Origin of the sequence: Sphingomonas sp. Leaf25, from assembly GCF_001421635.1 — a bacterium.
In the GTDB taxonomy this organism is placed as follows: domain Bacteria; phylum Pseudomonadota; class Alphaproteobacteria; order Sphingomonadales; family Sphingomonadaceae; genus Sphingomonas.
The window spans coordinates 112,671-168,778 of sequence record NZ_LMKU01000002.1 but is presented as its reverse complement, the minus strand read 5'-3'; the positions used below and the strand labels follow the sequence as shown (position 1 = coordinate 168,778).

53 protein-coding genes, 1 tRNA gene and 1 pseudogene (1 of these 55 only partly in view) are annotated in these 56,108 nt (G+C 68.6%); 36 read left to right on the top strand and 19 right to left on the bottom strand.

Annotated features, from left to right (window positions below):
* Positions 1-264: 264 nt before the first annotated feature.
* Positions 265-747: a GreA/GreB family elongation factor gene (locus tag ASE78_RS01375; RefSeq protein WP_056492248.1), complete on the bottom strand. Its 483-nt coding sequence runs from the start codon at positions 745-747 to the stop codon at positions 265-267.
* Positions 744-2,792, bottom strand: coding sequence for a lytic transglycosylase domain-containing protein (locus ASE78_RS01370; RefSeq protein ID WP_056492245.1), 2,049 nt, complete (start codon positions 2,790-2,792; stop codon positions 744-746). Before ASE78_RS01370 ends, ASE78_RS01375 begins: the two co-directional genes overlap by 4 nt.
* Positions 2,793-2,871: 79 nt before the next feature.
* On the opposite strand from ASE78_RS01370, the gene dapA reads away from it, so the two are divergent.
* The 7 genes from dapA (at position 2,872) to ASE78_RS01335 (ending at position 10,630) form a co-directional block, all read left to right on the top strand.
* On the top strand, positions 2,872-3,756 hold the full coding sequence (dapA, locus tag ASE78_RS01365; protein ID WP_056492242.1) for a 4-hydroxy-tetrahydrodipicolinate synthase: 885 nt from the start codon (positions 2,872-2,874) through the stop codon (positions 3,754-3,756).
* 12 nt (positions 3,757-3,768) lie between these two features.
* On the top strand, positions 3,769-6,381 hold the full coding sequence (locus ASE78_RS01360; RefSeq protein WP_056492239.1) for an ATP-binding protein: 2,613 nt from the start codon (positions 3,769-3,771) through the stop codon (positions 6,379-6,381).
* Positions 6,382-6,546: 165 nt separating this feature from the next.
* Positions 6,547-7,029, top strand: coding sequence for an SsrA-binding protein SmpB (smpB, locus tag ASE78_RS01355; protein ID WP_056492236.1), 483 nt, complete (start codon positions 6,547-6,549; stop codon positions 7,027-7,029).
* The gene (locus ASE78_RS01350; protein ID WP_414886711.1) at positions 7,022-7,576 is read left to right on the top strand and encodes a DUF2062 domain-containing protein; all 555 of its coding nucleotides are present in this window, start codon (positions 7,022-7,024) and stop codon (positions 7,574-7,576) included. The genes smpB and ASE78_RS01350 overlap by 8 nt, the downstream gene beginning before the upstream one ends.
* Before the next feature lie 67 nt (positions 7,577-7,643).
* On the top strand, positions 7,644-9,302 hold the full coding sequence (gene ybaL / locus ASE78_RS01345) for a YbaL family putative K(+) efflux transporter (RefSeq protein ID WP_056492233.1): 1,659 nt from the start codon (positions 7,644-7,646) through the stop codon (positions 9,300-9,302).
* Between the two features lie 71 nt (positions 9,303-9,373).
* The gene (locus ASE78_RS01340) at positions 9,374-9,808 is read left to right on the top strand and encodes a hypothetical protein (RefSeq protein ID WP_156351237.1); all 435 of its coding nucleotides are present in this window, start codon (positions 9,374-9,376) and stop codon (positions 9,806-9,808) included.
* 45 nt (positions 9,809-9,853) lie between these two features.
* Complete coding sequence (locus tag ASE78_RS01335) at positions 9,854-10,630, top strand: NYN domain-containing protein (RefSeq protein WP_055756975.1); 777 nt, start codon at positions 9,854-9,856, stop codon at positions 10,628-10,630.
* A gap of 276 nt (positions 10,631-10,906) precedes the next feature.
* Here the strand turns inward: ASE78_RS01335 and ASE78_RS01330 are convergent, their stop codons facing one another.
* Positions 10,907-11,293, bottom strand: coding sequence for a hypothetical protein (locus ASE78_RS01330; RefSeq protein WP_056492227.1), 387 nt, complete (start codon positions 11,291-11,293; stop codon positions 10,907-10,909).
* The gene (gene ettA, locus ASE78_RS01325; RefSeq protein ID WP_055756979.1) at positions 11,293-12,972 is read right to left on the bottom strand and encodes an energy-dependent translational throttle protein EttA; all 1,680 of its coding nucleotides are present in this window, start codon (positions 12,970-12,972) and stop codon (positions 11,293-11,295) included. The genes ASE78_RS01330 and ettA overlap by 1 nt, the downstream gene beginning before the upstream one ends.
* A 178-nt stretch (positions 12,973-13,150) precedes the next feature.
* On the opposite strand from ettA, the gene ASE78_RS01320 reads away from it, so the two are divergent.
* Both ASE78_RS01320 and ASE78_RS01315 read left to right on the top strand, forming a co-directional pair.
* Positions 13,151-14,518, top strand: a complete 1,368-nt coding sequence (locus tag ASE78_RS01320) for a M20/M25/M40 family metallo-hydrolase (protein ID WP_156351236.1) — start codon at positions 13,151-13,153, stop codon at positions 14,516-14,518.
* 171 nt (positions 14,519-14,689) lie between these two features.
* A complete protein-coding gene (locus tag ASE78_RS01315) occupies positions 14,690-14,935 on the top strand; it encodes a hypothetical protein (protein ID WP_055756981.1) in 246 nt (81 codons plus the stop codon).
* Positions 14,936-15,068: 133 nt separating this feature from the next.
* On the opposite strand, the gene ASE78_RS01310 is transcribed toward ASE78_RS01315, so the two are convergent.
* The gene (locus ASE78_RS01310; RefSeq protein WP_055756983.1) at positions 15,069-15,311 is read right to left on the bottom strand and encodes a hypothetical protein; all 243 of its coding nucleotides are present in this window, start codon (positions 15,309-15,311) and stop codon (positions 15,069-15,071) included.
* A gap of 55 nt (positions 15,312-15,366) precedes the next feature.
* A complete protein-coding gene (locus ASE78_RS01305) occupies positions 15,367-19,866 on the bottom strand; it encodes a beta strand repeat-containing protein (RefSeq protein WP_082466932.1) in 4,500 nt (1,499 codons plus the stop codon).
* 395 nt (positions 19,867-20,261) lie between these two features.
* Here ASE78_RS01305 and ASE78_RS01300 point away from each other — a divergent pair, with 395 nt between their 5' ends.
* From ASE78_RS01300 to ASE78_RS01250, 12 genes are all read left to right on the top strand, one after another.
* Positions 20,262-22,421, top strand: a complete 2,160-nt coding sequence (locus ASE78_RS01300) for a TonB-dependent siderophore receptor (RefSeq protein ID WP_235514835.1) — start codon at positions 20,262-20,264, stop codon at positions 22,419-22,421.
* Positions 22,422-22,437: 16 nt separating this feature from the next.
* Positions 22,438-24,894: a PepSY domain-containing protein gene (locus tag ASE78_RS01295; protein WP_056492221.1), complete on the top strand. Its 2,457-nt coding sequence runs from the start codon at positions 22,438-22,440 to the stop codon at positions 24,892-24,894.
* Between the two features lie 102 nt (positions 24,895-24,996).
* Positions 24,997-25,422: a hypothetical protein gene (locus ASE78_RS01290; protein ID WP_056492218.1), complete on the top strand. Its 426-nt coding sequence runs from the start codon at positions 24,997-24,999 to the stop codon at positions 25,420-25,422.
* Complete coding sequence (locus ASE78_RS01285; RefSeq protein ID WP_056492215.1) at positions 25,419-26,726, top strand: SGNH/GDSL hydrolase family protein; 1,308 nt, start codon at positions 25,419-25,421, stop codon at positions 26,724-26,726. Before ASE78_RS01290 ends, ASE78_RS01285 begins: the two co-directional genes overlap by 4 nt.
* 58 nt (positions 26,727-26,784) lie before the next feature.
* Positions 26,785-27,954, top strand: coding sequence for a glycosyltransferase family 4 protein (locus ASE78_RS01280; RefSeq protein ID WP_056492212.1), 1,170 nt, complete (start codon positions 26,785-26,787; stop codon positions 27,952-27,954).
* Positions 27,955-27,964: 10 nt separating this feature from the next.
* The gene (locus ASE78_RS01275) at positions 27,965-29,263 is read left to right on the top strand and encodes an O-antigen ligase family protein (RefSeq protein WP_056492209.1); all 1,299 of its coding nucleotides are present in this window, start codon (positions 27,965-27,967) and stop codon (positions 29,261-29,263) included.
* On the top strand, positions 29,250-30,557 hold the full coding sequence (locus ASE78_RS01270) for a lipopolysaccharide biosynthesis protein (RefSeq protein WP_162236446.1): 1,308 nt from the start codon (positions 29,250-29,252) through the stop codon (positions 30,555-30,557). Before ASE78_RS01275 ends, ASE78_RS01270 begins: the two co-directional genes overlap by 14 nt.
* A complete protein-coding gene (locus ASE78_RS19860; protein ID WP_056492203.1) occupies positions 30,554-31,165 on the top strand; it encodes a CatB-related O-acetyltransferase in 612 nt (203 codons plus the stop codon). The genes ASE78_RS01270 and ASE78_RS19860 overlap by 4 nt, the downstream gene beginning before the upstream one ends.
* Positions 31,165-32,325, top strand: coding sequence for a polysaccharide pyruvyl transferase family protein (locus ASE78_RS01260; protein WP_056492200.1), 1,161 nt, complete (start codon positions 31,165-31,167; stop codon positions 32,323-32,325). The genes ASE78_RS19860 and ASE78_RS01260 overlap by 1 nt, the downstream gene beginning before the upstream one ends.
* Positions 32,322-33,527 (top strand): Coenzyme F420 hydrogenase/dehydrogenase, beta subunit C-terminal domain, encoded by a 1,206-nt coding sequence (locus ASE78_RS01255; RefSeq protein WP_082466927.1) that lies wholly within the window; start codon positions 32,322-32,324, stop codon positions 33,525-33,527. Before ASE78_RS01260 ends, ASE78_RS01255 begins: the two co-directional genes overlap by 4 nt.
* Before the next feature lie 2 nt (positions 33,528-33,529).
* Positions 33,530-34,534 (top strand): glycosyltransferase family 2 protein, encoded by a 1,005-nt coding sequence (locus tag ASE78_RS18485; RefSeq protein ID WP_156351235.1) that lies wholly within the window; start codon positions 33,530-33,532, stop codon positions 34,532-34,534.
* Positions 34,534-35,748, top strand: coding sequence for a glycosyltransferase (locus ASE78_RS01250; protein ID WP_162236445.1), 1,215 nt, complete (start codon positions 34,534-34,536; stop codon positions 35,746-35,748). Before ASE78_RS18485 ends, ASE78_RS01250 begins: the two co-directional genes overlap by 1 nt.
* Here the strand turns inward: ASE78_RS01250 and ASE78_RS01245 are convergent.
* The 3 genes from ASE78_RS01245 to cpdR all read right to left on the bottom strand — a co-directional run bounded on the left by ASE78_RS01245 (position 35,720) and on the right by cpdR (position 37,526).
* Positions 35,720-36,886 carry a nucleotide sugar dehydrogenase gene (locus tag ASE78_RS01245; RefSeq protein ID WP_056492195.1) on the bottom strand — a complete coding sequence of 389 codons (1,167 nt, stop codon included), beginning with the start codon at positions 36,884-36,886 and terminating at the stop codon, positions 35,720-35,722. The genes ASE78_RS01250 and ASE78_RS01245 overlap by 29 nt on opposite strands.
* A 113-nt stretch (positions 36,887-36,999) precedes the next feature.
* Positions 37,000-37,074, bottom strand: a tRNA-Val gene (locus ASE78_RS01240).
* A 74-nt stretch (positions 37,075-37,148) separates the two neighbouring features.
* Positions 37,149-37,526, bottom strand: a complete 378-nt coding sequence (gene cpdR / locus ASE78_RS01235; RefSeq protein ID WP_055757008.1) for a cell cycle two-component system response regulator CpdR — start codon at positions 37,524-37,526, stop codon at positions 37,149-37,151.
* 102 nt (positions 37,527-37,628) lie between these two features.
* Here cpdR and ASE78_RS01230 point away from each other — a divergent pair, with 102 nt between their 5' ends.
* Positions 37,629-38,477, top strand: coding sequence for an N-formylglutamate amidohydrolase (locus ASE78_RS01230; protein ID WP_056492192.1), 849 nt, complete (start codon positions 37,629-37,631; stop codon positions 38,475-38,477).
* Positions 38,478-38,651: 174 nt separating this feature from the next.
* Here ASE78_RS01230 and ASE78_RS01225 read toward each other — a convergent pair whose 3' ends face one another.
* The 3 genes from ASE78_RS01225 to ASE78_RS01215 all read right to left on the bottom strand — a co-directional run bounded on the left by ASE78_RS01225 (position 38,652) and on the right by ASE78_RS01215 (position 41,477).
* Positions 38,652-39,170, bottom strand: a complete 519-nt coding sequence (locus ASE78_RS01225) for a cytochrome b (protein WP_056492189.1) — start codon at positions 39,168-39,170, stop codon at positions 38,652-38,654.
* A complete protein-coding gene (locus ASE78_RS01220) occupies positions 39,170-39,955 on the bottom strand; it encodes a SapC family protein (RefSeq protein WP_055757012.1) in 786 nt (261 codons plus the stop codon). The genes ASE78_RS01225 and ASE78_RS01220 overlap by 1 nt, the downstream gene beginning before the upstream one ends.
* Positions 39,956-40,034: 79 nt before the next feature.
* Entirely contained in the window at positions 40,035-41,477 is a 1,443-nt protein-coding gene (locus tag ASE78_RS01215; protein ID WP_056492186.1) for an FAD-binding oxidoreductase, read from the bottom strand.
* Positions 41,478-41,552: 75 nt separating this feature from the next.
* Between ASE78_RS01215 and ASE78_RS01210 the strand changes: the two genes are divergently transcribed.
* From ASE78_RS01210 to ASE78_RS01195, 4 genes are all read left to right on the top strand, one after another.
* Positions 41,553-42,041, top strand: a complete 489-nt coding sequence (locus ASE78_RS01210; protein ID WP_055757014.1) for a hypothetical protein — start codon at positions 41,553-41,555, stop codon at positions 42,039-42,041.
* Between the two features lie 92 nt (positions 42,042-42,133).
* Positions 42,134-43,540, top strand: coding sequence for a DEAD/DEAH box helicase (locus ASE78_RS01205; protein WP_056492183.1), 1,407 nt, complete (start codon positions 42,134-42,136; stop codon positions 43,538-43,540).
* 4 nt (positions 43,541-43,544) lie between these two features.
* Positions 43,545-43,754 (top strand): DUF1289 domain-containing protein, encoded by a 210-nt coding sequence (locus tag ASE78_RS01200; RefSeq protein ID WP_056492180.1) that lies wholly within the window; start codon positions 43,545-43,547, stop codon positions 43,752-43,754.
* A 65-nt stretch (positions 43,755-43,819) separates the two neighbouring features.
* A complete protein-coding gene (locus tag ASE78_RS01195) occupies positions 43,820-45,058 on the top strand; it encodes an SDR family oxidoreductase (RefSeq protein ID WP_056492176.1) in 1,239 nt (412 codons plus the stop codon).
* A 206-nt stretch (positions 45,059-45,264) separates the two neighbouring features.
* Here the strand turns inward: ASE78_RS01195 and gmk are convergent, their stop codons facing one another.
* From gmk to ASE78_RS01165, 6 genes are all read right to left on the bottom strand, one after another.
* The gene (gene gmk / locus ASE78_RS01190; RefSeq protein WP_056492173.1) at positions 45,265-45,924 is read right to left on the bottom strand and encodes a guanylate kinase; all 660 of its coding nucleotides are present in this window, start codon (positions 45,922-45,924) and stop codon (positions 45,265-45,267) included.
* Between the two features lie 98 nt (positions 45,925-46,022).
* Positions 46,023-46,229: a hypothetical protein gene (locus ASE78_RS01185; protein ID WP_055757022.1), complete on the bottom strand. Its 207-nt coding sequence runs from the start codon at positions 46,227-46,229 to the stop codon at positions 46,023-46,025.
* Entirely contained in the window at positions 46,226-46,441 is a 216-nt protein-coding gene (locus tag ASE78_RS01180) for a hypothetical protein (RefSeq protein WP_056492171.1), read from the bottom strand. The genes ASE78_RS01185 and ASE78_RS01180 overlap by 4 nt, the downstream gene beginning before the upstream one ends.
* Before the next feature lie 56 nt (positions 46,442-46,497).
* Positions 46,498-47,883: a class II fumarate hydratase gene (gene fumC, locus ASE78_RS01175; RefSeq protein ID WP_056492169.1), complete on the bottom strand. Its 1,386-nt coding sequence runs from the start codon at positions 47,881-47,883 to the stop codon at positions 46,498-46,500.
* Between the two features lie 23 nt (positions 47,884-47,906).
* A complete protein-coding gene (locus tag ASE78_RS01170; protein WP_056492166.1) occupies positions 47,907-48,323 on the bottom strand; it encodes a GNAT family N-acetyltransferase in 417 nt (138 codons plus the stop codon).
* Entirely contained in the window at positions 48,320-48,802 is a 483-nt protein-coding gene (locus ASE78_RS01165; protein ID WP_055757030.1) for an SspB family protein, read from the bottom strand. The genes ASE78_RS01170 and ASE78_RS01165 overlap by 4 nt, the downstream gene beginning before the upstream one ends.
* Positions 48,803-48,883: 81 nt before the next feature.
* Between ASE78_RS01165 and hisB the strand changes: the two genes are divergently transcribed.
* From hisB to ASE78_RS01125, 9 genes and pseudogenes are all read left to right on the top strand, one after another.
* Positions 48,884-49,471: an imidazoleglycerol-phosphate dehydratase HisB gene (gene hisB / locus ASE78_RS01160; protein ID WP_055757032.1), complete on the top strand. Its 588-nt coding sequence runs from the start codon at positions 48,884-48,886 to the stop codon at positions 49,469-49,471.
* A gap of 2 nt (positions 49,472-49,473) precedes the next feature.
* Positions 49,474-49,779 carry a YciI family protein gene (locus tag ASE78_RS01155; protein ID WP_056492163.1) on the top strand — a complete coding sequence of 102 codons (306 nt, stop codon included), beginning with the start codon at positions 49,474-49,476 and terminating at the stop codon, positions 49,777-49,779.
* The gene (gene hisH, locus ASE78_RS01150; protein WP_056492160.1) at positions 49,776-50,375 is read left to right on the top strand and encodes an imidazole glycerol phosphate synthase subunit HisH; all 600 of its coding nucleotides are present in this window, start codon (positions 49,776-49,778) and stop codon (positions 50,373-50,375) included. Before ASE78_RS01155 ends, hisH begins: the two co-directional genes overlap by 4 nt.
* A complete protein-coding gene (hisA, locus tag ASE78_RS01145) occupies positions 50,363-51,091 on the top strand; it encodes a 1-(5-phosphoribosyl)-5-[(5-phosphoribosylamino)methylideneamino]imidazole-4-carboxamide isomerase (RefSeq protein ID WP_056492157.1) in 729 nt (242 codons plus the stop codon). Before hisH ends, hisA begins: the two co-directional genes overlap by 13 nt.
* Positions 51,088-51,852, top strand: coding sequence for an imidazole glycerol phosphate synthase subunit HisF (gene hisF / locus ASE78_RS01140; RefSeq protein ID WP_056492155.1), 765 nt, complete (start codon positions 51,088-51,090; stop codon positions 51,850-51,852). The genes hisA and hisF overlap by 4 nt, the downstream gene beginning before the upstream one ends.
* Positions 51,849-51,989 carry a hypothetical protein gene (locus tag ASE78_RS19040; RefSeq protein WP_164490746.1) on the top strand — a complete coding sequence of 47 codons (141 nt, stop codon included), beginning with the start codon at positions 51,849-51,851 and terminating at the stop codon, positions 51,987-51,989. The genes hisF and ASE78_RS19040 overlap by 4 nt, the downstream gene beginning before the upstream one ends.
* Before the next feature lie 2 nt (positions 51,990-51,991).
* Positions 51,992-52,309, top strand: coding sequence for a phosphoribosyl-ATP diphosphatase (locus ASE78_RS01135; protein WP_056492152.1), 318 nt, complete (start codon positions 51,992-51,994; stop codon positions 52,307-52,309).
* A 5-nt stretch (positions 52,310-52,314) separates the two neighbouring features.
* The gene (locus tag ASE78_RS01130; protein WP_056492149.1) at positions 52,315-52,692 is read left to right on the top strand and encodes a histidine triad nucleotide-binding protein; all 378 of its coding nucleotides are present in this window, start codon (positions 52,315-52,317) and stop codon (positions 52,690-52,692) included.
* Between the two features lie 107 nt (positions 52,693-52,799).
* Positions 52,800-54,322: pseudogene (locus ASE78_RS01125) on the top strand (amino acid permease); the annotation flags it as partial.
* Positions 54,323-54,484: 162 nt separating this feature from the next.
* Here the strand turns inward: ASE78_RS01125 and ASE78_RS01120 are convergent.
* Positions 54,485-55,483, bottom strand: coding sequence for an adenosine kinase (locus ASE78_RS01120; RefSeq protein WP_056492146.1), 999 nt, complete (start codon positions 55,481-55,483; stop codon positions 54,485-54,487).
* Between the two features lie 133 nt (positions 55,484-55,616).
* Here ASE78_RS01120 and ASE78_RS01115 point away from each other — a divergent pair, with 133 nt between their 5' ends.
* A protein-coding gene (locus tag ASE78_RS01115) for an EI24 domain-containing protein (RefSeq protein ID WP_056492143.1) crosses the window boundary here: on the top strand, positions 55,617-56,108 show its 5' portion. Its footprint extends 234 nt past the window's final position; 492 of the gene's 726 nt are visible here — the first part of the coding sequence; its start codon is at positions 55,617-55,619; the stop codon falls past the right edge of the window.

The following is a 56,108-nucleotide window of genomic DNA, read 5'->3' as shown; positions in this document are numbered from 1 at the left end:
GCTGCACCCGGGGCATATCGATCGTCAATATGGTTGGCGTGATTTTGGACCGGGGTGGACTGACATTCATGCTCTTACAGTCGTCCCGGGGCTGTTCCAGTTTCCTCCCCTCCCTGACAAGGGAGGGGTTGGGGGGTGGGTTGGCCGGTTGTGGAGCGCTTGCGTTTCCTCTCGGGCCAACCCACCCCCGGCCCCTCCCTTGTCAGGGAGGGGAGAAATTGAATGTCGATCCATCCCTGACCGTGAACACGATCCGCCGTCCGCTCACGGATAGGCGATCGTCATCACCTCATATTCCTTGACCCCGCCGGGCAGTTGCACCGTACGCACGTCACCCACCGCGCTGCCGCGTAGCGCACGCGCCATCGGCGAGTTCCAGCCGATCCGGCCCGCCCCCGCATCGGTTTCATCGTCGCCAACGAGGATCAGCGTGCGGTGGCGGTCGTCCTCGTCGGCGATGGTGACGGTCGCGCCGAACCATGCGCGGGTCCGGTCGGCCTGCTGGCCGGGATCGACCACCCGCGCCGCCTTCATCCGCTTGGCAAGGAAGCCCAGCCGCCGGTCGATCTCGCGCAGGCGCTTGCGGCCATAGATATAGTCACCGTTTTCCGAGCGGTCGCCGTTGCCCGCCGCCCACGCGATGACGTCGAGCAGCTTGGGCCGTTCGTCACCCAGCAACTGGTCATATTCGGCCTTGAGCACGCCATAGCCGGCGGGCGTGATGTAGTTCGGACGCGGCTCGCTCATCCCGGCCGGTTCTTGCCGAGATACCAGCTAAGGTTGTTCGGCCCGCGCGAGCGCGCCTTGTCGGCATGGATCAGGTCATAGACGACCGCATTCTCCAGCACCCGCTGCACATAGCCGCGCGTTTCGGAGAGCGGGATCTTCTCGATCCATTCGATCATGTCGACGCCGGGGGTGCGCGGATCGCCGTTGGCGCGGATGAACTTGTTCACATTGCCCGGCCCGGCATTATAGGCGGCGATCGCCAGCGGATAGCTGCCGCCGTAATAGTCGAGCATCCGCTGGATGTAGCTCGACCCCAGCGCCATGTTGTAGCCGGGATCGTTCAGCGACGACGGATTGTACGACAGGCCGAGCTTGCCCGCCGTCTCGCGCGCGGTGCCCGGCATCAACTGCATCAGCCCGCGCGCGCCGGCGCGGCTGACGGCGGTGCGGTCGAACTGGCTTTCCTGCCGCGCGATGGCGTGGATCAGCGTGAACTGGCCCGATTGCGACCCCGGCACCGCGACCGAGGGATAGCCCGCCAGCGTATAGTCGCTGTGCCCGTTCAGCAGCGCGCTGCGCCCGACCATGACGCCGAGGTCGGGCCGCTCGATCGCGCGCGACAGCTCGACCGCCAGTGCATGGTCGGTATCGCTCCTCGCATCCTCGGCGATCTTACGGACGAACAAGGTCTGGTCGGCATATTGGCCGGTGCGCCCGAGATAGCGGACCGCGCGGGCGACCTCGCCGTTCATGTAGGCGGTGCGCAGCGCAGGCGGCACCATCGCCGGACTGGCGGTGGCGGACGGCGCGCGCAGCGGGCGGCCGATCCGCTCGCTCGCCAACTGGCCGTAGAACAGGTCGGACAGGTCGGCGGCCTGCGCATACCAGCGGTCGGCGGTCGGGCGGTCGCCCGCGCGCTCGGCGGCGCGACCCGCCCAGTAATAACCCTTGGTGCGCACGGTCGGGGTGCGCGACCCGCTGGCGTAGCGCGCGAACATGCCCGCCGCGTCGCCCGGCCGGTTCAGATTCTGGAACGCGAGCGTCCCCGCCAGCCATGCGAGGCTGGTATAGTCGTCACGCTCGCCATAGGATTCATTGGCGATGACCGTGCCCGCTGGGAAGGCGTCGTCGATCTGCGACGCGATCTGGTAGGCGAGCGCGTATTGCCCGTCGGCCTGCGCGGCGCGGGCGTTGGTCAGCAGCACCTCCAGCCATTTCTCGGCATCGCCGGGGCTGCGCGACAGCCGGCGCGGCTGGGCGAGGTACGCGCGGGCGGCGGGCGACTGGCCGGTGGCGCGCAGCCACATCGCCCGGTCGGCGACATAGCCCGGATCGGCACGGTCGACGCCGCCCTGCTCGCCGCGCACCGTGGCGTCGGCGCCGCCGCCCTTGAACGCCAGGCGGGCATCGAAGGTCGGGCGCATCGCCGCCGAGACGAAGCCGATCTGGCGCTGCGCGCTGCTGGTCGCGCCCTGCCACAACAGCCGGTCCATCCGCGCGTCGTGATCGGCCGGGGTCAGCGCGGCGGCGAAGCGGGCGAACAGCGCCGTCTCGTCGGCGGTGCGCAGGCTCCCCCTGCGCCATGCCGCGCGGGCCGCCTCGTTCGCCTCGGTCATCCGGCCGGTCGCGGCAAGTGCCTCGGCGCGACGGAGCTGCCCGGCGGCGGTGAGCGGGGGATAGCGATCGAAGAAGCGCAGCACGGTCGCGGGGTCCTGCGCGCCGTTGGCCAGCACTGTCTCGGCCGCCGCGCGGCGGCTGGTCTCGCCGGGGAAACCGGGATGCGCCAGCAGGAAGCGCGCATAGTCGGCGAACGGGTAATTGTCCGACTGCTGCAACCGCTTCCAGTCGGCCAGCACCGGCTGGACCGGATCATAGGGCACCGGTGCGCTCTGCACGGTCGGGGCCGGGACCGAGGGGACATAGCCCGCCGGCAGCGGCTGGCGCGTGACCGTAGCGGGCACGGGGGCGGATTGCGGGAAGGGCGTCTGCAACACCCCGGTGGCCACGGCGGCGCTCGCGACGCCGGCGAGCAGGAACGCGCTCTTGAACACGGTGGTCAGCATACTGGACATGATATGGAAGCCCGCCCTATCTGTCGCCACCTTTTCGGCCCAATTTCCTTTCGACGGAGCGATTATCCCCATGTTTTCCGGTTCGATCCCGGCGCTCGTCACGCCGTTCGCCAACGGCCGATTCGACGAAGCCTCGTTCCGCGCGCTCGTCGACTGGCAGATCGAGAGCGGATCGTCGGCGCTGGTGCCCTGCGGCACCACCGGCGAGGCGGCGACGATGACCATCGAGGAACACGATCATGTCGTGCGGGTCTGCGTCGACCAGGCGGGCGGGCGCGTGCCGGTGATCGCGGGCTGCGGATCGAACGACACCGCCGTCGCGCTGCATCACATCCATGCGGCCAAGGCGGCGGGCGCGGCCGCCGCGCTGCTGGTCCCGCCCTATTACAACCGCCCGAACCAGGAAGGCGTGTTCCGCCATTTCGAGGTGCTGGCATCGCGCGGCGGCCTGCCGATCATGCTCTACAACGTGCCGGGGCGTACCGTCACCGACATCGCGGTCGAAACGGTCGAGCGGATCGTCAAGGCGTTCCCCGACACGGTCGTCGGCATCAAGGACGCCACGGGCCAGATGGCGCGGGTCGCCGAACACCGCGCGCGCTGCGGGCCGGATTTCGTGCAATTGTCGGGCAACGATGACATGACGCTGGCCTTCATGGCGATGGGCGGCGCCGGCGCGATTTCGGTCACGGCCAATGTCGCGCCGGCGATGTGCGCCGAGTTTCAGGACGCCTGCCTTGCCGGGGACTATGCCCGCGCGCTGACGATCCAGGACCGGCTGTATCCGCTGCATTCGGCGCTGTTCAGCGATGCGTCGCCCGGCCCGGTCAAATATGCGCTCGGGCGCGTCCGGCCCGGTTTCCCGACCGATCTGCGCCTGCCGATGACCCCGCCGTCGGCGGCATCGTGCGCGGCGGTCGACGCGGCCCTCGCGCATGGCGGACTCATCGGCTAACACGCGGGGCGTATGCCAAACGGACCGTTTTCGATCCAGACGCTGACCGGGCGTGAACTTGTCGCGCGTGACTGGTCCGCGACACCGATGGGGCCGATCGAGGGTTGGCCGGTGTCGCTGCGCGCGCTGCTGGCGATGATGTTGTCGTGCCCCACGCCGATGTTCCTCGCGTGGGGGCCGGACCTGCGCTGCTTCTATAACGACGCCTATCGCCCGCTGCTCGGCCACCGCGTCGACATGGCGCTGGGCGAGCGGTTCGACGTGGTGTGGGCATCGATCTGGGACGAGTTGCTGCCGCTGGTCGAGCGGACGATGGCCGGCGGTCATGTCGCCGCGACCGACATGCAGCTCGACCTGCAACGCACCGGCGAGAGCGAGGAAAGCTGGTGGAGTTTCACCTACTCGCCCGCCTTCGACGATCACGGCCAAGTCGCCGGATTGCTGTGCATCACCGGCGAGACGACCGGGCGAGTGATGGCCGAGCGCGAGCGCGCCGCCGCCGACGAACGGCTGCAACAGGCCTTGTCCGCCGGACGCAACATCGGCGCATGGGACTGGGACGTGCAGAACGATGTGGTGCGCGCCGATTCGCGCTTCGCGCTGCTCTATGGCGTCGATCCCAAGCAGGCGGCGCTGGGCGCGTCGATCGACCGGTTCTTTGAAGGCGTCCACCCCGACGATCTTCAGGCGGCGCAGCGCGCGATCGCCGAGGCGATGGACCCGGACGGCGACGGCACGTTCCTTGCCGAATATCGCCTGCTCGGGGCCGATGGCCATAGCCGCTGGGTGTCGGCGCAGGGGCGCTGCGTGTTCGACGATGCCGGCCGCCCGGTCCGCTTCCCCGGCGTCAGCTACGACATCGACGATCGCAAGCGGGCAGAGCTGGCGGCGCTGGCGGCGAAGGCCGAGCGCGATTTCGTCCTGTCGCTGTCCGCGCGCCAGCGGTCCGCGACCGATCCGGCGGCGATCATGCGCTTCACCGCGCAGGCGCTGGGCGAGCGGCTGGGCATCAACCGCGTCGGCTTCGCGCGGATCATCGGCCACCGTGTCCGCTATGGCGCGGGCTGGAACGACGGCGCGCTGCCGCCGCTCACCGGCGATCACTCGCTCGACCGGTTCGGACGGGCGGGCACCGCGCTGTTGCGCAGCGGCCAGCCGATCGTGTCGGACGATTTCACGACCGATCCGGCGTTCGATCCGGCGATCGTCGCGACCTATTCGGCGCGGTCGGGCATCGTGATTCCGTTGCGCCACGACGGTCGGGCCGAGGCGATACTGATCCTCAACCACGCCACCGCGCGGCGCTGGACACCTGGCGAGGTGGCGCTGGCCAACGAGATCGCCGAAACCGGCTGGATCGCGATCCAGCGCGCCGATGCGCTGCGCCAACTGGAGGCCAGGGTCGGGCGGCAGGACGCGCAGCTCGAACGGGTGGCGACCGAATTGCACGACGCGGCGTCCGCCCGCGCCGCCGCCGAAACACAGGTGCGCCAGTTGCAGAAGATGGAGGCGGTCGGCCAGTTGACCGGTGGCATCGCGCATGATTTCAACAACATGCTCGCGATCGTCATCGGCAGCCTCGACATGATCGATCGCCGGTTGGCGCAGGGCCGGATCGACGTGACCCGCTATGTCGAGGCCGCGCGCGAGGGGGCCGACCGCGCGGCGGCGCTGACGCAGCGCCTGCTCGCCTTTTCGCGCCAGTCGCCGCTGTCGCCCGAACCGGTCGAGGGCAACCGCCTGATCGCCGACCTGACCGACCTGCTCGTCCGCACGCTGGGCGAACGGATCGCGGTGGAGACGGTGCTGGGCGCGGGGCTGTGGCGCGCCGAGGCCGACCGGGGGCAGTTGGAGAACGCGCTCGTGAACCTCGCGGTCAACGCGCGCGACGCGATGGAGGACGGCGGCAAGCTGACCATCGAGACCGCCAACGCCCATGTCGGCGACGACTATGCACGCGAGGCGGAGATGGCGGCGGGGCAATATGTGCTGATCGCGGTCAGCGACACCGGCAGCGGCATGGCGCCCGAGGTGCTGGCCAAGGCGTTCGATCCGTTCTTCACCACCAAGCCGGTCGGGCGCGGCACCGGGCTGGGGCTGAGCCAGGTGTTCGGCTTCGTCCGCCAGTCGCGCGGCCATGTCCGCCTGTATTCGGAAGCAGGCGTCGGCACCACCGTCCGCCTCTATCTGCCGCGCTTCTATGGCGAGGCGCCGACACCGGGTCCGCGCACCGCGGTGCCCGACGTGCGTGGCGGGAGCCCCGGCGAAGTGGTGCTGGTGGTCGAGGACGAGGCGCGCGTGCGCAGCTTCTCGGTCGAGGTGTTGCGCGACCTTGGCTACCGCGTGGTGCAGGCGGCGAGCGGGCCGGAAGCGCTGGCGCTGATCGAGGGCGGGCAGCCGGTGTCGCTGCTGTTCACTGACGTGGTGATGCCGGGCATGACCGGCCGCGAACTCGCCGACCGCGCGGGCGTGCTGCGGCCGGGGCTGCGGGTGCTGTATACCACCGGCTATACCCGCAACGCGGTGGTGCATAACGGCGTGCTCGATCCGGGGACGCGCTTGCTGTCCAAGCCGTTCGGGGTGGACGAGTTGGCGCGTAAGGTCCGGGAAGCGCTGGACGGATAGGGTTCGGAGCGGATCGGGGTTCGGACGGTTCGTGGCTCCCCTTCCTGACAGGGAGGGGAGGAAGCACCCCTCCCCTGCCGGTCGCACCGGACCCCGCGGGTGCGCGGATCAGACTATCACGCCTGCCCGCTTCCCCTATGCCCCCCGACCCCCTATGTCCCGCGCATGAGCCGTCCGCGTCCCCAGTTGTTCGACAAGAAGAAGATCGTCGCCGAAAACCGCCGCGCGCGCTTCGATTACGAGATCGACACCGTCTATGAAGCCGGCATCGCGCTGACCGGGACCGAGGTGAAGTCGCTGCGCTTCGGCGAGGGATCGATCATGGAAAGCTATGCCGATGTCCGTGAGGGGCAGGTGTGGCTCATCAATTCCAACGTGCCCGAATTCAGCCACGGCAACCGGTTCAATCACGAACCGCGCCGCCCGCGCAAGCTGCTGCTCCACGAACGCGAGATCAACAAGATGCACGGCGCGGTCGCCCGCGACGGCATGACGCTGATCGCGCTGTCGGTCTATTTCAATTCCAAGGGGCGCGCGAAGGTCGAACTGGCGCTGGCCAAGGGGCGCAAAAACCACGACAAGCGCGAGCATATCAAGGAGCGCGAGTGGAAGCGCGAAGCGGGAAGGTTGCTGCGCGACCGTGGCTGACAAGACATTGGGGGTCCGCGCGCTGCGCTGGATCCGTGACAACCTGCCGACCCGCGAATCGATGGAGGCGAACCGCTTCCTGCGCCCGGTCGCGCACCGCGTCCTTGCCCCCGAATTGTGGCGCTTCACCCGCCGGTCGGTGCCGCGCGGCGTGGCATTGGGCATGTTCACCGGCATCCTGATTCCGCTGGGGCAGATACCGGCGTCGGCGGTGCTGGCGCTGCCCTTGCGCGCCAATGTGCCGGCGGCGGCGCTGACGACCTTCTTCACCAATCCGATCACCACCCCGCTGCTGTTCATCCTGTACTACAAGGTCGGGGCGTGGCTGCTGCACCTCGACCGGGCGGTGCCGGGCCAACCGATCGGCGATGCGGTGGCGGCCCCGCCGGGCTGGCTCGACTGGCTGATCGCCGAGGTGGGTCCGGCCACCGCGCTCGGCATGGTGGTGTGTTCGGTGATCGGCGCGGTGCTGGGCTATGCCATCGCTGCACTGGGCTGGCGGTGGTGGATCGCCGCCAAGTGGAAGCGGCGGCACCAGCAGGAATAGCCGGTCCGGCGAAACCCGGTCGCGTCCTGACAGTTCGTTCCGTACATATTCCTAAAACGGAGCGCCGATGCCGCATTACACGCCCCTGATCGGTACTATCGTCCTCGCCCTGGTCGTCGCGTTCTTCATGGGGGCGCTGGCGCATCGGCTGCGGGTGTCGCCGATCGCGGGCTATCTGATGGCCGGGGTGCTGATCGGGCCGTTCACGCCCGGCGTGGTCGCCGATTCGGGGATCGCCACCGAACTGGCCGAGATCGGCGTCATCCTGCTGATGTTCGGCGTCGGGCTCCACTTCAGCCTGAAGGACCTGATGTCGGTGTGGCGGATCGCGGTGCCCGGCGCGATCGTGCAGATCGCCGCCGCGACGCTGATGGGGCTGGGCCTTGCGACATGGCTCGGCTGGCCGCTGGTCGCGGGCCTCTGCTTCGGCCTCGCGCTGTCGGTGGCGAGTACCGTGGTGTTGCTGCGCGCGCTGGAGGGGCGCTCGCTGGTCCAGACCGAGCGGGGGCGGATCGCGGTCGGCTGGCTGATCGTCGAGGATCTGGCGATGGTCGTGGCGCTCGTGCTGCTGCCGGTCGTCGCCGCCGCGCTCGACCCCGACAAGGCGGTGGCGATGCCGGCGATCCTGTGGTCGATCGCGACGACATTGGTGAAGGTCGGCGGGTTCGTCGCGCTGATGCTGATCGTCGGGCGGCGGGCGATTCCGTGGGCGTTGCACTGGGTGGTGCATACCGGGTCGCGCGAGCTGTTCCGCCTCGCCGTGCTGGCCATTGCGCTGGGCGTCGCGTTCGGATCGGCGCTGGCGTTCGACGTGTCGTTCGCGCTGGGCGCCTTCTTCGCCGGCATGATCCTTGGCGAAACCGAACTCAGCCGCCGCGCGGCGCAGGAAACGCTGCCGCTCCGCGATGCGTTCGCGGTGCTGTTCTTCGTGTCGGTCGGCATGCTGGCCGACCCCAAGGTGCTGATCGAACAGCCGTTGCCGCTGCTCGCCACGGTCGGGATCATCGTGATCGGCAAGTCGGCGGCGGCATGGGTGATCGTCCGCGCATTCGGCCATCCGAATCGCACCGCCGCGACGGTCGCCGCCAGCCTTGCGCAGATCGGCGAATTCTCGTTCATCCTCGCCGGACTGGGCACCAAGCTCGGCATCCTGCCGGCGGAGGCGCGCGACCTGATATTGGGCGGGGCGATCCTGTCGATCCTGGTCAATCCGGTGCTGTTCGCGATGGTCGCCGGACGCGGCACCGCGCCGCAGGACCCCAGCCGACAGGAAACCGAACGCGAGGAAGCGCGCGAGGAAGCCCGCGAGGACCATGTCGTCGTCATCGGTGCCGGCCGGGTCGGGCGGATCATCGCCAAGGGATGCCGTGACGCCGGCCGCGCCTTCGTGATCGTCGAGGACCAGCGCGATACCGCGCACACGGCGGTGAGCGAGGGGTGGAGCGTGGTCGTCGGCAATGCACTCGACGACCGGGTGCTGCGCGACGCAGGCGTGCCGCGCGCCACCAAGCTGCTGATCGCGATCCCCGGCGGGTTCGAGGCCGGGGCGATCGCCGCGCGGGCACGGGCGCTGAACCCCGATCTCTATGTCCTGTCGCGCGCGCATTCGGTGGACGAGGTCGCCTATCTCAAACGCCACGGCGTCGACGAGGTCGTGTTGGGCGAGGAAGAGCTGGCGCGCACGATGCTCAGGCGGGCGGGGGAGCAGCGGGCGGCAACGGGATGATCCGACACCCGGTTGCCCCACGGTTCGCGCCGACGTAGCATCGCACGATCGAAGCAACGGGGGTGGATTCGGTGGCGATATTCTGGTCGATCGTGCGGATGATGCTGGCGCTAATCGCGATGACGGTGGCGAGTGGCGCGGAGGCCGGCGATGCCGCGCACGTACCGATCGCGATCCGGCTCTACGAAGGCGACCGGCTGATCGCGACACCGATCGTCTATACCCCCTACGGCCAGGCAACGACGATCCGGCTCGACCGGCCCGGCGGCTATGCCATCAGCGTCCGGCCGGAGCGCGCCACCATCGCCGGCAAGCCGGCGGCACAGGTCGCGGTCGAGGTAGCGCGGCAACAGGCGGGACGCTGGACGACGGTCAGCCGGCCGGTGCTACTGGTCGGGTGCGGCGGCGACGCCGCGATGGCGATCGACCGTCCCGGCGGCACGGCGGTACGGATCGAACTGGCCATCGATCCGGCGGCGATCGACCCGTCCTGCGCGAAACGCTGACGGTTTCGGTCGCGCCGCCGCCGTCCATGCGGTAGGCCGGGCGTCATGGTCCAGCTTCCCCACCCCACCGGCAACGTCGCGTTGCTGATCGATGCCGACAATGCCGGCGCCGCCTATCTCGATTCGGTGCTGACGGTGCTGGCCGAATTCGGCACGGTCAACGTTCGGCGCGCCTATGGCAACTGGCAGAAGCCGGGCCTCAAAAGCTGGGAAAAGCTGTTGATGCGCCACGGGATCGAACCGTTCCAGCAGTTCGACATCACCAAGGGCAAGAACGCCACCGACATGCGCATGACCATCGACGCGATGGACCTGCTGTTGCGCGGGCGGATCACCGGTTTCGGCATCATGTCGTCGGACAGCGATTTCATGCCGCTGGCGCAGCGCATCCGGCAGGAAGGCGTGCCGGTGTACGGCTTCGGCACCGAACGCACGCCGCAGGGATTCCGCGAGAGCTGCACCCGCTTCATCGACGTCGCGTCGCTGGATGTCGAGGATGTCGCCAACATGCCGCTGCCCCCCGCGATCGGCGGCGTTGGCGCGACCGCTGCGACCCCGGCGGCCAAGCCCACCCCCGCCCCGGCGCGTACCAGCCAGAAGGTCGACGTCGCCTTCGTCAAATTGCTGTCGGATGCCTATGATGCGTCGAAGATCGACAAGCGCGGTTTCGCCAGCCTGTCCGAAGTCGGCCAGCGCGCCGCCAACCGGTCGAGCTTCGATACGCGCAACTATGGGTTCAAGCGATTGTCCGACCTGATCGAAAAGGTCCGCGAGTTCGAGGTCGAACGGCGCGACACCGGGATTTTCGTCAAGCGGGTGTGAGTGTGGGCATTTGCGGCGGACGTCGCCCCAGCGAAGGCTGGGGCGGTTGGGCGGCACCGGCCATACCCTGCCGACAGGATCGATCGGCGGTCATAAGGCGGCGGTTCGTGGACACCTCCCCTCCCTGACAAGGGAGGGGCCGGGGGTGGCTCGGCCCGAGAGGGAACGGACGCGCTCCACAATCGGCCAACCCACCCCCAACCCCTCCCTTCCAGGGAGGGGAACAGGTTGGAAAGGCATTTTCCTGGATGTCGAACCGCCCCGGACTGGACCGAATCAAACACCCGGCCCCTGCCAGTAGCTGAAGGCCGCCTGCTGGTGCCTGCGGACGTGGGCGGCGGCGTTCGGGCCGGTCCATGCGTCGGCATAGCCCGCCGGGGTGGCGGTATCGATCCACCAGCCCTGCCCCGGCAGCCCATCCGACTGGCGCACGACAAGGACGGCGAGGCCCGGTTCCCCCATCCCGGCGCCCGCCGCATCGATCACGTCGAGCGTGCGGCACAGCGCGCGCATCTTCGGCCGGGTAAAGCCATGGCCGAGCGCCAGCAGCAGCCCGGAATAGGTCAGCGCCTGCCCCTCGCGCGCGGCGTCGATCAACAGCGCGCGGACCCGCGCGACGTCGGCGATCGCCCCCAGACCGCCATGGTCCGGGGGCGTCGACATCAGCGGGTCAGCTTCTTGTAGGCGAGACGCGTCGGCCGGTCGGCGGCGTCGCCCATGCGGCGGCGCTTGTCGGCTTCATATGCCTCGAAATTGCCCTCGAACCATTCGACGTGGCTGTCGCCCTCGAACGCGAGGATGTGGGTGCAGAGACGATCGAGGAAGAAGCGGTCGTGGCTGATGACCACGGCGCAACCGGCGAAAGATTCGAGCGCCTCTTCCAAGGCGCGCAGCGTCTCGACGTCGAGATCGTTGGTCGGTTCGTCGAGCAGCAGGACGTTGCCGCCCTCCTTGAGCATCTTGGCGATGTGGACGCGGTTGCGCTCACCGCCCGACAATTGGCCGACCTTCTTCTGCTGGTCCTGCCCCTTGAAGTTGAACGCGCCGACATAGGCGCGCGTGCCCAGTTCCTGCTTGCCGAAGCGGAACACGTCGAGCCCGTCCGACACTTCCTCCCACACGTTCTTGTTGGGATCGAGGTCGTCGCGCGACTGGTCGACATAGCCGAGCTTCACCGTCTGCCCGACATCGATGGTGCCGCCGTCGGGCTGTTCCTGACCGGTGATGAGCTTGAACAGCGTCGACTTGCCCGCCCCGTTCGGGCCGATCACGCCGACGATGCCGCCCGGCGGCAGGCTGAAATCGAGATTCTCGAACAGCAGCTTGTCGCCGTAGGCCTTGGTCAGCCCCTCGGCCTCGATCACCTTGCCGCCGAGACGGTCGGGGATCTGGATCAGGATCTGCGCCTTGCCGACGACGCGGTTCTCCTGATTCTTGACCAGTTCGTCGAACGCGCGGATGCGGGCCTTCGACTTGGTCTGGCGCGCCTTGGGGGTCTGGCGCATCCATGCCAGCTCGTCCTGGATCGCCTTGGCCTTGCCGGCCTCGTCACGCTCTTCCTGTTCGAGCCGCTTGGCCTTCTTTTCCAGATAGCCCGAATAGTTCGATTCATAGGTGTAGTAGCGCCCGCGATCGAGCTCGAGCACCCAGTTGACGACATTGTCGAGGAAGTAGCGGTCGTGCGTCACCAGGATGACGTTGCCGGTATATTCCTTGAGATAATTCTCCAGCCAGCCGACGCTTTCGGCGTCGAGGTGATTGGTCGGTTCGTCGAGCAGCAGGATCTGCGGCTTTTCGAGCAGCAGCTTGCACAGCGCGACGCGGCGCTTTTCACCGCCCGACAGGTTTTCGACCGAGGCGTCGCCCGGCGGGCAGCGCAGCGCCTCCATGGCGATCTCGAGCTGGTTGTCGAGGCTCCAGCCGTCGACCGCGTCGATCTTGGCCTGGAGATCGCCCATTTCCTCGAGCAGCTTGTCGAAATCGGTGTCGTCCTGCGGATCGCCCATTTCGGCCGAGATGGCGTTGAAGCGATCGACCAGATCAGCGACCGGACGCACGCCGTCCTTGACGTTTTCGATCACCGTCTTGGTGTTGTCGAGCTTGGGCTCCTGCGCCAGATAGCCGACCTTGATCCCCTCGGCGGCCCATGCCTCGCCGGTGAATTCGGTGTCCATCCCCGCCATGATCTTCATCAGCGTGGACTTGCCAGCGCCGTTCGGCCCGATGATCGCGATCTTCGCGTCGGGCAGGAATTGCAGGTGGATGTTGTTGAGCACCGGCTTGTTGGCGCCGGGGAAGGTCTTGGTCAGGCCCTTCATCACATAGCTGTACTGCACGGCCATTGCCGAAGGCTCCGTTTCATATTGTCGGGGATGGTCAGACGTGTTGTTCCGCGATGTAGCGTCGGGGCGATGGGTTGGCAACGCGGGCGACGGCACGCTTGCGTGCCCGCGCACACGCGCCTTGCATCGCTGTCGAACGTATGGAACGCAGGCGAACCGAGTTCCACGGGGGATTTCCATGCGCCGTCTGCTTCTTGCCGCCCTGTTCCTGCCCTTGCCGGCACTGGCCCAGCCGACCACCGCGCAAGTCGCCGCCCTGCGCGATGCGGCGCTTGGCGATACGCTGGCGTGGGACATTACCGAAGGGCTGACGACCGAGATCGGCCCCCGCCTTGCCGGCACCCCCGACGAGGCACGCGCCCGCATCTGGGCGGTGGCGCGGTTGAAGGCGCTGGGGTTCAGCAATGTGCGGATCGAACCGTTCCCGATGGCGGTGTGGGTGCGCGGCGAGGAGAAGGCGGCGATCCTCGCCCCCTTCCCGCAGCCGCTGGCGATCACCGCGCTCGGCAATTCGGGATCGACCGGTAACGACGGGCTGATCGGCGAGGTCGCGTTCTTCCCGACGCTCGACGATCTGAAGGCCGCGCCCGACGGGAGCCTGAAAGGCAGGATCGCGTTCGTCAGCCATGCGATGGCGGCGACGCAGGACGGATCGGCGTACGGCCCCGCCGGACAGGTGCGCCGCGCGGGCCCGGCGATCGCAGCGCAGAAGGGCGCGGCGGCGATCGTCATCCGCTCGATCGGGACCGACCGGCACCGGGTGCCGCATACCGGCAGCACCGTCTTTCCGGCAGGAACGACGGCGATTCCGGCGGGCGCGCTGTCGGTGCCCGATGCCGAACAGCTCGAACGGGTCCTGAAGCGCGGCCAGCCGGTGCGGCTGAAGCTGCTGCTGACCCCGCGCCAGACCGGCACGCGCGAATCGGGCAACGTCATCGCCGAGGTGCCGGGCAGCGATCCCTCCGCCGGCATCGTGCTGATCGGCGGGCATCTCGATAGCTGGGATCTGGGCACCGGCGCGATCGACGATGCGGCGGGGCTTGGCATCACCACGGCGGCGGCCAGGCGGATCATGGCGGCGGGCCAGCCGCGCCGCACGATCCGGCTGGTCTGGTTCGGCGCGGAAGAGGTCGGCGGCGTCGGCGGCCGTGCCTATGCCGAGGCACACAAGGGCGACATCCATGCCACCGCGTCGGAAAGCGACTTCGGGGCCGACCGGGTGTGGCAGTTCGACGTCGGCCTGCCGGCGGAAGCGGCGGCGGTAGGCGACCGACTCGCCACCGCGCTCGCCCCGCTGGGCATCACGCGCGGCAACAAGTTCGCGGGCGACGGCACCGATATTGGTCCAACGCTGGCATTGGGCGTCGCGGGGGTCGATCTGTCCCAATCGGGCCTGCGCTATTTCGATCTGCACCACACCGCCGATGACACGCTCGACAAGATCGACCCCGCGCAACTCCAGCAGAACGTAGCGGCATGGACCGCGATGCTGGCGGTCGTTGCCCATGCACCCGAACCGATCGGGCGGGTCGTCCGGCCACGCTGAAACACGGCGACTTGTGTCCGAACTGTTGCCGAACCGGTCCTCCATTGGTCGCAAAGCCGCATTGCTGCCACAATTGGAGATTGACGGCGGCGCAGCATACGTTATTGCGGCTGGTGTCGCGGCGGCGGTTTCGCCGGACCAACGCGAAGTCAATTTTCGGGAGCCACCCACATGAAGAAGATCCTGCTCGTCGCCGCTGCTGCCGGCCTCCTCTCGGTCGCCGCTTGCAAGAACACCCCGGCCGACAACGCCGCGGATGCCGCTTCGGACAACCTGGAAATGATGGCCGACAACCTCGAAGCACAGGCTGAGAACACCTCGAACGAGGCCGTTGCAGCCGACCTGATGAACGCTTCGGAGAACGCCGAAGACGCTTCGGACGCGATCGAGAACACCGCCGAGCTGAACGGCATGTAATCCCCTTTCCGGCCGGGTTCGCCCGGCCGGAAACCGGATGCGAGAAAGGGGCACCCCGGCGACGGGATGCCCCTTTTTTTTGGCTGGCCGATGGCTTCGCAGGTGCGAAGTCAGCCATGACCGGATGGCGCGATCATGGCACGATTGGGGCGTCGACCTGCGTCGTGCCGCTGCCATGATCGAACGCATCGTCGCCTTGTTCCATCGCCACCCGGTGTGCCGCCGCCAGCCGGCGATGGGCATCGCGGGCAGCACCCGATTGCGCTTCGCGGGCCAGTGCCTGTTCCTGCACGAACCGGCGGGTGTGATAGGCGCGGGCCTCGTCGTCCTCCGTCGGCCGGTCGGTCGGCCGCCACCAGTTGCGCAACCCCCACATCGCATCTTCTCCCGTGCGAATGGCCGGGGCGTCGTTGCACCCCGGCCACGAGGTTTCAGAACTGGAAGCCGACACCGGCATTCGCCCCGGCATAGCCCCGGCTGTCATAGGTGCCGCCGACCTTCACGACCGCCCGCCCGTCGTTGAAGACACGCGACGCTCCGAAGGCGATCGCCGACTGTCCGCGATAGGTGCCGCCGCCGACCGCGACCATCGTTGCGCCCGGCTCCATCGCCTGCGGCAGCGCCGCCACCGCCATCGCCGCCGACGATCCCGCGCTCATGTCGCGGCGGATCGTGCCGAGGTCGAAGCCGACGTCGGTCAGCCGGGCGTCGATGTAGCTGGTCGCCTGCGACAGCGTGTCGCGCATCCCCGACTGGAGCTGCCCGAGATTGACCGCGTCGGTCGCCGCCGTGCCCGCCGCGACGTTGCGCAGAGCGACGGGCGTGTTGCCGTTACCGAGGCTGACGTTGCCGCTCGGATCATATTGCACCGAGTTGCTGCCGAGCGCGAGCGCCGCCTGTGCCGTCTGGTTGGTGGCATAAAGCTGCGACCCGTTGACCGCCTGAGTCGAGGTGGCCGACACCGTGCCGGCCGCGACATTGGCGAGCGTGACCGGCGCGGCCGCATTGCCCCCTGCGAGCGTCACCTGATTGGTGCGTTGCCCGGCGGCGTTGCGATCATATTGCAGGCTGTTCGACGATTGCTGGGCGACGGCGAACAACTGCCCGCCGTTGACCGCGTCGGTCGATCCGGCGGCGACGGTGCCGCTGGCGACATTGTGCAGCCCGACCGGGGCGGCGGTGTTGGCGCCGACCAATGTCACGTCGTTGGTGCGCGTGCCGCCGTTGGGCGTCGTCGGGCTGCCGGGGTTGCTGTACTGGATCGCCGCCACGGTGCTGCCGGTGATCGTGTTCTGGATCGTGGTGATCGCCGAGGTGTTGGACGCGACCTGGGCATTGGTCGTCGCCAATTGTCCGCCGTTGACCGCATCGGTCGATCCGGCGACCAGCGCGCCGTCGCGCACGTTGCGCAGGCCCACCGGACCGCCGCTGGCGCCGACCAGCGTCGTATCGTCGGTCGGGGTGCCGCCGTTGGGCGTGGTGGGCGTGGCGGCATCGGCATATTTGATCGGGGAATTGCCGACCTGCGTCTGGAGGTTGGTGATCGCGGTGCTGTTCGCATCGACCCGCGTTGTCAGGTTGGTGATCGCGGTGGTGTTGTTCGCGATCTGCGTGGTGTTGTTCGTGACGCGGGTGTCGAGGTTGGCGACATTGCCCTCTACCGTGGTCAGCCGGCTTTCGGTGCCGGTTAAGCGGGTGTCGAGCGCGGCCACCGCCTGGTTGGTGGTGTTGAGCTGATCGCCGTTGACCGCATCGGTCGACCCGGCGCCCACCGTGCCGCCGCGAACGTTGTGGAGCGCCACCGCGCCGCCGCTCGCGCCGACCAGCGTCAGTTCGTCGGTCACGGTGCCGCCGTTCGGCGTCGTCGGCGCGGCAGCGGTCGAATAGCGCACCGGGCCGGCCGATCCGCTGCCGATCTGCGCGATCAGCGCGGTGTTGGCCGCCACCTGCGTATTGGTGGCGAAGAGCTGAGCGCCGTTGACCGCTTCGGTCGAGGTGGCGGAGAGCGCCCCCGCCGCAACATTGCCGAGCACCGTGCCGTTCGCACCGCCGAAGGTCAGCCGGTCGCGCGCGACGTTGTCATATTGCGCAGCGCTGGCGGACAGCGCGGCGAGGCCGGCGGTGTTGGCGAGGACGCGCGTATCGAGCCCGCCGATCGAGGTCAGCGCGCCATCGAGCCGCTGGTTGGTGGCATAGAGTTGCGACCCGTTGACCGCCTCGGTCGAGGTGGCGCTGAGCGCACCCGTGCCGACATTGCCGATCGTCACCGCCTGACCGGGCGTCGTGCCGACCAGCGTGACCCTGCCGGTGCGATTGCCCGCCGCATCGACGTCGTAGCGCACGGCGTTGGCGACCCCGCCTTGCAGCGAAGCGATCTGCTGGGTGTTGGTCGTCACGCGGGTGTCGAGCCCGGCGACCTGCGTGTTGGTCGCGAAGAGCTGCGATCCATTGACCGCCTCGGTCGAGGTGGCGGTGAGCGCTCCGGCGCCGACGTTGGCCAGGGTCACGGTCGCGCCGGGGGTGGTGCCGATGAAGGTCACGCCGCCGGTCCGGGCACCACTGGCGTCGGTGTCGTAGCGCACCGCATTGACCGCCCCGCCCTGAAGCGCCGCAATGTCCTGCGTATTGGTCGTGACGCGGGTGTCGAGGCCGGCGATGGCGGTGGTATTGCCGACGATGGCGGTGGTGTTGTCGGTCACGCGGGTGTCGAGGCCGCCGATCGCGGTGGTGTTGGTCGTGACGCGCGTATCAAGTGCTCCGATCCCGGCGGTGTTCGTCGCGACCTGCGTATTGGTCGCGAACAGTTGCGATCCGTTGACCGCCTCGGTCGAGGTTGCGCTCAGCGCCCCCGCACCGACGTTGCCGAGCGTCACCGTCGCGACGGGGGTGGTGCCGACCAGTGTCACGCCGCCGGTGCGAACGCCCGCCGCATCGGTGTCATAGCGCACCGCATTGGCGACACCGCCCTGGAGTGCGGTAATGTCCTGCGTATTGGTTGTAACGCGGGTGTCGAGGCCGCCGATCGCCGTGGTGTTGGTCGTCACCCGCGTGTCGAGTGCTCCGATCCCGGCGGTGTTCGTCGCGACCTGCGTGTTGGTCGCGAACAGTTGCGATCCGTTGACCGCCTCGGTCGAGGTTGCGCTCAGCGCACCCGCACCGACGTTGCCGAGCGTCACCGTCGCGCCGGGGGTGGTGCCGACCAGCGTCACCCCGCCGGTCCGGGCACCAGCCGCATCGGTATCGTAGCGTACGGAGTTGGCAACGCCGCCTTGAAGCGTGACAATATCCTGCGTGTTGGTCGTGACGCGGGTGTCTAGTCCGGCAATGGCGGTCGTGTTGCCGGTTGTCCGGGTATCGAGGCCGCCGATCGCGGTCGTGTTGTCGGTCACGCGGGTGTCGAGGCCGCCGATCGCGGTGGTGTTGGTCATGACGCGCGTATCAAGCGCGCCGATCCCGGCGGTGTTCGTCGCGACCTGCGTGTTGGTCGCGAACAGTTGCGACCCGTTGACCGCCTCGGTCGAGGTTGTGCTCAGCGCGCCCGCGCCGACATTGCCGAGTGTCACCGCCGCGCCCGGCGTCGTTCCGACGAAGGTCACGCCGCCGGTCCGCGCACCCGCCGCGTCGGTGTCATAGCGGACCGCATTGGCGGTCTGCCCCTGCAGCGTCGTGATATTCTGCGTGTTGGTCGCGATGTTCTGGGTATTGGTGGTGACGCGGGTGTCGAGGCCCGCCACCTGCGTGTTGGTCGCGAACAACTGCGATCCGTTGACCGCCTCGGTCGAGGTCGCGCTCAGGGCGGCCGGTGCGACGTTGCCGAGCGTCACGGTGGCGCCCGGCGTCACCCCGGCGAGCGTCACGCCGCCGGTCCGCACCCCGGCGGCATCGGTGTCGTAGCGGACCGCATTGGCGCTCTGCCCCTGCAACACCGTGACATCGCCCTGCACGGTCGTGATCGCGCCGGTGTTGGCGGCGACCTGCGTATTGGTGGCGAACAGTTGCGATCCGTTGACCGCTTCGGTCGAGGTCGCGGTCACGGCACCCGCGCCGACATTGCCGAGCACGGTGCCCGCCGCCCCGGCCAGCGTCGCGCGGGCGCGGGTCGCGTCGTCGTAGCGCAGCGCGACCGCCGAGAGCGCGTCGACCTGCCCCGCGACGCCCGCAACCTGTCCGACCGTCGCGGCATCGGTCGCGGCCGATCCAGCGGCGACGTTGGTGATCTGACGCAGGCCACCGGCGGCACCGACCGAGACTTCGCCGGCCGAGGTCTGCGTGCCGGCGAGGCCGACCGCGGTATAGCCGCCGAGCGCACCGCGTGTGGCGAGCGATCCGGCGCCCAGCGCCACGCTGTTGGCGGCGGTCACTTGCGCATTGGTGCCAAAGGCGATGCTGCCAGTCGCGCCGGCTTCGGCACGGGCGTTGTTGCCGAAAGCGATGGCGTTGATGTCGGAGGCGAACGAGGCGACACCCTCCGCGCCCAGCCCGCTGATGCGATTGCCGCCGATCGAGATGCCGGCCGGCGTGTCGAGGCTGATCGAATCGGTCGTGAGCTGGCACTGGTCGGTCGGGCCGACGACGTTGCCGCCGGTATCGAGCACCTGCAGCGTGATCGGCTGGCCCGACGCGGCCTGATTGAGCAGCCCGGTAACGTTGGTGTTGAGCGGCGGCAGCGGCAGCAGGGCGCTGAGCAGCGGGATGCCGAGGATGCTGTTAACCCGTCCTTCCAGCGGACCGGTGATGCCGGTGACGACCGGCGAGAGAATATCGGTGACGACCGAACGCGGGAGCTGGACGCCGCTGCACGCGCTGACGACGCGGTTCTGGGCGGCGGCCTGACCGGCGATACCGGTGCCGATCAGCATCGTGGTTCCCATCAACGTGCGCAGGAACAGGCGCGAAACGGCGGGACGGGTTGGGGCAATGGCCGGGTGCATACATCCTCCTGTGTGCCGAGATTTCTATCTCGTGGGACGGATGCTGCTCCCCGGTTGGCGAACGTTCGCTTTTCAGAAAAAATACGTCAATTCCGGTATTTACGCGAGGGGCGTGCTCTGTACGGGAACTTTGGAGACCGGATTAATCGCCTGCCGTTCAGCCGCTTTGCGAAAATTCGGGGTAAATCGCGCAGGACGGTCCGGTGACGGACAAAGCGGGAACCGTTTCGCGCAAGACATTGATCGCTGGGCGAATATCGCCGCTATCGCTTCCCTTCCCTTCCGATACGGACCAATCGTTATCGATCGGTATCGATCCGGAGCGCACGGCAATCCTGCTATTGCGAAGCTTTCGCATGTCCGCTAGGCGGCAGCGCTCGGGGGATTTGAACTTGGTGTACGATATTCCTTTGCAGCAGTTGCTCGCGCTGGCGCTGACGGCGGTGGCGACGTCCGGTCATGCCGGACCGGTCGACCTGCCCGATGCGCAGCGCGACATCGTCGTCACCGGCCGTGCCTCCCCCGCCCCGGCGGCGGCGGACGATCGCTACCAGCCGGTGCCCGATGCCTCGACGTTGCGCTCGGCCGCCTCGCCGCTCGCCGTGCCGCAGGCGGTCAATATCGTTCCCGCGCAGGTGATCGTCGACCAACGCCCGCGCTTCCTCGACGACGTGCTCGCCAACGTCAGCGGCATCACCCAGGGCAACACGCTGGCGGCGACGCAGGATACCGTGCTCAAGCGCGGGTTCGGGGCGAATCGCGACGGATCGGTGATGCACAACGGCATGCCGGTGGTGCAGGGCCGCGCGTTCAACGCCGCGACGCAAAGCGTGGAGGTGCTGAAAGGCCCCGCCTCGCTGCTCTATGGCATCATGGACCCCGGCGGGGTCATCAACCTCGTCAGCCGCAAGCCGCTGCTCGACGCGCAGGGCAGCGTCGCGCTGACCGGATCGGCCTATGCCGCCGGGCGCGTCGGGCTGGAGGCGATGGGCGACGTGAGCGGGCGGATCGCCGGCAATCTGGCCGGACGGCTGGTGCTCGATCATCAGGAAGAGGATTACTGGCGCAATTTCGGCGAGCGGCGCGACACGCTGATCGCGCCGTCGCTCGGCTGGTATGGCGGGGCCACGCAGGCGATCCTGTGGGTCGAGCTGCGGACATTCGACACGCCGTTCGATCGCGGCACCTCGCTCAATCCGGTGACGCTGACCCCGCTGGCGGTGCCCCGGCGGCGACGGCTGGACGAACCCAACAACCGGATGACCGGCGACAGCCAGTTGGTGCAGCTCGCGGTCGACCACCGGCTGGGCGGCGGGTGGAGCGCGCATCTCGCGACCAGTTTCAACAGCGAGCGTTATGACGCGGGGCAGTTGCGCGTCACCGGGGTCAATCTCGCGCGCGGCGCGCTCACGCGCAGCAACGACGCGACGATCGGATCGGTCAGCACCGACGCCTATGCGCAGGCCTATGTCGACGGCGGCTTCACCGCGCTGGGCGTCGACCACAAGATCCTGATCGGCGCGGAAGGCGAATATCGCCGCTATTATCGCCGCGACCTGATCCGCCAGGCGGTGCGCGGCGGCGCGTTCAGCTATCTGAACCCGGTGTATGGCCGCGAGCCGTTTCCGTCGACCGTGTCGGCCAGCGACAGCGACCAGACCGATACGCTCTACAATTATTCGTTGTTCGCGCAGGATTCGGTGACGATCGGCGACCTGATCGTCATCGCCGGCGGGCGGCTGCTGGGGTATGACCAGCGCGCCGGGCGCGGGCGGCCGTTCACCGCCAATACCGACCTGTCGGGATGGGACGTGGTGCCGCAGGCCGGGCTGGTATGGCGCGCGACGCCGGTGTTCTCGCTCTATGCCGGCTATACCCGCTCGGTCCGCCCGACCTCGACCATCGCGCCGCTGGCCGGGGGCACGACGATCACCGCCGCCTTCGCCCCCGAACGCGGCCGTTCGCTGGAGGCGGGCGCGAAGCTCGACCTGCCCGGCCGGATCACCGCCACGCTGGCGCTGTACGACATCGACAAGCGCAACGTGCTGGTGTCGCAGCTCAACCCGGCGACCGCACTCACCGAATTCCGCACCGCCGGCCGCGCCGCGTCGCGCGGGGTGGAACTGGATGTCGCGGGACAGGTGACGAACGCGCTCAGCCTGATCGGCAGCTATGCCCATACCCGCGCCCGTACGACGGAGGACCCGTTGTTCGCCGGCAATATGCTCGCCAATGTCGCGCCCGACACCGCGTCACTGTCGCTGGTCTATGACGTCGGGCCGGTTGCCGGCGGCGATGGCCTGCGCATCGGCGGCGGTGGCCGCCATGTCGGGCGGCGCGCGGGCGACAGCGCCAACAGCTTCTTCCTGCCGGCCTATCAGATCGCCGATGCGTTCGTCAGCTACGACCTGCGGCTCGGCGGACGCGCGGTAACGCTCCAGTTCAACCTGCGCAACCTCTTCGATACGACCTATTACACTTCCGCCATCAACCAATATGGCGTCGCGATCGGCGACCCGCGCCGGGCGATCGGCACGCTGCGCTTCCGCCTGTGACCGGAGACCGTACCCGATGACCCGCCGCGTACTGTTCCAGATCCACTGGTTCCTTGGGCTCACCGCCGGCTTCGTGCTGGCGGTGATGGGTGTCACCGGCGCGACGATCGCGTTCGAGGACGAGATCGTCGCCGCGCTCAATCCCGGCATCGTCACCCTCGCGCCCGCCGCCGCCCCACCGCTTGCGCCCGACGCACTGGTCGCCGCAGCGTTGCGTGCGCATGGCGGGAAGGTGACGCGCTTGACGCTCCAGCGCGATCCGACGCTGGCGGCAAAAGTCACCTTCGCCCCGCCCAAGGGACAGCGGCGCGGCGAGACGCGCTATATCGATCCACGCAGCGGCGCGTTGCTGCCCCATCCCGCAGGCGAGGGCTTCTTCCGCTTCGTCGAGGACCTCCACCGCTGGCTGGCGCTGCCCGGCGGGGCGAACGGGATCGGGCGGCAGATCACCGGCTTTTCGGCGATCGCGCTGATCTTCTTTGCGCTGTCCGGCCTGTATCTGCGCTGGCCGCGCCGCGCGCTCGATTGGCGGGCGTGGCTGGTGCTCGACCTGCGCAAGACCGGGCGCAACCTCTACCGCGCGCTGCATGCCGTAGTCGGTGGCTGGGTGCTGGTCTTTTACCTGTTGAGCGCGCTGACCGGCCTTACCTGGTCCTACGACTGGTACAAGCAGGGTGCACGCTATGTCCTGACCGGCAAGGCCGGCAACGAGCGCGACCGGCGCGGGGCGGAGGCGGACGGCCCCGCCCCCGCGCTCGCCCCGGCATGGGCGACGTTCGTCGGGAGCGACGGCGCGCGCTACGACCGCGTCACCATTACCTTGCCCAGCGGCGATGCGCCGGTCACGATGCGGATGCTGCCACGCGGCGCGCGCTTCGACCGGATGACCGACGAACTGCGCTTCGACGCGGCGACCGGCGCGCTGGTGAAGGCCGAACGCTATGCGGCGCGTGGGGTAGGCGAGACGATCGCCGCCAACTTCTATGCGCTGCACACCGGATCGTTCTTCGGCCTGCCCGGCCGGATCGTGATGCTGCTGACCAGCCTGACGATGCCGCTGTTCACGATCACCGGGCTGCTGCTGTATCTGGCGCGGCGGCGGAGCAAGCGCGCGCTGGCAGCGGTCGCGGCGAGCCTGCCCGCCGCGACCGGGGGCGACGGGCACGACCTGCTGGTGGTCCACGCCTCGCAGACCGGCAATGCCGAACGGCTTGCCCGCCTGTCCGCCGCCGCCTTTCCCGGCGCGCAAATCGCCGCGCTGGGCGATCTCGATCCCGCCACGCTGGCACAGGCGCGCCGCGCGCTGTTCGTCGTCGCGACCTATGGCGAGGGCCACGCCCCCGACCGCGCCCGCCGCTTCGAGGGGCGCGTAATGGCAGCGCCCGCCGATCTCGCGCAGCTCGACTATGCGGTGCTGGCATTGGGCGACCGGCAATATCCCGAGTTTTGCGCGTTCGGTCAGCGGGTTGATGCGTGGCTGCACCGAAGTGGCGGGCGACGCCTGTTCGACCGGGTCGAGGTGGACGGCGCCGACAATGACGCCGAACGCCATTGGCAGCAGCAACTGGCCGCGATTGCCGGCCATGCGATCCAGCCCGACTGGCAGCGTGCCGATTATGGCCGCTGGACGCTCACCGCGCGCGAGCAGGTCAATCCCGGCAGCCCCGGCGCGCCGGTGTTCCGCGTCATCCTGACCCCGGAGGTGCCGGTCGCCTGGCAACCCGGCGCGATCGCCGAAGTGATGCCGCGACACGATCCGGCACGGGTCGACCGCTGGCTCGCCACGGCCGGACGGGACGACGATGCCACGTTGCGCGCATCGCTTGTCGACAAGGTCCTGCCCGACGATCCGGCCGCCCCGCTCCGCCCGCTGGCGCACCGCGACTATTCGGTCGCCTCGATCGCCGAATCGGGCGCGGCCGAACTGCTGGTGCGCGCCTGCCCTGCCCCCGACGGCGGCCTCGGCCTCGGATCGGGCTGGCTGACGCGGGTCGCCCCGCTCGGCGGGACGATCGCGCTGCGCGTCCGTGACAACCCCGGCTTCGCGCCGGCGGCGGACGATGTGCCGATCGTGCTGATCGGCAACGGCACCGGCATCGCCGGGCTGATGGCACATCTGCGTGCCCGTGCGCGGATTGGGGGTGCGCCGGCATGGCTGCTCTATGGCGAACGGACCCGCGCCCACGACCGGCCCTATGCCGCCGAACTCGATTCGTTGCAGGCGCAAGGCACGCTTACCCGCCTCGATCTCGCCTTCTCGCGCGATGCGGAGTGCGGCCGCTACGTCCAGCATCTCGTCGCCGAGGCGGCCGACGGGATCGCCGACTGGGCGGCGCGGGGGGCGGCGATCTACGTCTGCGGCAGCCTGAGCGGCATGGCCGGCGCGGTCGACGCCGCGCTGCGGGCGATCCTCGGCGACGAGGTGCTGGAGACGATGGCGCAGGAAGGCCGCTACCGCCGCGACGTGTATTGATCGGACTCATCGTGGGAGCGGAAAGAAAATGCCGCTCCCTAAAAACCACTTTCCTACACGCGACGTTCGCTGGAACATACAGCGAACATCGAGGAGGAAGGCATGACGACGATCGAAGCCCCCGGGGGGTTCGTCCCTCAACTGGCGCTCAGTTTCGGCAATCGCGGCGGTGCGGCGGCGGCGGTGACGCGCGCGACGCCGCTGCCGGTGCGCGCGACCCTGCCCCCGGCGGATACCGTCGCACTGGTCGGGCAAGCGAGCGATACCGGGCTGATCGGCCCGTTCCTGCCCGAGCCCGGCCGGACGATCTGGATCGCGCTGACCGGTGACTGGCGCGGCACCGTGCGCGTACTGCGGGCGAGCGACGCCGCCGCTACCCCGCTGCCACTGACGATCGGCGGCAGCGACTGGGGCCTGTTCACCGCCAATGCGCAGGAACCGGTCGGCGAGGAAAGCGTGGCGGGCGCGGGATGGTGGCTGCGCTTCGAGCGGACCGGCGGCACGCTGGGCTATGAGGTGCGCCAATGAGCATCGACAGCCTTGCCCGCGCGCTCGCCGTCCGGGCCGCCATGCCGGCCCTCGTCCGGCCGCAGCGGGTCGCCACCCGCATCTTCGGTGGCCGCATCTACAACGTCCGGCCGGTCACGACCGACGTCGTCACCTATGAAACGCTGATCGCGTTCGCCGCGCCGGCCGAGGCGATCCGCGTGCTGTTTGCGTTCGGCCAGACGGTGGCGGGCGATGCGGTGACGCCGCGCGCCACCGTCACCGCCGCCAGCGTCGCCTCCATCGGGCAGATCCAGGCGGGTGAGACGGTGCTGGTGCCGGTGCCCGACTGCGTGCCGTCCGGCGGCACCATCCCGCAGTTCGCGCCCGCAGGGGCGGCGGGCCGGCGGGTGTTCTATCGCAGCGCGTGGGTGTCGCTGCCCTCGGTGCCGCGCGGTGACGGCCATGGCGGCGCGCTCTATGCGGTGCGCACCTCGCTGTCGCTGGCCGATGGCGGCGGGAACGTCGTGCTGCTCGGCAACGGCACCGACCGGTTCGACAATTGGGACGCGCACCCCTCGGGCCGGCTGTTCCGGATGCGCTCCAAGATCGGCGTGTCGGCGACTAACTGGGCGGGGATGACCGATGCGAACAGCATCGCTGCCACCGGATCGCCGGTCGTCGGCCTCGAATATCTGGCGCGCGGCAAGGTGGTGAGCGTGATGGGCTTCGGCGACAGCATCGCCGAGGGGCGCGGCACCTATCTGAACGAGGGGTTCGGCCTGCCCGCCTGTGTCGCCGCGTCGCGCAATCCGGGCGGGATCGCGTTCGAATGGTCGAACCTCGGCTGGTCGGGGCATGCCATGGCGCAGACCACCGAGCAGGTGCAGGCGGCGATCGCCTTCGGCCTGCGCCCGTCGCTGGCGGTCGTGCCCCTCGGATCGCCGAACAATGCCTCTGGCGGGGCGATCACCCCGGCGCAGGTCGGCGCGATGCGGTTGCAGGTGGCGGAGGCGACCGCCGCGCTGGAACGCGCCGGCGTGCCCGTCCTGCCATTCACATGGGCGCCGACCGACCCGCGCATTCGCGCCTATGGCGCCAGCGACGCGCTGCGCCGCGCCTATGGCGCCGATGCGGCGGCGATGGCGCGTGGCGGCGGCATGGTGTGCGACTTCGCCGAGGCGCTGTCCGGCCCGCCCGATGCGCAGGGGCAGAGCGTGCCGCCGGCAAATCTGATGCCCGATGGCATCCACCCCGGCGACGCGGGCAACGCCATCCTCGCCAACCTGCTGCGCGCCGCGCTCGACCGCATGGCCGATTGCCGCCCCGGCTATCGCGCCGCTTGATCCCGGGGGCTTGCGGCGCGATAGGATACGGTATCGCATCGCAAGCTGGGGGGCATGGATGGCGAAGCGGTTTCTCTGCGTCCATCAGGGCGCCGAACTCTACGGATCGGACCGGAGCTTCCTGCAGGCGGTGCGGAGCCTGCGCGACGGCTGGCCCGATGCGCGCATCGACGTGCTGCTTGCGGTCGACGGGCCGCTTGGCACCGCGCTCGCCGATGTCGCCGACCGGGTCCGCGTGCGCGACCTGTGCGTCCTGCGCCTCGCCACGCCCGTCCGCACGCTGGGCAAGGCGACGGTCGCCGCGCCATGGTATCTGGCCGCCGCCGCCTATGACATGGCGCGCGCCGATCTGGTCTATATCAATACCATCGTCATTGCCGATTTCACCGCCGCCGCCCGAATGATGCCGGGGCGCAGCGTGATCCATGTCCGCGAAATTCCCAAGCCGCGCGCGCTGCCGATCCTCCGCGCCCTGCTGCGCTGGAGCCGCGCCGGGCTGATCTTCAATTCGGCGGCGACCCGCGCCATCTTCGCGACCCTTGCCGACCAGCGTCACGCCGTCATCCATAACGGCGTCGATCCGATGGAGGGCGCAACGGCACCAGACCTGCCGCCCCGCTTCACGGTCGAGCGTCCGTTACGCATCGCGATGCTCGGCCGGATCAGCGACTGGAAGGGGCAGGACCTGTTGATCGAGGCGCTCGGCCGTCTGCCCGCCAAGCGGACGGCGGCGATCCGCCTACGTATTGTCGGCGGCAGCTACCGCGACACCCCCCAACCCGTCGCCGCGCTGACCGCCGCCATCGCCGCGCACGGGCTGGAGGACAGCGTCACGCTGGAGCCGTTCCGCGACGATCCCGGCGGGGTCTATGGCTGGGCCGACCTGTGCATCGTGCCCTCGCGCCTGCCCGAACCGTTTGGCCGAGTCGCGATCGAGGCGATGGCGCATGGCCGCCCGGTCATCGCCGCCGCGCATGGTGGCCTGACCGAGATCGTCACCGATGGCGATTCGGGCTGGCTGGTCGCCCCGAACGATCCGGCGGCACTGGCCCGGGCGATCGCCGCCGCGCAGGACGATCCGGCCGAGATCGCCCGGCGCGGTGCGGAAGCGCTCGACCGGTTCGGCACCCACTTCGCGACCGCGATCATGGATACCGCGCTGCGCACGACGATCGCATCATGGCTGCCGCCACAAAGCGCCCGCGACATGCGCCGCGACCCGGCATAGGATCGCGGCCGTGGGGGACATCGGCAGGAACGGCTTTCTGCTCGCGACCACGGTCGCGTTGCTGTGGCCGCGCTATTTCTTCGTGAACGTCGCGGGCAAGGGTGTGAGCGGCTATACCGCGATCACCCTGCCGATGCTGGTCGGCGCCATCGTCGCGCTGCTCGGTTCGGGGGCGACTCGTGCCATCGTCGCGCGCGGTATGGCGCATACCCTGCCGATGCTGCTCGCGATCGTTGCCTGGTCGGCATGGCGCATCCTGACCGACCTGACCGGCCTCACCCCGGCGGCATCGCTGATGGAGACGATGCAGGACCTCGTCTTCACCACCGGCTGGCTGTGGATCGGGATGGTGTTGCTCGCCGATCCGGTGGCGATGGCGCGGTTGCCCGCCGTGCTGCTGATCGCCGGCATCGCCGCCACCGGCTTCGGTCTGATCGAATATGCCAGCGGCCAGCCGTTGCTTGCCGCGCTTGGACTAAACCGCATCGCGGCGGGCGACGCCAACCAGCTTCGCGCGATCGCCTCCGCCTCGTCCGACGCCGCGTCGGGGTTCCGCATCAAGGCCAGCTTCGCCCATCCGATCGTCTATGGCCAGGCGATGGCGGTGCTCGCCCCGCTGTCGCTGCATTACCTGCTGAGCTGTGGCATGGCGCGGCGGCTGGGCGGTGCGCTGCTGGCGATGGCGATCGCGGTGGCGCTGGTCCTGTGCGGATCGCGCTCGCCGCTGATCGTGATCGGCGTGGCGCTGATCGTCTATGGCGTGCTGCGCCAGTTCGACGTGCGGCGTCCGGCCCGGCTGCTGGTGCTGAACGTGGCGGGCGTCGGCGCGCTGATCGCGCTGCCGGTCGTGGTGGACGCCGCACAGGACCTGATCGCCGGAACCGACGGCCGCGAGGTCGCCAGCACGCAGGTCCGCGCGCTTCAGTTCCAGCGTGCCCGCACCGCGCTCGACCAGCGTGCGCTCGCCGGATATGGCGGGGGGCAGGCCAAATATCATGCCGGTGTCGTCGGCCGCAACGACGTGCTGACGGTCGACAGCCAGTATCTGGTGCTGGCGGTCGACCATGGGCTGGTCGGCCTCGCGCTCTATGCGCTGATGACGCTGGCGATCGTGCTTACCGGCGCGCGACTGGCGATCGGCGCGCGCGATCCCGGACGGCGCAGCATCCTCGCCTTCTGGACCGCGCTGGTCTGCGGCAATGCCGCCGGCCTGTCGATCGTCGCGATCGACGACATGCTGACCTTCACCTATCTCGCGGCGGGGGTGTTCGTCGCCCATGCCGGGCGGCCGCCACATGCGCCAGGCTGAACCGGACCGGCGCGACCGGGCGCTGATGCTCGCCGCCACACTGGCGCGGATGGGCGTCGGCCTGCTGACCTTCATGGTGCTGGCCCGCGCGCTCGGCCCCGCCGGGTTCGGCGGGTTCGCCGCCGCCGCCGCCTATGCAACGCTTGTGGCGCTTGCGACCGACTATGGCCTCGCCACCTCGGCATTGCGGCTGGCGGCGGCCGATCCGGCGCGGTCGGGCGAGATCGTCGGCGATGCGCTCAGGACCAAGGCGGCACTGGTCGCGCTGGCCTTTCCCGCCGGCGCGGCGCTGACGTTGTGGACGGTGCCGGCGGGAGATACCGGCGTCTATCTCCTCGTCTTCATCGGTACGCTTGCCTATTCCTTCGCCGATCTGACGTTGGTCGCCGCGCGGGCGCACCGCCGCTTCGCCACCGAAGCGGGGCTGGTCGTCACCACCAGCATCGGCATCCTCGCCATCACCGCGACGGTCGCGATGGTGACGCACGACACGCTCGCCACTGCCGCTGCCTTCGCGCTGACCCGCCTTGCGTATCTGGTCGCTACCCGATTGCGGCTGCGCGCGCTGCTCCACCGTGACCATCGCCCCGGCCAGCACGCTATCCGTGCCACGCTGCGCCAGGCTGCGCCCTATGCCGTCGACAATATCCTGACCGTCCTGACCGGGCAGGTCGACGTACTGCTGCTCGCGCTGCTGCTGTCGGCGCACGATCTTGGCATCTATCAGGCGGGCGGGCGGCTGGTGCAGGTGATCGTGCCGTTCGCGGTCGTGCTGTCGAGCGTCCACCTGCCCGCGCTCTCGGCGAACGCGCTGCGCGGCGACGACGACGCCTTTCGTCGCCAGTCACGCCGGGTCACTACCGAGTTCGCGGGCCTCGGGCTGATCGGCGGGATCGGCTTCGCGCTGCTCGGGCCGTTCGTCACGCGCCACCTCTATGGAGCGGCGTTCGATCCGCTGCTGCCGCTGTGGCCGGGGTTCGCCGCCTATGCGATGCTGCGGTTCGCGGCGGCGGGCTTCGGTATCCAGCTTGCAGCACTCGGCCGGATCGGTCCGCGCATCCTCGTCCAGATCGCGACGCTGCTTGGATATACGATCGCGATCATCCTGCTGGTGCGGACCCATGGACTTGGCGTAACGGCATGGGCGCTGGCGGCGATCGGCGGCGGGACGTTCATTGGGCTGGGGGCGGTCCTGTGGCGGAGCGGCCGGGCGGATCGCGCCGTGGCGGCGGTGCTGCTGATGGTGCCGCCCGTCGCCGGGGGGCTGGCATGGGGGGCGTGGATCGGGGGATGAGCATCGCACGATGGATCGACGATCTGCGCCGCCGCTGGCGTGGCCAGCCGACGCTGGCCGAGCAACTGACCGGCAGCGCGCTGCGGCGGCGGTTCGCGGCACGCGGCGTGACGGTTGGCCTTTATAGCTACGGCTGTTTCGATCTCGCGCGGGTGCCGCCGGGCGTCACCATCGGGCGTTATTGCTCGGTCGCGGCGGGCGCGCAAATTTTCCTGCGCAACCATGGGCTCGGCTTTCTCGGCCTCACCCCCTATTTCTACAACGAAGCGCTTGGCGTCGTCGACGACAGCGCCATTCCGCCCGCAACCCTGACCATCGGCGACGATGTCTGGATTGGTCATGACGCGATCCTGCTGCCCGGCGTCGGCAGCGTCGGGCGCGGTGCGGTGATCGGCGCCGGCGCGGTCGTCACCCGCCCGGTCCCGGCCTATGCCATCGTCGCCGGCAACCCGGCGCGGCTGCTGCGGATGCGCTTCGACGCCGCGATCATCGCCGCGGTCGAGGCGACCCGCTGGTGGGAGGGCACGCCTGACGACCTGCGCCGGCTGGTCCGCGAGCAGCCCGGTCTTGCATTCGATCCCGCCCGTTATTTTGCGGGAGGGGTATGATGGCCCGTCCGCTGCATATCGCGCTGCCATGGCATGCGATCGGCCATGGCAACCTCGGCATCGATGCGCTGACCCGATCGAACATCGCCATCCTGCGCGCCGCCGCCGCGCGGATCGGGCGCGAGGTCCGCTTCACCACGCTTTGCGCCGCGCCGGGTGACGGTGTGGTCCTGCCCGACGACGTGACGATCGGGCCGATGCCCAGCCCGCGCGCGGCGCTGACCGGGCGTTCGCCGTTCCTGAGCGTACTGCGCGACGCCGATCTGGTGGTCGACATCGGCGAGGGCGATAGCTGGACCGACCTGTACGGCGGCCGCCGCTTCGCCTTCCACGCCGGGACCAAGCTCGCCACGCTGGCGCTGGGCAAGCCGCTGGTACTGGCCCCGCAGACGATCGGCCCTTTCGCCTCGCCATGGCGGCGGCGGCTGGCCGATACGATCATGCGCCGCGCGCGGGCGGTCTATGCGCGCGATACGCTCTCGGCCGGGTATCTCGCCGGTCGTGGTCTGGCTTGCGAGACGGGCACGTTCATCGACGTCGCCTTCCGCCTGCCTTTCGCCCGTCCCGTCCGCAGCGATGGCGCGCCGCGCGTCGGGCTGAACGTCTCGGGTCTGCTCTATCGAGGCGGCTATCGCGGCGGCAATGATTTCGCGCTGACGCTCGACTATGCCGCGCTCACCCACCGGCTGATCGAGCATTGGCTGGCGGCGGGGGTGGACGTTCACCTGATCCCGCATGTCGCCGCGCCCGCCGGCAACGACGATGATGTCAGCCTCATCGTGCCGCTGAAAGCACGCTATCCGGCGATCGTCGCGCCGCCGCGCTTCGCCGATGCCAGCGCCGCCAAGTCGTGGATGGCGGGGCTGGATTTCGTGGTCGGCGGCCGGATGCACGCCTGCATCGGCGCGTTTTCGGCCGGGGTGCCGGTGGTGCCGATCGCCTATAGCCGCAAGTTCAACGGTCTGTTCGACACGCTCGGCTATCCGCATTTCGTCGACGGCCGCGTGGCCGATACCGACCACGCCTTTACCACGATCCTCGCCGGCTTTGCCGGGCGCGACGCGCTGGCCGCCACGATCCGGCCCGGCCTTGCGCTGGCCGCCGAGCGGCTCGATGCCTATGAGGCGCGGCTGGCGGCGATCCTTGGCGAGTTGCCATGAGCGGCATCGAGGCGATCGTCGGGAGCGGGCTGTGTACCGGTTGCGGCGGCTGCGTCGCGGCGATCGATACGCCGGGGCTGACGATGGCGTTCGACCCCGCCGGCTTTCTCCGCCCGACCGTCGTGCCGCTCACATCGGCGCAGCGTGTCACGCTCGACCGGGTTTGTGCCGGACGGGCGTTGTCGCACGATCCGCACCCCGCGCGCTATCATCCGCTGTGGGGATCGATCCGCGAACTGGCGACCGGCCATGCGACCGATCCCGAGGTGCGTTTTCGCGGATCGTCGGGCGGGGTGCTGTCGGCACTGGCAATCCATCTGGTGGCAAGCGGCGCGGTCGATTTCGTCCTCGCCACTGCCGCCGACCCCGACGATCCGATCGGCAACCGCACTGCACCGCGTGCCGACCGCGACGCGATCCTCGCCGCCGCAGGGTCGCGTTATGCCCCGTCCGCACCGCTCGTCGATCTCGAACGGCATCTGGCCGCCGGGCGTCGCTTCGCGTTCATCGGCAAGCCGTGCGACGTCGCGACCTTGCGCCGCATGGCCGCCCGCGACCCGCGCATCGACCGGCTGATCCCGGTGATGCTCGCCTTTTTCTGCGCCGGCGTGCCCAGCCGGCGCGGTACGCAGGCGGTCCTTACGGCGCTGGACGTCGCGGAGGACGAGGTGGCGCGCTTCCAGTATCGCGGTGACGGCTGGCCCGGCCGCACCCGTGCCAGCCGCCGCGACGGCAGCGAGGCGAGCATGACCTATGCCGAAAGCTGGGGCCGCATCCTCAACCGGCATCTCCAATTCCGTTGCAAGATCTGCCCCGACGGCACCGGCGAGTTCGCCGACATCGCCTGTGCCGATGCGTGGGTCGGCGAGTCCGGCTATCCCGATTTTTCGGAACGCGACGGCCGCAGCCTGATCGTCGCGCGCACCGCCACCGGTGTGGCGCTGCTGGCGCAGGCGGTGGCCGCGGGCACGGTGGCGACCGAAGCGCTCGATGTGAGCGAGATCGCGCGAATGCAGCCCTATCAGGCGACGCGCAAACGCAATGCGCTGGTGCGCAGCGTGGCGCTCTGGGCGGCACGGGGCCGGGGGCCGCGCTTTGCCCGCCTGTCGCTGCTCCGGCTGACGGTCTCGACGTCGCCCGTCGAGCTGCTGCGCAACCTTGTCGGCACGTTCCGCCGGGCGCGACGCGGGCGGCCGGGCTGACGATGGTCCCGGTCATCCTCGTCAACTGGAACGGCTGGCGCGACAGCATCGCCTGCATCCGCGCCTGCCTCGCGCTCGATCATCCCGCGCGCATTCTGGTGTGCGACAACGGCTCGCACGACGGATCGGTCGAGCGCATCGCCGCATGGGCACGCGGCGAAACCCCCGCCCCCGACGTGCCCGACAGTCCGGTTCCGCTCGCCGCGCGCCGCCCGCATGGGGTGGCGATCCTCGACCGGGCCGCCGCCGAACGGGGCGAGGGCGGCGATGCCGAGCTGCTGCTGATCCGCACCGGCGGCAACCTCGGCTTCGCGGGCGGCAACAATGTCGGCCTGCGCTGGGCGCTGACGCGCGGCTGCACCCATGCGTGGCTGCTCAACAACGACACCGTCGTGGCCGCAGACGCGCTGGGCGCGCTGGTCCGTCTTGCCGACAGCGATCCCGCGATCGGCCTCGTCGGATCGGTGCTGGTCGAATATCACCGCCCCGGCCGGCTACAGGGCTATGCCGGCGCGCTCGACCTGCGCAGCTTCAAGGGGCGACATCTCGGCATCGGTGTCGCCGCATCGGACCCGGCGGCGGCGATGCTGGTCGATCCGGTTCGGCCACACGAACGCTGCTACCCGATCGGCGCGTCGATGCTCGTCACCGCCGCTTTCCTGCGCGATGTCGGGCTGATGGAGGAGCGCTATTTCCTCTATTATGAAGAAGCCGACTGGGCATTGCGCGGCCATCCGCGCTACCGCGTCGCCATCGCCGCCGACAGCATCGTGTATCACAAGATCGGCGCATCCGCCGGATCGACGCCGCAGGGGCTGTCCGCACGGTCGACCGGCTTCCTCTATCGCAGCCGCCTCGCCTGTGCCCGCCGGTTCGCGGCCCGGCGGCTGCCATGGGTCGCCGCCTGTATCCTGAGCGAAGCCGGCCGCGCGCTGCTGCGCAGCCGGACCGGTCGGGCGATCGGTGCCGTGCGGGCGCTGACCGGCCGGGTGCGGGTGCCGCGCTGATGCGGATCGTCGCGCTGTTGCAGGAATTTCCGTTCCCCGCGAACAACGGCATGCGATCGGATATTTCGCGCCGGCTCGCGACGCTCCATGCTTTGGGGCATGAGGTCCACGCCATCGCATGGACCGGCGGCCGGCTCGATCCGGTGTTGCGCGACGCGGACGTGGCGGCGGCGGCGCGGCTCACCGCCTCGCTGGAGGTGCTGCCGATCGACCGGGGCTGGCGGCGGGTCGCCAACCTTGCCCGCTTCCCCTCGCAGGTCGCCGGGCGCTGGCCGACCGCAGGGGATCGCCACGCGCTGCTGGACCGGTTGCGGGCGCGGGTGGCGGCACCCGACTGTGTCTGGGTCGACGGCATCCACGCCGGGGCGCTCGGCCGCTGGCTGGCACGGGCATTGGGGGTGCCGCTGCTCTATCGCTCACACAATATCGAGCACCGCTACCTTGCCGAACAGGCGCGGCTGGCGCGCGGCCGGACCCGCTGGCGCATCGCCGCCAATGTGCTGGGGATGCGCCGGTTCGAAACCGCGCTGCAACGCGATGCCGCGCAGGTGTTCGAGATTTCGGCCGACGACCGCGACTGGTGGCGTGGCCGGGGCATCGCGCACAACCGCTGGCTGCCGCCGCAGCCCGACCCGGCGATCATGAGCGATAGTGCCGACGCCCCGCGTAGCATCGACCTGTTCTTCGTCGGCAGCCTGTCGAGCCCCAATAATCAGGCGGGGCTGGCGTGGTATCTGGGCCATGTCCACCCCCTCGTCCGCGACGCGCTGCCCGATGTGCGGGTGGTGATCGCCGGCCGCTCGCCGCCGTCCACGCTGCTGGGCCAACTGGGCGGTGCGGGGATCGAAACGCTGCCCGATCCGGCAGCGGTCGCGCCGCTGGTCGGGCGGGCGCATGTGTTGATGAACCCGATCCACCATGGCAGCGGCGTCAACATCAAGACGATCGACATGCTGGCGAGCGGCCGCCCGGTCGTCACGACCGCCAAGGGCGCGCGCGGCCTGCCGCCCGCCGTCGTCGATCACCTGATCCTCGCCGACGACCCGTCAGGCTTCGCCGCCGCGCTGGTGGCCGCGATTCGTGCGGCGCGCAGCGGAGAACGCCCCCGCGACCGCCGCGCGCTGATCGAAACCCATTTCGGCCACGCTGTCATCGCGCGGGCACTGGCCGAGGGGATGGCCGCGCTCAGTCCGCGCCGAACACATCTCGGGTAAAGACCTTGGCGGCGACATCGGCCAGCTCGGGATCGTTGCGGTTGGCGATGATGACGTCGCACTCGTCCTTGAACCCCGCCAGATCGCGGACGACGCGCGATCCGAAGAACTGGTCGTCGGCCAGCGTCGGTTCGTAGACGACGACCTCGATCCCCTTGGCCTTGATCCGCTTCATGATCCCCTGGATCGACGACTGGCGGAAATTGTCCGACCCCGCCTTCATCGTCAGGCGGAAAATGCCGACGCGCTCGGGCTTGCGGGCGAGGATCTGGTCGGCGAGGAAATCCTTGCGCGTGCGGTTGGCGTCGACGATCGCGCGGATCAAATTCTGCGGCACCTCGGAATAATTGGCGAGGAGCTGCTTGGTGTCCTTGGGCAGACAATAGCCGCCATAGCCAAAGCTGGGGTTGTTGTAGTGCATGCCGACCCGGGGATCGAGGCCGACCCCCTCGATGATCTGCCGCGTGTCGAGCCCGCCGGCGATCGCATAGCTGTCGAGTTCGTTGAAGAAGGCGACCCGCATCGCGAGATAGGTGTTGGCGAACAGCTTGATCGCCTCCGCCTCGCGCGAATCGGTGAACAGCACCGGGATGTCGGTCTTTTCGGCCCCCTCGACCAGCAGGTCGGCGAAGACCTTCGCGCGTTCGGAGCGTTCCCCGACGATGATCCGCGACGGGTGGAGATTGTCGTGCAGCGCGCGGCCTTCGCGCAGGAATTCGGGGCTGAAGATCACCTGCGGCGCGTTCAGCCGCGCGCGCACATCGTCGACGAAGCCGACCGGCACGGTCGACTTGACGACGATCGTGGCTTGCGGAGCGGTCCGGCTCGCCAGCGCGATGACGTCCTCGACCGAGGTCGTGTTGAACTTGTTGGTCTGCTCGTCATAATTGGTCGGCGTCGCGACGATCACATAGTCCGCGCCGGCCAGCGCAGCCGGTCCGTCGAGCGTCGCGGTCAGGTCGAGCGGACGGTCGCGCAGGAATTCGTCCAGTTCCTTGTCGATGATCGGCGACTGGCGCGCCTCGACCAGCGCGACCCGCTCGGCCGAGATGTCGACCGCGACGACATGGTGGTGCTGTGCCAGCAGCACCGCGTTCGACATGCCGACATAGCCCAGCCCGAAAACGACGATCTTAATGCGCGTGTCCCGTATGTCGCCGGCTGACCCGGCCGCGTTCGCTTAGGGTCTGTGATGCCGTGCTGCAAACAGCAAAAAGCCGCCGGTCCGGTGGGACCGACGGCTCTTCGAAATGGTGGGCGCGGCAAGGATTGAACTTGCGACCCCTGCGATGTCAACACAGTGCTCTACCACTGAGCTACGCGCCCGGCGCTGTTCCCCGTAAGGGGAGAGCGAAACCGGAGTGGCGCTGTTAGCGGCGTCGTTTCGGGCTGACAAGAGCCTAATTGCCCGCAGGCAATTTTTCTCCCTCGAACATCCGGTCGACCTCGGCCACCAGCTCGCGCAGGTGGAACGGCTTGGACAGGATGCGCGCCTGCGGCACCGTCTTGCCGGCCTTCAGCGTGACGGCGGCGAAGCCGGTGATGAACATGACGCGCAGGTCGGGCGCGATCTCGCCCGCGCGCTGCGCCAGCTCGATGCCGTCCATCTCGGGCATGACGATGTCGGTCAGCAGCAGGTCGAACGGCTCGCGCTCCAGCAGCGGCACCGCCGCCGTACCGCGATCAACCGCACTGACATGATAGCCGGCACGTTCCAGCGCGCGCGCCAGATACTCGCGCATCACCTGATCGTCCTCGGCCAGCAGAATTTTGAACATGGGCACCCCTTGGCCGTCATGGCTCCGCATATGCCGGGAGCGGTTAAGAAATTCCAGACGTCCCGCCTCGACACACCGGGGACGACATGGTCTGTGGCAAAAATGGACACCGCCCCGCCCCCGTTCCATCGCTTCGGCATGGGTCCGCCACGGTCGCCGGTGGTCGTATCGGTGCCGCACGCCGGGCGATATTATCCTCAAGCGCTCGCCGATCTCGTCAGCGTGCCGATGGCCGCGCTGGTCCCGCTGGAGGATCGCCACGTCGATGCCGTCGCCCATGCCGCGCGGGAGGACGAAACGATGCTCGTCGCCAGCCACGCCCGGGCATGGATCGACCTCAACCGCTCGCCCGACGCCGATCGCGATCCGTGGATCGACGAGGGCGCCCGCCCGGCCGCCCTCGCCCGGTCGGACAAGGTGAAGAGCGGCATCGGCCTGATCCCGCGCCGTGCGGGCGGTGCCGACAATATGTGGCGGCGCAAGCTGACTGACGCGGAAGTGCGGGCGCGGATCGTCGAAACCCATGCGCCCTATCACGCCGCGCTCGGGCAGGCGCTCGCCGCCGCCCGCGCGGCGTTCGGTACGGCGATCCTGCTCGACCTGCATTCGATGCCGCCGCTCCCCGGCCCCGATCCGGCGCAGGTCGTGCTCGGCGACCGGTTCGGGCGAAGCTGCCCCGGCCATGTCACCGCGCGAATCGCCGGGGTCGTGCGGGGCCACGGGTGCCCGGTCGCGATCGACCGGCCCTATGCCGGCGGCCACATTCTCGATGCCCATGCCGATCCGCGCGGCGGCGTCTATGCGCTCCAGCTCGAACTCGACCGGACGCTGTATCTCGATGCGACGCTCGATCAGCCGGGCGAGGGGCTGGCCCGCACCGCGAAGATGGTTCGCGCCGTGCTCGACACGCTGGCGACGCTTGCCGATCCGCTCCGCCGCGCTGCGGAATAAGCACATAAAAAAACCACCCCGTGCATGAAGCACGGAGTGGCCAAGGTTCAGGGAGGAGGCGCGTGAAACGCGCCGCACGGCCCGACGAAAGGGGGGAACATCGAACCGTGTATCAACAATCTAGGAAAGGCGTCGGCAGGCTTCAAGAGCGAAATTGTATCCGTTTGTAACGACTCATCGCACGCCCGGCAGCATCCTCGCCAATACCGCGTCGCGCAGCACGAAATGATGCCGCAACGCCGCGCCGACATGCAGCGCGACCAGCACCGCCATGGCGATGCCGACGATCTCATGGACCTCATGCCCCGCCCCCGCCGCGGCGGGTGAAATCGGCAGATAGGGCACGGCGAACAGCTCGAACCATTCGAGCGGCCGCCGGGTCGCGCCCGACGCCATCGCCCAGCCGCTCATCGGCAGGACGATCAGGAACAGGTAGAAGATGGCATGCGTCAGATGCGCCACCGCCCGTTCCCACGCGGGCGTGGCGGCGGGCAACGGCGGGGGCGGATTGGCGATTCGCCAGCCGATCCGCCCGATCGTCAGCACCAGCACGGTCAGGCCGATCGACTTGTGCAGCCCCATCGACCCGCCGATCAGGCCGATCCACAGGTTCACGACGACGAGGAAGGCGATCACCCAGTGAAAAGCGATCGCGACCCGCGAATAGCGTGCGCCCGGGACGGCCCGCGCCATCAGAAGGTCGGCACGCCGACCGGCTGCGCCTGTACCTTGCCCTGCCGCATCTGCCGCGCGAACACGTCACGCATCAGCGACAGCGAGAACAGGTGCGCGAACACCAGCGGCAGCATGCCCGACTGCTGCATCTTGCGAAGCTGGTCGCCGCGCAGTTCCATCAGCTTTTCTTCCGACACCATCTGGAAGCCGCGATAGACGAACGGCTGGTCGTTGCCGTCCTGCTGGATCGACACTTCGCCGTCCATCAACAGGCCCAGTTCCTTCAGTTCCTTCATGAACATGCCGGTTTTCTGGCCGGCCTGCTCAAACTGCTCGTTGAACGCTAGGATCTGCTGGGTCACTTCGCTGGGCTTGTCGCCGTCGAACAGCGCATCGCCCTCGTCGAACTGGCCGATCACGTCCGACGTCGGGTCGAAGCACAGCGACAGCTCTTCCGATTCGGGGCGGAGCCGCGCGAGCAGATAGGGATAGCGGCGGATATAGGCCGGGACATAGGTCTCGGGATCGATCAGTCGGCCTTCGTCGTCGAGGAAGGTGTTGACGCCTTCGTTCAGGCCCATCAGCGCCAGCGGCACGGGATCGTCACCGACCGAGAACACGATCGGCATCCGCCGCTGTACCAGCGGGAATTCCTCGACCGTCACCGGCACGGCATGCTGGCCGACCAGGAACGGCGCGCGATCGGTGCTGCGAACCTTCCAGTCGGCATGCGTCTGGCTCGAAAGCGGTTCGAGCTGGTTGTAGAAAAGCGGAAGCGACTGGTTCTGCGGCGCGCTGGCCATTTCAGGATCTCCAAGTAATCATACCCTGTCCGGCAGTACCCGCCGGACGTCCGCCCCCCGGCGAACTTGGGACTTTCGTCTATTTGCTGGGTGGCGCGGGCGCAAGCGATACGAGCTTCCCCGGATTGAACAATCCGTGCGGATCCAGCCCGGCCTTCACCGCACGCAACGCCGCCAGCCGCGCGGGCGGCGCGGTGCGCGCCAGTTCGCCGAGCTTCATCTGGCCGATGCCATGTTCCGCCGAGATCGATCCGCCGGCCGCGACCACCGCGTCATGAACGAAGCAGGTGACGACCGGCGCATCCTGCGCATACCAGTGCGCGGGATCGGCCCCAGCGGGTGCGCGGACATGGAAATGCACGTTGCCGTCGCCCAGATGGCCAAAGGCGGTGGCATGGGTCCCGGCGAAGCGCGCCTCGGCGGCGGCGGCCGTCTCCACCATGAAGCGCGGCATCGCATCCACCGGCACCGAAATATCATGCTGCACCGCCGGCCCCGCCGCCTTCTCCGCCGCCGACAGCGAATCGCGCAAGGCCCAGAACGCTTGGGCCTGCGCCTCCGACGTGGCGAGCACCGCATCGCCGACCACCCCGTCGGCCAGCGCATCGCCGAGCAGGCGGACGAGCAGCGCATCGGGCGACGCCTCGCCGGTGCCCGCCACCGCCTCGATCAGCAGATGCCACGGGTGCGGCCCGGCGAGCGGCGGGCGGGCACCGGGCAGATGCGCCACCGCCAGCGCCAGCGAATCGGCCGGAATGATCTCGAAGCTCTCGATCGAGTCGGTCGCCGCCTGCATCCGGCGCAGCAGCGTCAGCCCCGCCTGCGGATCGGCGATTCCGGCCCACGCCACCGCTCGCGCGCCGATCGCCGGCACCAGCCGCAGCGTCGCGGCGGTGACGATGCCCAGCGTCCCCTCCGCCCCCACCAGCAATTGCGTCAGGTCATAGCCGCGATTGTCCTTGGGCAATGCCGCCAGCCCGTCGTGGACCGATCCGTCGGGCAACACCGCTTCGACGCCCAGCACCAGCCGGCGCATCGTGCCCCAGCGCAGCACCTGCGTGCCCCCGGCGTTGGTCGAGACGAGGCCGCCGATCGTGGCGCTGCCCCGCGCGCCCAGCGTCAGCGGAAACCGTTGTCCGGCCTGCGCGGCCGCGTCGTGCAAATGCTGGAGGATCACCCCGCTTTCCGCCACCGCTTGGCCCCCTGCGACCGCGCGAATCCGGTTCATCCGGCGGAGCGAGACGATCACCGCCGATCCGTCGGCCGGCGGCGTCGCCCCGCCGACCATCGACGTATTGCCCCCCTGCGGCACGAGCGCGACGCCATGCCGTGCCGCCAGCGTCACGATTCCGGCGACCCCGGCGGTATTCGCCGGCTCGAACAGTGCGGCGCTGGCCCCGTGGAACCGGCCGCGCCAGTCGGTCAGCCACGGGGCGATCCGTTCGGGATCGGTGGAGACGGCGCGCTCGCCCAGCAATTCGCGGGCATCGGCGACCATCGCGGCGACGGCATCGGTACGCATGGGCACGCGCTATCACCACCGCCCCCTTGCCGCCAGTTCATCGCAGGTTAAAACGTCGGGGTGAATGTTTGTCGCGTGAGTGCCCTGCCGTTCCCTGTCGCCGCCACGGCGCTGCTGATGCTGGCGCTGCCGGGGTCGGCGCAGCGGCGGCTGGTCGACAATCCGCTGCCGCCCGGCGGGGTGACGACGGTCAGGACCGAAATGCGGATCCAGCGCGTCATCATCCGCGTGCCCCGCGCGCCGATCGCGCCGGCATCGTTCAGCACGCCGCGTCCGCTGCCGCCGATCCAGTGGGTCGAAAAGCGCGCCGACCGCTGCGTGCCCGTGCAGGACCTTGCCGCCGTCACCGTCAGCCGCCCTGACAGCGTCGACCTGCTGCTCGCCGGGGGCAAGCGGTTGCGCGCCCGCCTCGCCGATGATTGCGCCGCGCTCGATTTCTACGCGGGTCTGTATTTCAAGCCCAGCGGCGACGGCCAGATGTGCGCCGCGCGCGATGTGTTGCGCTCGCGTTCGGGCGGCCAGTGCCGCATCGCCCAGTTTCGCACGCTGGTCCCGGCGCGCTAGGCGCGGCCTCCTTGACTTTTCACCGGATTTCCTGCAGCGGCAACCCCATTTGGCGACGCTGTTTCGTTGCCCTTCCATAAGCTGGAAACTGCATGACCTTCGCCGATCTCGGCCTGTCCGACGAACTGCTGCGTTCCGTCACCGATTCGGGCTATAGCGAGCCCACCCCGATTCAGGCGGCGGCAATCCCTTCGGTGCTGATGATGCGCGATCTGGTCGCCGTCGCGCAGACCGGCACCGGCAAGACCGCATCGTTCGTGCTGCCGATGATCGACATCCTCGCGCACGGCCGCAGCCGCGCCCGCATGCCGCGCTCGCTGATCCTCGAACCGACGCGCGAACTGGCGGCGCAGGTCGCCGAGAATTTCGAGAAATATGGCGCGAACCACAAGCTCTCGATGGCGCTCCTCATCGGCGGTGTGTCGATGGGCGACCAGTTGGCCGCGCTCGAAAAAGGCGTCGACGTGCTGATCGCGACGCCGGGTCGGCTGATGGACCTGTTCACCCGCGGCAAGATCCTGCTCAACGGCTGTTCGATGCTGGTGATCGACGAGGCCGACCGGATGCTCGACATGGGGTTCATCCCCGACATCGAGGAAATCTGCACCAAGCTGCCCAAGCAGCGGCAGACCTTGCTGTTCTCGGCCACCATGCCGCCGCCGATCAAGAAGCTGGCCGACAAGTTCCTCGACAATCCCAAGACGATCGAGGTCGCCCGGCCGGCGACGACCAACACCAACATTACCCAGCATCTGGTTCCGGTGAGCGCGGCAAAGAAGCGCGACGTGCTGCGCAAGCTGCTCGGCAGCGCCGATCTTCGCAACGCGATCGTGTTCTGCAACCGCAAGACGACGGTGCGCGAACTGAACAAGAGCCTGCAACGCGCCGGCTTCAGCTCGGCCGAAATCCATGGCGACATGGAACAGGCCGCGCGCATCGCCGAACTGGAACGCTTCAAGCGCGGCGACGTGAGCATCCTCGTCGCCTCCGACGTGGCGGCACGCGGGCTGGACGTGAAGGGGGTCAGCCATGTCGTCAACTTCGACGCGCCGTGGCACCCCGACGATTACGTCCATCGCATCGGCCGCACCGGGCGCGGCGGCGCCACCGGCACCGCGTGGACGCTGATTACCGAAGACGATGCCGAAAACATCGCCAATATCCAGAAGCTGACCGGCCAGACGATCCCCATCCTCGACATGGGCACCTCCGCTCCCGCCGACGACGTCCCAGAAGCCGCTGCGAAGGCCGAGGAAGAGGCCCCCCGCCGCGCGCGCCGTCCCCGTGCCGCCGCCGCGCCCGAGGAAGCCGCGCCCCAGCCGCGCCGCCGTCGCGAGGAACCGCAACGCCGCGAGGAAGCCCCCCAGCGCGAGGAGCCCCAGCGGCGCGAACCGGTGCGCGACGAGCGCCCTGCCCGCTATGTCCAGCAGGACGCGATCGAGGATGGCGGCTGGAACGGCCCGGTCCCGGCGTTCCTTTCGGTGCGGCTGACTGGCTGAGGCGATGGACGCCAACGATCCGTTCGAGGCGGTGGCCCCCGTCGCGATCGAAAGCCCCTGCACGCTGGTCTGTTCGATCGACAGCGCCACCGGCTGGTGCTTCGGCTGTGGCCGCACCCGCGACGAGATCGCCTGCTGGACCAGCATCGATCCCGCCGCCCGGCGGCAGGTGATGGCGACGCTGCCCGAACGGATGGCGATCCTCGACGGCTGACGGTCGGACCCCGACTGGTTTCCTGCGCGTTCAGCGCCGGTGCAAACCCAGTCGGGAGATTCATCATGGCCGTCAGCCTTAAACCCTTGTCACAACAGACGATTGTCATCACCGGAGCTTCGTCGGGCATCGGCCTCGCCACCGCCCGCCGTGCCGCGCGCGAAGGCGCGCGCGTCGTGCTGGTCGCCCGCAACGAGGACGCACTGGCCGAAGCGGTCGAATCGATCCGCAACAAGGGCGGCCGCGCCACCCATCTCGCGATCGACGTGACCGCCGCCGACGCGTCCGAGCGAATCGGCGAAAAGGCGCGCGAGGCGTTCGGCGGCTTCGACGCATGGGTCAACGATGCCGCTGTCGCGCTCTATGCGCCGCTGCTCGACACCGGTCTCGACGAACAGCGCCGCGCGTTCGACGTCGGCTATTTCGCAACGGTCGCCGGCTCGCTCTATGCCGCGCGCGAACTGACCGCGCGCGGCGGCGGCGCGATCGTCAATGTCGGTTCGATCCTGTCGGACCGCTCGGTCCCGTTGCAGGGCGCGTACAGCGCAATGAAACATGCGGTGCAGGGCTTTACCGAAGCGTTGCGCATGGAGCTGGAGGCGGACGGCAAGCCGGTGTCGGTCACGCTCATCAAGCCGGCGGCGATCAACACCCCGTACCCCGAACATGCCCGCAACCGCATGGACAAGCCCGCGCGGGTGCCGCCGGTGGTCTATGATCCCGAACTGGTCGCCAAGGCGATCTGCTTCGCGGTCGCCAATCCCAAGCGCGACCTGACGGTCGGCGGCACCGGCATGGTGATGACCAAGATGAGCAACCTGCTGCCGCGCAGCGCCGACCGCTTCATGGAGGCGTTTTTCGGCGAAGCGGCGCAGACGATCGATACTCCGGCCGAACCGGGTGCGAAGGACAATCTCTACCAGCCACGCAAGGACGGCCGCGAACGGTCGAACCAGGACATCCATGTCCGCAAGCAGAGCCTCGCGCTCGAAGCGCAGATGCGTCCGCTGACCACGCTCGCGATCCTTGGCGCGATCGGCGCGGCCGCCGGCATGTTGCTATCGCTGCGTGGATCGACTCCGCGCAAGGCTGCGCCGAAGCTGCTGCCCGCACTCGAACCGAAAGCGCATCAGGCGGGCGGCAGCGACTCATCGGCGTCCTTCGCCGCAGCGATCGCCGACGAAAACACGATTCCCGAACCCTCGGGCATCGTCAGCACCGTGGCCGGCGAACGCTTTTCGGAAAAGCCGATCGGCAGCCCGATCGCTCCCAATGCGGCCGACATCACGGTCGCGACCGCCTGACCCGTCGTACCCCTCCCCCTTCGCGGGGAGGGGCTTAGGGCCGATCGACCTTCAGCATTGCCGACCGATCTTCGTCACCCCGAACTTGTTCCGGGGTCCACGGCTCGGCGATCGGTGCGCCTTGAGGCTGTATCGACAGCGTTTGCGTACAGGTGGACCCCGGAACAAGTCCGGGGTGACGACGCGCGAAGGAAGGTCGATCGGCCCTACGGTGCCGGGTTCATCAGCTTGCGGATGAACCCGATCAGGCCGGTCTGCCGCGAACGGCGCAACCGTTCCGCCGCGAGGATAGTCTGCACCTTGCGGAAGCAGGCGTCGACATCGTCGTTGACGAGGACGTAATCATAGCCGTCCCAATGGCTGACTTCGGCAGCAGCGCGGGCCATACGGCCGTCGATCACTTGCGCCGAATCGGTGTTCCGCGCGATCAGCCGCTGATGCAGTTCGGCCATCGACGGCGGCAGGATGAACACCCGCACCACGTCGCCGCCGGCGATCTGGAACAGTTGCTGCGCGCCCTGCCAGTCGATGTCGAACAGCACGTCCTTGCCCGCGCTCAGCATCGCATCGACCGCCTCGCGCGGCGTACCATAGCGATTGCCGAACACATGCGCCCATTCGAGGAATTCGTGCGCCGTCGCCATGCGCCGGAATTCTTCCAGATCGACGAAGTGATAGTCCTTGCCGTCGACCTCCCCGGGGCGCGGGGCACGGGTGGTAGCGGACACCGACATCGACAGATCGGCTTCGGCGGCCAGCAGCTTGCGCGCGATCGTCGATTTGCCCGCGCCCGAAGGCGACGACAGGACGAACAACACCCCGCGGCGCTTGAAGCCGTGGAGGTCGGGGTCTGGCACTTGGGTCATGGGGCCGCCTGATGGCGTGCGGCCTGCCACAACGTCAAGGGGCGACGGTCGTGAAACCGTCGCCCCTTGCCCGTATTTGGATTAGCTTGGTGTCGCGATCAGTAACCGCGTCGCAGGCGGTCGCCCTTGCGACGGTCATACGCCTTCTTCGCGGCATAGCCACCGCCCAGGATCATGCCGAGCGGCCCCATTCGCCGCATCGCGCTGCCCGCGAGCCAGCCCATCGCCGCGCCCTTGGCACCGCCGCGACCGTCACGACGATCGATCTGGCGTCCGACCAGCGCTCCGATAATACGTCCGATCATGCTGCCGTCTCCTCAAAGAGTTGTGCCTTCAGTTCGCCCGCGCCACGCAATACCGCCCAGCCGATGGCATAGGTGATGGCGACGGGGATCACGACTTTCAGAACATTGGCGACGATCGCACCCTTGATCGCACCATCGACGTTCGAATCGTCACCGCCGTCGAGACTGTCGATGAAGCCGCCGACCAGCGCGCCGATAGTTGTCGCACCCATGTTGTCACCTGCCTGTCGTTACGCCGGTATAGCGCGGGAAACGCGCGTCGGTTCCCTTACCCCACCATCGATTCGGGCCGGACCAGCCGGTCGAACGTCGCTTCGTCGACCAGCCCGAGCGCGAGGCCGGCTTCGCGCAGTGTCTGCCCTGCGGCATGGGCATGCTTGGCGATCTTGGCGGCATTGTCATAACCGATCTCGGGGGCCAGCGCCGTCACCAGCATCAACGAGCGTTCGACCAGTTCACCGATCCGCTGCCGGTTCGGCTCGATCCCGTCGACGCAGCGGGTCGCGAAGCTGACCATGCCGACGCTCAGCAGATCGATCGACCGCAGCACCGCCGCCCCGATCAACGGCTTGAACACATTGAGTTCGAGATGCCCCTGCATTCCGCCCACCGTAACCGACAGGTGATTGCCGATGACCTGCGCCGACACCATCGTCAGCATCTCGCACTGGGTCGGGTTGACCTTGCCCGGCATGATCGAGCTGCCCGGTTCGTTGGCGGGAAGATCAATCTCCCCCAGCCCCGACCTCGGCCCCGAACCGAGCAGGCGAATATCGTTGGCGATCTTGGTCAGCGCCACCGCCAGCGTGTTGAGCGTGCCCGACAGTTGCACCAGCGGATCGTTCGATGCCAGCGCCTCGAACTTGTTGGGCGCGGTGACGAAGGCGTGGCCGGTGATCGAGGCGATCTCCGCTGCGACCGCTTCGGCGAAACCGGGCGCGGCGTTCAGGCCGGTGCCGACCGCCGTACCGCCCTGTGCCAACCGTAGCAGATCGCCCTCGGCAGAGCGCAACCGGCGGTCGGCATCGCGCAGTTGCGCGACGTAAGCGGAAAACTCCTGCCCCAGCGTGAGCGGCGTCGCATCCTGCAAATGGGTGCGGCCGATCTTGACGATCTCCGCCCAGTCCCGAGCCTTCGCCTCCAGCGATCCCGCCAGCCGGTCGAGCGCGGGCAGCAGATCGCGGTTGAGCGCGATGACGGCGGCGACATGCAGCGCGGTCGGGAAGCTGTCGTTCGACGATTGCCCCATGTTGACGTGATCGTTGGGATGTACCGGCACCTTGCCGCCGCGGGTTCCGCCCAGCACCTCGTTGGCGCGGCCGGCGATCACTTCGTTGACGTTCATGTTCGACTGGGTGCCGCTGCCGGTCTGCCAGATGACCAGCGGGAATTGGTCGTCGAGCTTGCCGGCGATCACCTCTCCCGCCGCCGAATCGATCGTGTCGGCGATGTTGTCGGGAAGGCCGTGCGTACGGTTCACGCGCGCCGCCGCCTGCTTCACGATCGCCAGTGCGTGGACGATGCCGATCGGCATGCGTTCGCTAGCGGCAAAGGGAAAATTCTCGATCGATCGCTCGGTCTGCGCCCCCCAATAGGCTTGCGAAGGAACCTCGATCGGGCCGATCGAATCGGTTTCGGTGCGGGTATTGGTCATATCCGCCAAAACCCGTCAGCGGCTCAGTCGATCCGCTTCGACAGGAAGAAGCGCGTCTCGCCCGGCGGGAAATCGGGAATGTCGCCGTATACGGCGAAACCCAGCTTTTCGTAGAAACCGCGCGCCTGGAAACTGAAGGTGTCGAGCCAGATGCCGATGCACCCGCCGGCCCGCGCTTCTGCCTCGGCCCGCTGCATCAGGTCACGGCCGATCCCGCGCCCCTTGTGCGATGGCGGCACCGCCAGATATTCGACGAACAGCCAGCGATAGCCGATCCTGCCCCACAGCCCGCCGAGGATCGCGCCGCCCTCGTCGCGCAGGACGATCGCGACCTGCCGCCGTCCGGTCGGCCCGACCGCCGCGTCGTTGTGCGCGACGAGGACGCGCAGGATCGCATCGCGTTCGGCATCACCCGGCGCGGCGATGACCTCGATCGTCACTTCTTGCGTTTGAAATCCACCGCGACGACGTTCGACCCGTCCTCGCTCGTTGCGATCGGCGCATCGTTTTCCGGCTGGTCGTGCGGTTCGGAATCGATCCCGCCGTCCTCGGTCGCCTGAAAACGCAGCTCGAAATTGACCGCCGGATCATGGAAGCCGGTGATTGCCGCATGGGGAATGATGAGCGTCGACGGAATGCCGCCGAAGCTCAGGCCCACCGAGAAACGGGTATCGTCGACGGTCAGGTCCCAGAAGCGATGCTGGATGACGATCGTCATCTCGTCCGGGAAGCGTTCGATCAACCGCTTGGGGATGTCTACGCCGGGCGCCTGCGTCTTGAAGGTGATGTAGAAATGATGCTCGCCGGGCAAGGCGCCGGTGGCGGACACCTGCCCCAGCACGCGGCCGACCACCGCGCGCAGGGCTTCCTGGACGATCTCGTCATACGGGATCAGGCTGTCGGCGATGATCTGGTTCATGGCGACCTTGGGTAGCGGGGTTTCGTGCCCGGTCAAGATTCGTTGCGTTGCATGGGGCCGACACCGCGCTATGGGACGCCCATGCGCACCGCCACCATCGCCCGCCACACCAGCGAGACGTCGGTCGACGTCACCGTCAACCTCGACGGCACCGGCACCTACGACGTGTCGACCGGAGTCGGCTTCTTCGATCACATGCTCGAACAGCTCAGCCGCCATTCGCTGATCGACCTGACCGTCCGGACCAAGGGCGACCTGCATATCGACGCGCACCACACCGTCGAGGACACCGGCATCGCGATCGGCGAGGCGTTCGCCAAGGCCCTCGGCGACAAGCGCGGCATCGCCCGCTATGGCGAGGCGCTGTCGCCGATGGACGAGACGCTGACCCGCGTCGCGCTCGACATTTCGGGGCGGCCGTGGACGGTGTGGAAGGTCGCGTTCAGCCAGCAGTCGCTCGGCACGATGGATACCGAGATGTTCGAGCATTTCTGCCACAGTTTCGCGCAGGCGGCGGGCATCACGCTGCACATCGAGACGCTGTACGGCACCAACAACCATCATATTGTCGAAAGCGTCTTCAAGGGACTGGCGCGGGCCTTGCGCATGGCGACCGAGATCGACCCGCGCAAGGCCGACGCCATCCCCTCGACCAAGGGAGTATTGTAACGATGGTCGCCCGTCCGATGCAGCCGCTGAGCCTCGCCATGCTGAGCTATGTGAAGCCGCTGGAAGAAGTCGATACGCACCGCGCGGCGCATGTCGCGTGGATCGAGGCGCGGATGGCGGCGGGCGAGATGCTGCTGGCCGGGCGGCGCAATCCGCCGACCGGTGGCGTGCTGCTGTTCCGTGGCGATGCGGAGACGGTGCGGACGCTCGCCGAAACCGATCCGTTCGTGCTGAACGGCGTCGCCACGGTCGAGGTCGTCGCCTTCACCGCCACCCTTGCCGTCGACGCGGTGGCCGCCGCGCTGTGATCGCGCTGATCGATTATGGCGCGGGCAACCTCCATTCGGTTGCCAACGCATTGAAGGCAGCGGGTTCGCGCGATCTGGCGATCACCGCCGACCCCGATTTGGTACTGCGCGCCGATCGCATCGTGCTGCCCGGCGTCGGCGCGTTCGCCGCGTGCATGGGCGGGCTTGCCGCGATCCCCGGCATGGTCGAGGCGCTGCGCGCACGGGCGCTGGACGGCGGCGTGCCCTTCCTCGGCGTCTGTGTGGGCATGCAGTTGCTGGCCACGACCGGCGAGGAATTCGGCGCCCACGCCGGCCTCGGCTGGATCGATGGCAGCGTCCGCCGGATCGATCCCGCGCCCGGCGTCACCGTACCGCACATGGGCTGGAACGACGTGGTGCCGGTGGCCGATCATCCGCTGCTGGTGCCGGGCGAGGCCTATTTCCTGCACAGCTATGCGTTCGAGGGCGAGCATGTGCTCGCCACCACCGACCATGGCGGCCCGGTGAGCGCCGCGATCGGTCGCGACAATCTGCTGGGCGTGCAGTTCCACCCTGAAAAGAGCCAGCGCTACGGATTGGCGCTGCTGGAGAGGTTTCTCGAATGGCGTCCTTGATCGTCTTCCCCGCCATCGACCTCAAGGGCGGGCAGATCGTCCGACTGGCCGAAGGCGATATGGCCCGCGCCACCGTCTATGGCGACGATCCGGCGCGGCAGGCGACGATGTTTGCCGATGCCGGCGCGGATCATCTCCACGTCGTCGACCTCGACGGGGCCTTCGCCGGCCAGTCGGTCAACGGCGATGCGGTGGCGGGCATCCTGAACGCCTTTCCCGGCCGGGTGCAACTGGGTGGCGGCATCCGCAACCGCGCCAACGTCGATCGCTGGCTCGACCTCGGCGTCGCGCGGGTGGTGATCGGCACCGCCGCGCTGGAGGACCCCGATTTCGTGCGTGAGGCCGCCCGCGCCTGTCCGGGCAAGATCGTCGTCGCGGTCGATGCGTGGGACGGCATGGTCGCGACGCGCGGCTGGGCCGATGTGTCCGACGTGTCGGTGGTCGACCTCGCCCGCCGGTTCGAGGATGCCGGCGTCGCGGCACTGCTGTTCACCGACGTCGGGCGTGACGGGATGCTGAAAGGCTGCAATGTCGAGGCGACGACCGCGCTGGCGGCTGCCGTATCGATTCCGGTCATCGCCAGCGGCGGCGTGGCGGACATCGGCGACATCCATGCGCTGAAAGGCAAGGCGGGAATCGAAGGCGTCATCACCGGCCGCGCGCTGTACGACGGCCGCCTCGATCTGGCCGAGGCGATCGCGGTGGCGCGCGCGTGAGCGTCCGCGTCCGCGTCATCCCCTGTCTCGACGTCCATGCCGGGCGGGTGGTCAAGGGCGTGAATTTCGTCGAGCTGCGCGACGCCGGCGATCCGGTGGAACAGGCGCGCGCCTATGACGCGGCGGGCGCCGACGAACTGACCTTCCTCGACATCGGCGCCAGCCACGAAGGGCGCGACACGATCATCGACGTGGTGCGCCGCACTGCCGAGGTGTGCTTCATGCCGCTGACCGTCGGCGGCGGGGTGCGCACGCCCGAGGATGCTCGTGCGCTGCTGCTGGCGGGCGCGGACAAGGTCGCGGTCAATTCCGCCGCCGTGGCGCGGCCCGAACTGGTGGCCGATATTGCCGCCCGCTTCGGCAGCCAGTGCGTCACTGCCTCGGTCGACGCGCGGCGGGTCGGCGAGCGGTGGGAGGTGTTCACCCATGGCGGCAGGCGGGCGACCGGCATCGACGCGGTGGAGCATGCGCTACGCTTGGCCGAACTGGGCGCGGGCGAACTGCTGGTCACGTCGATGGACCGCGACGGCACGCGCGACGGCTATGACCTCGACCTGATCCGCACCATCGCTGACCAGGTATCGGTGCCGGTGGTGGCGTCGGGCGGCGTCGGCACGCTCGACCATCTGGTCGCGGGGGTGACGCAGGGGCATGCGAGCGCGGTTCTGGCCGCGTCGATCTTTCATTTCGGCGAGGCGTCTGTCGCCGATGCGCATGCCGCGCTGGCGAGGGCGGGCGTGCCGGTGCGGTCGCCCGCATGATACCCGTGGTCCTCGCCGCCCATTCGGGCACCGTGCCCCCGCGCACCGGTTTCGCGCTGTCCGACGTGGCGACGTTCGTCGCGGTCGCGCTGATGGTGGTGCTGGCGCGGCGGGCGATCCGCAACCGCAAGGATTGACCATGGACGCGCTCGACCATCTCGAATCGGTGATCGCTGTCCGGCTGCACGGCGATCCGGCACAATCCTATGTCGCGAAGCTCCATGCGCGGGGCATGCCGAAGATCGCGCAGAAGGTCGGCGAGGAGGCGGTCGAGTGCGTGATCGCGGCGATGGCCGACGATCGAGACGGCCTGATCGGCGAGGCTGCTGACCTGCTCTTTCATCTGCTGGTGCTGCTCGCCGAGAAGCGAATCACGCTCGACGAGGTTCGCGCCGAACTGACGCGGCGCGATGGCCTGTCGGGCATCGCCGAAAAAGCCGCCCGCCCCACGGAGTGAGTGCCATGCCGATCGACGCCACCCGCGCTTACGACGACAGCAACATCTTCGCGCGCATCCTGCGCGGCGAGATTTCGGCGAAGCGGGTCTATGAGGACGAGTTCGCCCTCGCCTTCCACGACATCGCGCCACAGGCCCCGGTGCATATATTGGTGATCCCCAAGCGGGCGTATGTGTCGTGGGACGATTTCTCAAGCCGAGCGAGCGATGGCGAGATCGCCGGATTCGTCCGCGCGGTGGGCCATGTCGCGCGTGAGCACGGGCTGGTCGAACCGGGCTATCGCCTGCTTGCCAACGTCGGCGGACATGGCGGACAGGAGGTGCCGCACCTGCACGTTCACCTGTTCGGCGGGCAGCCGTTGGGACCGATGCTGTCGCGATAGGACAGCTTTATTACACGAAAGGAATTGCACCGGGCGGATTTGCGGGTAGGTTTCGCGCATCATAATTCCGGTGGCGCGTCGGTTGCGACCACCTATGGGGGGCCTGCATGATCTTCGGCCGTATCAAGTCGCTGGACGCGATCCTCGCGACCGCGGAAAAAAAGTCGCTCGCGCGCACGCTCGGCGCGTTCCAGCTTACGATGCTGGGGGTCGGTGCGATCATCGGCACCGGCATCTTCGTCCTGACCGCGGAGGCTGCGCAAAAGGCCGGGCCGGGCATGATGATCGCCTTCATCATCGCTGGATTCGTCTGCGCCGTAGCCGCGCTGTGCTATGCCGAGATGTCGTCGATGGTCCCGGTATCGGGATCGGCCTATACCTACAGCTACGCCGTCATGGGCGAATTGCTGGCATGGATGGTCGGCTGGGCACTGGTGCTTGAATATGCGGTCGCCGCTGGCGCGGTATCCGTCGGCTGGTCGGGGTATTTCGTCGGTTTGCTGCGCGAGTTCGCGGGTATCGACCTGCCCGCAGCGCTGACCCTGGGGCCGATCGATGGCGGGATCATTAACCTGCCGGCGTTCATCATCGCGTTGCTGGTGACGTGGCTGCTGGTGATCGGGACCAAGGAATCGGCGTTTATCAACGCCATCCTCGTCGCGGTGAAGATCGCGGCACTCGTCCTGTTCTGCGTCCTCGCGCTGCCGGTCATGAAATCGGCCAATTTCGAACCGTTCGCGCCGCTGGGCTTTGGCGGCATATCGGCGGCGGCAGCGTCGATCTTCTTCGCCTATGTCGGGTTCGATGCAGTCTCGACCGCGGCCGAGGAAACCAAGAACCCGCAACGCAACATGCCGATCGGCCTAATCGGCAGCCTTGCCATCTGCACGGTCTTCTACATCCTCGTGGCTGCCGGGGTCATCGGCACGGTCGGTGCGCAGCCGATGCTGGACGCGAACGGCAACGGCATCGCGCCGGGCAGCACCGAGCTGGCCGCTGCCTGCGCGAATATCGGTTCGCAGGCGGTCGTGTGTTCCAAGGAAGCTTTGGCATGGACGCTGCGTGAAATCGGCTGGCGTCAGGTCGGCAATCTGGTCGGCCTTGCCGCCGGCCTTGCCCTGCCCAGCGTCGTACTGATGATGATGTTCGGCCAGACGCGCATCTTCTTCGTGATGAGCCGGGACGGCCTGCTGCCGGAGAAGCTGTCGCAGGTGCATCCGAAATACGGCACCCCGCATGTCGTCACGATCATCACCGGCGTGTTCGTCGCGTTCTTCGCGGCATTGTTTCCGGTCGGTGCGCTCGCCGACATTTCCAATTCGGGAACGTTGTTCGCCTTCGCGATGGTCGCGATCGCGGTACTGGTGCTGCGGCGGACCGATCCGGGTCGGCGTCGTCCGTTCCGTACCCCGGCAGTGATTCTCGTCGCGCCGTTGGCGGTGGCCGGATGCCTGTACCTGTTCTTCAGCCTGTCGTTCTACACGCTGGCGCTGTTCTTCGGATGGGCGGCGCTCGGACTGGTCGTGTATTTCGGTTACAGCCGTTCGCACAGCCATGTCGGACGTGGTCTCTGACGGATACGCCGGAAACCGGCAGCGGTACGCCGCCGCTACCGCGGACCCCGACGCCTGACGATGCTCGAAGCGCAAAAGGAAAGGGTCCGGGAGGCAACTCCCGGACCCTTTCCTTTTTGCGCTATCGGATGCCCGGACGTTCCCGGCATCATCGGCGTTGAGCCGTCATGCGGCGGGCGACTGCAGGACCGGAAAAGCCGACCCTGCTATCGGTCGATTCAGCCGAGCTTCGTCGTCGCCAGCGTCTTCAGGTCGACTTCGGGCCGCGCGCCATAGTGCGACAGGATTTCGGCGGCGCACAGCGCACCCAGCTTGAGCGAGCGTTCGACGTCATGACCCTGCGCCTGTCCGTGCAGGAAGCCGGCGGCGAACAGATCGCCCGCGCCGGTGGTGTCGACCACCCGCGCGATCGGCTCGGCGGCGACGCTGGTACGCTGGCCGCCCGTCACCGCGATCGCGCCGTGTTCGCCGCGCGTCACGACCAGTAGCGGTACCTGGCCTGCGACCTTGTCGACCGCCGCGTCGAAGTCCTCGACCTCGGCCAGCGCCAGCAGTTCGTTCTCGTTGGCGAACAGGATGTCGATCTGCCCCTCGGCGATCAGCGCGCGGAAATCGTCGCCGTGGCGCGAAATGCAGAAGGTGTCCGACAGGGTGAAGGCGACCTTACGGCCCGCCTCACGGGCGATGCGGATGCCGGCGCGCATCGCGGCGCGGGGTTCTTCCGGGTCCCACAGATAGCCTTCCAGATACAGGATCGCGCCGCTGGCGATCAGATCGGCGTCGAGGGCAGCTTCGGGCAGGAACTGCGATGCGCCGAGGAAGGTGTTCATCGTGCGCTGCCCATCGGGCGTCACGAAGATCAGGCAGCGTGCGGTGGTCGGCTCGCCGGCGCGGACAGCGGTATCGAAGCGGACCCCGGCGGCGCGGATGTCGTGCGCGAACACCGCGCCCAACTGGTCGTCGGCGACCTGGCCGATGAAGCCGGCCTTACCGCCCAGCGCGGCGATGGCGGCGACGGTGTTGGCGGCCGATCCGCCCGACACTTCGCGGCCCGGCCCCATCTTGGCATAGAGCGCGTCGGCGTCGGCGGGCGAAAAGACGAGCTGCATCGAGCCCTTGGTCATGCCCTGTTCGGCAAGAAAGGCATCGTCGGACTGGGCGAGAATATCGACGATGGCGTTGCCGATGGCGACGACGTCGAGGGTGGGTTCGGTCAAGCTGGCTCTCCGGAAAGTCATGGGCCGCGACCGAAGGGCCGGAGCGGCGATGGCCGCGCGTTAGCCAGCGTGGCGGGGACAGGCAAGGGTCGGGCGTTGACGCCAGCCTTCGCGCCCCGCATGACCGCCGGTGATGGTCGATGCCTTTTTCCTGTCGGTGGCGCAGCTTGGCGACCGGGCCTTTCTGAAGGTGCTGGCCAAGTCGCTGACCGTGACGCTGATCCTGCTGCTGGGCGTCGGCGCGTTGATGGCATGGGGCGCGCATTGGGTGGCGCGGGACGGCTTCGCGCTGGGCGAGGGTGCTGGGGCACTGGCGGCGGTGGCGGCGACGCTGGCGGCGGTCGCGCTGGCGTGGCTGTTGTTCCGCATCGTCGCGATCGCGGTCGTGGGCGTGTTCGCCGACGACGTCGTCGAGGCGGTCGAAGCGCGGCATTACCCGGAGGCGCTGGTGAGCGCGCGACCGGTGCCGTTCGCGCGATCGGCGATGATGGGGGTGCGATCGGGCCTGCGGACGCTGGGCGTGAACCTGCTGTGCGCACCACTGTATCTGCTGTTGCTGCCGACCGGGATCGGCACGCCGATCGCACTGCTGGTCGTCAATGGCTGGCTGCTGGGACGCGACCTG

Excerpts from the sequence above, each read along its gene's own strand:
- ASE78_RS01375 (WP_056492248.1), bottom strand. The coding sequence starts at position 747 with ATGAGCGAGCCGCGTCCGAACTACATCACGCCCGCCGGCTATGGCGTG.
- ASE78_RS01370 (WP_056492245.1), bottom strand. The coding sequence starts at position 2,792 with ATGCTGACCACCGTGTTCAAGAGCGCGTTCCTGCTCGCCGGCGTCGCG.
- dapA (WP_056492242.1), top strand. The coding sequence starts at position 2,872 with ATGTTTTCCGGTTCGATCCCGGCGCTCGTCACGCCGTTCGCCAACGGC.
- ASE78_RS01360 (WP_056492239.1), top strand. The coding sequence starts at position 3,769 with ATGCCAAACGGACCGTTTTCGATCCAGACGCTGACCGGGCGTGAACTT.
- smpB (WP_056492236.1), top strand. The coding sequence starts at position 6,547 with ATGAGCCGTCCGCGTCCCCAGTTGTTCGACAAGAAGAAGATCGTCGCC.
- ybaL (WP_056492233.1), top strand. The coding sequence starts at position 7,644 with ATGCCGCATTACACGCCCCTGATCGGTACTATCGTCCTCGCCCTGGTC.
- ASE78_RS01335 (WP_055756975.1), top strand. The coding sequence starts at position 9,854 with ATGGTCCAGCTTCCCCACCCCACCGGCAACGTCGCGTTGCTGATCGAT.
- ASE78_RS01330 (WP_056492227.1), bottom strand. The coding sequence starts at position 11,293 with ATGTCGACGCCCCCGGACCATGGCGGTCTGGGGGCGATCGCCGACGTC.
- ettA (WP_055756979.1), bottom strand. The coding sequence starts at position 12,972 with ATGGCCGTGCAGTACAGCTATGTGATGAAGGGCCTGACCAAGACCTTC.
- ASE78_RS01320 (WP_156351236.1), top strand. The coding sequence starts at position 13,151 with ATGCGCCGTCTGCTTCTTGCCGCCCTGTTCCTGCCCTTGCCGGCACTG.
- ASE78_RS01315 (WP_055756981.1), top strand. The coding sequence starts at position 14,690 with ATGAAGAAGATCCTGCTCGTCGCCGCTGCTGCCGGCCTCCTCTCGGTC.
- ASE78_RS01310 (WP_055756983.1), bottom strand. The coding sequence starts at position 15,311 with ATGTGGGGGTTGCGCAACTGGTGGCGGCCGACCGACCGGCCGACGGAG.
- ASE78_RS01305 (WP_082466932.1), bottom strand. The coding sequence starts at position 19,866 with ATGCACCCGGCCATTGCCCCAACCCGTCCCGCCGTTTCGCGCCTGTTC.
- ASE78_RS01295 (WP_056492221.1), top strand. The coding sequence starts at position 22,438 with ATGACCCGCCGCGTACTGTTCCAGATCCACTGGTTCCTTGGGCTCACC.
- ASE78_RS01290 (WP_056492218.1), top strand. The coding sequence starts at position 24,997 with ATGACGACGATCGAAGCCCCCGGGGGGTTCGTCCCTCAACTGGCGCTC.
- ASE78_RS01285 (WP_056492215.1), top strand. The coding sequence starts at position 25,419 with ATGAGCATCGACAGCCTTGCCCGCGCGCTCGCCGTCCGGGCCGCCATG.
- ASE78_RS01280 (WP_056492212.1), top strand. The coding sequence starts at position 26,785 with ATGGCGAAGCGGTTTCTCTGCGTCCATCAGGGCGCCGAACTCTACGGA.
- ASE78_RS01270 (WP_162236446.1), top strand. The coding sequence starts at position 29,250 with ATGCGCCAGGCTGAACCGGACCGGCGCGACCGGGCGCTGATGCTCGCC.
- ASE78_RS19860 (WP_056492203.1), top strand. The coding sequence starts at position 30,554 with ATGAGCATCGCACGATGGATCGACGATCTGCGCCGCCGCTGGCGTGGC.
- ASE78_RS01260 (WP_056492200.1), top strand. The coding sequence starts at position 31,165 with ATGGCCCGTCCGCTGCATATCGCGCTGCCATGGCATGCGATCGGCCAT.
- ASE78_RS01255 (WP_082466927.1), top strand. The coding sequence starts at position 32,322 with ATGAGCGGCATCGAGGCGATCGTCGGGAGCGGGCTGTGTACCGGTTGC.
- ASE78_RS18485 (WP_156351235.1), top strand. The coding sequence starts at position 33,530 with ATGGTCCCGGTCATCCTCGTCAACTGGAACGGCTGGCGCGACAGCATC.
- ASE78_RS01250 (WP_162236445.1), top strand. The coding sequence starts at position 34,534 with ATGCGGATCGTCGCGCTGTTGCAGGAATTTCCGTTCCCCGCGAACAAC.
- cpdR (WP_055757008.1), bottom strand. The coding sequence starts at position 37,526 with ATGTTCAAAATTCTGCTGGCCGAGGACGATCAGGTGATGCGCGAGTAT.
- ASE78_RS01230 (WP_056492192.1), top strand. The coding sequence starts at position 37,629 with ATGGACACCGCCCCGCCCCCGTTCCATCGCTTCGGCATGGGTCCGCCA.
- ASE78_RS01225 (WP_056492189.1), bottom strand. The coding sequence starts at position 39,170 with ATGGCGCGGGCCGTCCCGGGCGCACGCTATTCGCGGGTCGCGATCGCT.
- ASE78_RS01220 (WP_055757012.1), bottom strand. The coding sequence starts at position 39,955 with ATGGCCAGCGCGCCGCAGAACCAGTCGCTTCCGCTTTTCTACAACCAG.
- ASE78_RS01215 (WP_056492186.1), bottom strand. The coding sequence starts at position 41,477 with ATGCGTACCGATGCCGTCGCCGCGATGGTCGCCGATGCCCGCGAATTG.
- ASE78_RS01205 (WP_056492183.1), top strand. The coding sequence starts at position 42,134 with ATGACCTTCGCCGATCTCGGCCTGTCCGACGAACTGCTGCGTTCCGTC.
- ASE78_RS01200 (WP_056492180.1), top strand. The coding sequence starts at position 43,545 with ATGGACGCCAACGATCCGTTCGAGGCGGTGGCCCCCGTCGCGATCGAA.
- ASE78_RS01195 (WP_056492176.1), top strand. The coding sequence starts at position 43,820 with ATGGCCGTCAGCCTTAAACCCTTGTCACAACAGACGATTGTCATCACC.
- gmk (WP_056492173.1), bottom strand. The coding sequence starts at position 45,924 with ATGACCCAAGTGCCAGACCCCGACCTCCACGGCTTCAAGCGCCGCGGG.
- ASE78_RS01185 (WP_055757022.1), bottom strand. The coding sequence starts at position 46,229 with ATGATCGGACGTATTATCGGAGCGCTGGTCGGACGCCAGATCGATCGT.
- ASE78_RS01180 (WP_056492171.1), bottom strand. The coding sequence starts at position 46,441 with ATGGGTGCGACAACTATCGGCGCGCTGGTCGGCGGCTTCATCGACAGT.
- fumC (WP_056492169.1), bottom strand. The coding sequence starts at position 47,883 with ATGACCAATACCCGCACCGAAACCGATTCGATCGGCCCGATCGAGGTT.
- ASE78_RS01165 (WP_055757030.1), bottom strand. The coding sequence starts at position 48,802 with ATGAACCAGATCATCGCCGACAGCCTGATCCCGTATGACGAGATCGTC.
- hisB (WP_055757032.1), top strand. The coding sequence starts at position 48,884 with ATGCGCACCGCCACCATCGCCCGCCACACCAGCGAGACGTCGGTCGAC.
- ASE78_RS01155 (WP_056492163.1), top strand. The coding sequence starts at position 49,474 with ATGGTCGCCCGTCCGATGCAGCCGCTGAGCCTCGCCATGCTGAGCTAT.
- hisA (WP_056492157.1), top strand. The coding sequence starts at position 50,363 with ATGGCGTCCTTGATCGTCTTCCCCGCCATCGACCTCAAGGGCGGGCAG.
- ASE78_RS19040 (WP_164490746.1), top strand. The coding sequence starts at position 51,849 with ATGATACCCGTGGTCCTCGCCGCCCATTCGGGCACCGTGCCCCCGCGC.
- ASE78_RS01135 (WP_056492152.1), top strand. The coding sequence starts at position 51,992 with ATGGACGCGCTCGACCATCTCGAATCGGTGATCGCTGTCCGGCTGCAC.
- ASE78_RS01130 (WP_056492149.1), top strand. The coding sequence starts at position 52,315 with ATGCCGATCGACGCCACCCGCGCTTACGACGACAGCAACATCTTCGCG.